Annotated in this window: 49 protein-coding genes (2 of these 49 running past the window's edge); 21 read left to right on the top strand and 28 right to left on the bottom strand. The window is 73.2% G+C overall.

What is annotated here, in order from left to right; genetic code table 11:
- Nucleotides 1-92, bottom strand: the beginning of a protein-coding gene (locus ACZ6SQ_RS20105) for a dihydrofolate reductase family protein (protein WP_469563740.1). 535 nt of this gene lie to the left of the window's left edge; 92 of the gene's 627 nt are visible here — the first part of the coding sequence; it begins with the start codon at nt 90-92; its stop codon lies off the left edge, out of view.
- Nucleotides 93-167: 75 nt separating this feature from the next.
- Entirely contained in the window at nt 168-989 is an 822-nt protein-coding gene (locus tag ACZ6SQ_RS20110) for an AIM24 family protein (RefSeq protein WP_469563744.1), read from the bottom strand.
- Between the two features lie 114 nt (nt 990-1103).
- Here ACZ6SQ_RS20110 and ACZ6SQ_RS20115 point away from each other — a divergent pair, with 114 nt between their 5' ends.
- Complete coding sequence (locus tag ACZ6SQ_RS20115; protein WP_469563746.1) at nt 1104-1880, top strand: SDR family oxidoreductase; 777 nt, start codon at nt 1104-1106, stop codon at nt 1878-1880.
- Nucleotides 1881-2014: 134 nt separating this feature from the next.
- On the opposite strand, the gene alc is transcribed toward ACZ6SQ_RS20115, so the two are convergent.
- Together alc and allB are read right to left on the bottom strand one after the other, a co-directional pair.
- Nucleotides 2015-3130, bottom strand: coding sequence for an allantoicase (gene alc / locus ACZ6SQ_RS20120; protein ID WP_469563748.1), 1116 nt, complete (start codon nt 3128-3130; stop codon nt 2015-2017).
- Nucleotides 3131-3169: 39 nt separating this feature from the next.
- Nucleotides 3170-4507, bottom strand: coding sequence for an allantoinase AllB (gene allB / locus ACZ6SQ_RS20125; RefSeq protein ID WP_469563751.1), 1338 nt, complete (start codon nt 4505-4507; stop codon nt 3170-3172).
- 256 nt (nt 4508-4763) lie between these two features.
- Between allB and ACZ6SQ_RS20130 the strand changes: the two genes are divergently transcribed.
- Entirely contained in the window at nt 4764-5555 is a 792-nt protein-coding gene (locus tag ACZ6SQ_RS20130; RefSeq protein ID WP_469563752.1) for an IclR family transcriptional regulator, read from the top strand.
- Between the two features lie 361 nt (nt 5556-5916).
- On the opposite strand, the gene ACZ6SQ_RS20135 is transcribed toward ACZ6SQ_RS20130, so the two are convergent.
- Nucleotides 5917-6234 carry a DUF5955 family protein gene (locus ACZ6SQ_RS20135; RefSeq protein ID WP_469563755.1) on the bottom strand — a complete coding sequence of 106 codons (318 nt, stop codon included), beginning with the start codon at nt 6232-6234 and terminating at the stop codon, nt 5917-5919.
- Nucleotides 6235-6397: 163 nt separating this feature from the next.
- Between ACZ6SQ_RS20135 and ACZ6SQ_RS20140 the strand changes: the two genes are divergently transcribed.
- Nucleotides 6398-7000 (top strand): nucleotidyltransferase family protein, encoded by a 603-nt coding sequence (locus ACZ6SQ_RS20140; protein ID WP_469563757.1) that lies wholly within the window; start codon nt 6398-6400, stop codon nt 6998-7000.
- Nucleotides 7001-7185: 185 nt separating this feature from the next.
- Complete coding sequence (aceB, locus tag ACZ6SQ_RS20145; RefSeq protein WP_469563762.1) at nt 7186-8808, top strand: malate synthase A; 1623 nt, start codon at nt 7186-7188, stop codon at nt 8806-8808.
- Here aceB and ACZ6SQ_RS20150 read toward each other — a convergent pair.
- The 21 genes from ACZ6SQ_RS20150 to ACZ6SQ_RS20250 form a co-directional block, all read right to left on the bottom strand.
- Nucleotides 8798-9091: an Rdx family protein gene (locus tag ACZ6SQ_RS20150; RefSeq protein WP_386381525.1), complete on the bottom strand. Its 294-nt coding sequence runs from the start codon at nt 9089-9091 to the stop codon at nt 8798-8800. The two genes, aceB and ACZ6SQ_RS20150, sit on opposite strands and share 11 nt — an antisense overlap.
- Nucleotides 9088-9999, bottom strand: a complete 912-nt coding sequence (locus tag ACZ6SQ_RS20155) for a HipA family kinase (protein WP_469563765.1) — start codon at nt 9997-9999, stop codon at nt 9088-9090. The genes ACZ6SQ_RS20150 and ACZ6SQ_RS20155 overlap by 4 nt, the downstream gene beginning before the upstream one ends.
- A gap of 77 nt (nt 10000-10076) precedes the next feature.
- The gene (locus ACZ6SQ_RS20160; protein ID WP_469563767.1) at nt 10077-10694 is read right to left on the bottom strand and encodes a flavin reductase family protein; all 618 of its coding nucleotides are present in this window, start codon (nt 10692-10694) and stop codon (nt 10077-10079) included.
- A gap of 5 nt (nt 10695-10699) precedes the next feature.
- Nucleotides 10700-12268 (bottom strand): MFS transporter, encoded by a 1569-nt coding sequence (locus tag ACZ6SQ_RS20165; RefSeq protein WP_469563769.1) that lies wholly within the window; start codon nt 12266-12268, stop codon nt 10700-10702.
- Nucleotides 12265-13821: an alpha/beta hydrolase gene (locus ACZ6SQ_RS20170; RefSeq protein WP_469563771.1), complete on the bottom strand. Its 1557-nt coding sequence runs from the start codon at nt 13819-13821 to the stop codon at nt 12265-12267. Before ACZ6SQ_RS20170 ends, ACZ6SQ_RS20165 begins: the two co-directional genes overlap by 4 nt.
- A 38-nt stretch (nt 13822-13859) precedes the next feature.
- Complete coding sequence (locus ACZ6SQ_RS20175) at nt 13860-14660, bottom strand: class I SAM-dependent methyltransferase (RefSeq protein WP_469563772.1); 801 nt, start codon at nt 14658-14660, stop codon at nt 13860-13862.
- A complete protein-coding gene (locus tag ACZ6SQ_RS20180; protein ID WP_469563774.1) occupies nt 14657-15568 on the bottom strand; it encodes an alpha/beta hydrolase family protein in 912 nt (303 codons plus the stop codon). Before ACZ6SQ_RS20180 ends, ACZ6SQ_RS20175 begins: the two co-directional genes overlap by 4 nt.
- Before the next feature lie 45 nt (nt 15569-15613).
- Nucleotides 15614-16801, bottom strand: coding sequence for a LuxE/PaaK family acyltransferase (locus ACZ6SQ_RS20185; protein WP_469563776.1), 1188 nt, complete (start codon nt 16799-16801; stop codon nt 15614-15616).
- On the bottom strand, nt 16798-17886 hold the full coding sequence (locus ACZ6SQ_RS20190) for an LLM class flavin-dependent oxidoreductase (protein WP_469563778.1): 1089 nt from the start codon (nt 17884-17886) through the stop codon (nt 16798-16800). The genes ACZ6SQ_RS20185 and ACZ6SQ_RS20190 overlap by 4 nt, the downstream gene beginning before the upstream one ends.
- Nucleotides 17887-17936: 50 nt before the next feature.
- Nucleotides 17937-19409, bottom strand: a complete 1473-nt coding sequence (locus tag ACZ6SQ_RS20195; protein ID WP_469563780.1) for an aldehyde dehydrogenase family protein — start codon at nt 19407-19409, stop codon at nt 17937-17939.
- 62 nt (nt 19410-19471) lie between these two features.
- On the bottom strand, nt 19472-20149 hold the full coding sequence (locus ACZ6SQ_RS20200; protein ID WP_469563782.1) for a PIG-L deacetylase family protein: 678 nt from the start codon (nt 20147-20149) through the stop codon (nt 19472-19474).
- A complete protein-coding gene (locus tag ACZ6SQ_RS20205; protein WP_469563784.1) occupies nt 20146-20832 on the bottom strand; it encodes a WbqC family protein in 687 nt (228 codons plus the stop codon). Before ACZ6SQ_RS20205 ends, ACZ6SQ_RS20200 begins: the two co-directional genes overlap by 4 nt.
- Nucleotides 20829-21788, bottom strand: coding sequence for a hypothetical protein (locus ACZ6SQ_RS20210; RefSeq protein ID WP_469563786.1), 960 nt, complete (start codon nt 21786-21788; stop codon nt 20829-20831). Before ACZ6SQ_RS20210 ends, ACZ6SQ_RS20205 begins: the two co-directional genes overlap by 4 nt.
- Complete coding sequence (locus tag ACZ6SQ_RS20215) at nt 21781-23016, bottom strand: DegT/DnrJ/EryC1/StrS family aminotransferase (RefSeq protein ID WP_469563788.1); 1236 nt, start codon at nt 23014-23016, stop codon at nt 21781-21783. Before ACZ6SQ_RS20215 ends, ACZ6SQ_RS20210 begins: the two co-directional genes overlap by 8 nt.
- The gene (locus ACZ6SQ_RS20220; RefSeq protein ID WP_469563790.1) at nt 23013-24053 is read right to left on the bottom strand and encodes an NAD-dependent epimerase/dehydratase family protein; all 1041 of its coding nucleotides are present in this window, start codon (nt 24051-24053) and stop codon (nt 23013-23015) included. Before ACZ6SQ_RS20220 ends, ACZ6SQ_RS20215 begins: the two co-directional genes overlap by 4 nt.
- A complete protein-coding gene (locus ACZ6SQ_RS20225) occupies nt 24050-25252 on the bottom strand; it encodes a DegT/DnrJ/EryC1/StrS family aminotransferase (protein WP_469563794.1) in 1203 nt (400 codons plus the stop codon). The genes ACZ6SQ_RS20220 and ACZ6SQ_RS20225 overlap by 4 nt, the downstream gene beginning before the upstream one ends.
- On the bottom strand, nt 25249-26193 hold the full coding sequence (locus tag ACZ6SQ_RS20230; RefSeq protein ID WP_469563797.1) for a sugar phosphate isomerase/epimerase family protein: 945 nt from the start codon (nt 26191-26193) through the stop codon (nt 25249-25251). Before ACZ6SQ_RS20230 ends, ACZ6SQ_RS20225 begins: the two co-directional genes overlap by 4 nt.
- Nucleotides 26190-27440 carry a nucleotide sugar dehydrogenase gene (locus ACZ6SQ_RS20235; RefSeq protein ID WP_469563800.1) on the bottom strand — a complete coding sequence of 417 codons (1251 nt, stop codon included), beginning with the start codon at nt 27438-27440 and terminating at the stop codon, nt 26190-26192. Before ACZ6SQ_RS20235 ends, ACZ6SQ_RS20230 begins: the two co-directional genes overlap by 4 nt.
- A gap of 92 nt (nt 27441-27532) precedes the next feature.
- Nucleotides 27533-28462 carry a glycosyltransferase gene (locus ACZ6SQ_RS20240; protein ID WP_469563804.1) on the bottom strand — a complete coding sequence of 310 codons (930 nt, stop codon included), beginning with the start codon at nt 28460-28462 and terminating at the stop codon, nt 27533-27535.
- A gap of 31 nt (nt 28463-28493) precedes the next feature.
- On the bottom strand, nt 28494-29429 hold the full coding sequence (locus ACZ6SQ_RS20245; RefSeq protein WP_469563807.1) for a class I SAM-dependent methyltransferase: 936 nt from the start codon (nt 29427-29429) through the stop codon (nt 28494-28496).
- Complete coding sequence (locus ACZ6SQ_RS20250; RefSeq protein WP_469563810.1) at nt 29422-30378, bottom strand: fatty acid desaturase family protein; 957 nt, start codon at nt 30376-30378, stop codon at nt 29422-29424. The genes ACZ6SQ_RS20245 and ACZ6SQ_RS20250 overlap by 8 nt, the downstream gene beginning before the upstream one ends.
- 612 nt (nt 30379-30990) lie before the next feature.
- On the opposite strand from ACZ6SQ_RS20250, the gene ACZ6SQ_RS20255 reads away from it, so the two are divergent.
- The 13 genes from ACZ6SQ_RS20255 (at nt 30991) to ACZ6SQ_RS20315 (ending at nt 50804) form a co-directional block, all read left to right on the top strand.
- On the top strand, nt 30991-31494 hold the full coding sequence (locus ACZ6SQ_RS20255; protein WP_469563813.1) for a GNAT family N-acetyltransferase: 504 nt from the start codon (nt 30991-30993) through the stop codon (nt 31492-31494).
- A gap of 403 nt (nt 31495-31897) precedes the next feature.
- A complete protein-coding gene (locus ACZ6SQ_RS20260; protein WP_031128743.1) occupies nt 31898-32068 on the top strand; it encodes a thiazolylpeptide-type bacteriocin in 171 nt (56 codons plus the stop codon).
- Nucleotides 32069-32463: 395 nt separating this feature from the next.
- Nucleotides 32464-34416, top strand: a complete 1953-nt coding sequence (locus tag ACZ6SQ_RS20265; protein WP_469563817.1) for an AfsR/SARP family transcriptional regulator — start codon at nt 32464-32466, stop codon at nt 34414-34416.
- Between the two features lie 129 nt (nt 34417-34545).
- Nucleotides 34546-36813 carry a TOMM precursor leader peptide-binding protein gene (locus tag ACZ6SQ_RS20270; RefSeq protein ID WP_469563820.1) on the top strand — a complete coding sequence of 756 codons (2268 nt, stop codon included), beginning with the start codon at nt 34546-34548 and terminating at the stop codon, nt 36811-36813.
- Nucleotides 36803-38986: a TOMM precursor leader peptide-binding protein gene (locus tag ACZ6SQ_RS20275; protein ID WP_469563822.1), complete on the top strand. Its 2184-nt coding sequence runs from the start codon at nt 36803-36805 to the stop codon at nt 38984-38986. Before ACZ6SQ_RS20270 ends, ACZ6SQ_RS20275 begins: the two co-directional genes overlap by 11 nt.
- A gap of 63 nt (nt 38987-39049) precedes the next feature.
- A complete protein-coding gene (locus ACZ6SQ_RS20280) occupies nt 39050-40675 on the top strand; it encodes a nitroreductase family protein (RefSeq protein WP_469563828.1) in 1626 nt (541 codons plus the stop codon).
- Nucleotides 40676-40694: 19 nt separating this feature from the next.
- Nucleotides 40695-43514, top strand: a complete 2820-nt coding sequence (locus tag ACZ6SQ_RS20285) for a lantibiotic dehydratase (protein WP_469563830.1) — start codon at nt 40695-40697, stop codon at nt 43512-43514.
- On the top strand, nt 43502-44635 hold the full coding sequence (locus tag ACZ6SQ_RS20290; RefSeq protein WP_469563834.1) for a lantibiotic dehydratase C-terminal domain-containing protein: 1134 nt from the start codon (nt 43502-43504) through the stop codon (nt 44633-44635). Before ACZ6SQ_RS20285 ends, ACZ6SQ_RS20290 begins: the two co-directional genes overlap by 13 nt.
- Nucleotides 44632-45759: a metalloprotease gene (locus tag ACZ6SQ_RS20295; RefSeq protein WP_469563837.1), complete on the top strand. Its 1128-nt coding sequence runs from the start codon at nt 44632-44634 to the stop codon at nt 45757-45759. Before ACZ6SQ_RS20290 ends, ACZ6SQ_RS20295 begins: the two co-directional genes overlap by 4 nt.
- A gap of 46 nt (nt 45760-45805) precedes the next feature.
- A complete protein-coding gene (locus ACZ6SQ_RS20300; protein WP_469563839.1) occupies nt 45806-46774 on the top strand; it encodes an ABC transporter ATP-binding protein in 969 nt (322 codons plus the stop codon).
- Nucleotides 46771-47526 carry an ABC transporter permease gene (locus ACZ6SQ_RS20305; protein WP_469563842.1) on the top strand — a complete coding sequence of 252 codons (756 nt, stop codon included), beginning with the start codon at nt 46771-46773 and terminating at the stop codon, nt 47524-47526. Before ACZ6SQ_RS20300 ends, ACZ6SQ_RS20305 begins: the two co-directional genes overlap by 4 nt.
- Nucleotides 47523-49475, top strand: coding sequence for a TOMM precursor leader peptide-binding protein (locus ACZ6SQ_RS20310; protein ID WP_469563845.1), 1953 nt, complete (start codon nt 47523-47525; stop codon nt 49473-49475). Before ACZ6SQ_RS20305 ends, ACZ6SQ_RS20310 begins: the two co-directional genes overlap by 4 nt.
- Before the next feature lie 15 nt (nt 49476-49490).
- The gene (locus tag ACZ6SQ_RS20315; protein ID WP_469563848.1) at nt 49491-50804 is read left to right on the top strand and encodes an amidohydrolase; all 1314 of its coding nucleotides are present in this window, start codon (nt 49491-49493) and stop codon (nt 50802-50804) included.
- Nucleotides 50805-50880: 76 nt separating this feature from the next.
- On the opposite strand, the gene ACZ6SQ_RS20320 is transcribed toward ACZ6SQ_RS20315, so the two are convergent.
- Nucleotides 50881-52437 carry an IucA/IucC family protein gene (locus tag ACZ6SQ_RS20320; RefSeq protein ID WP_469563851.1) on the bottom strand — a complete coding sequence of 519 codons (1557 nt, stop codon included), beginning with the start codon at nt 52435-52437 and terminating at the stop codon, nt 50881-50883.
- 103 nt (nt 52438-52540) lie between these two features.
- Here ACZ6SQ_RS20320 and ACZ6SQ_RS20325 point away from each other — a divergent pair, with 103 nt between their 5' ends.
- From ACZ6SQ_RS20325 to ACZ6SQ_RS20335, 3 genes are all read left to right on the top strand, one after another.
- Entirely contained in the window at nt 52541-54037 is a 1497-nt protein-coding gene (locus ACZ6SQ_RS20325) for an IucA/IucC family protein (RefSeq protein ID WP_469563853.1), read from the top strand.
- 80 nt (nt 54038-54117) lie between these two features.
- Complete coding sequence (locus ACZ6SQ_RS20330; protein WP_469563855.1) at nt 54118-55380, top strand: VWA domain-containing protein; 1263 nt, start codon at nt 54118-54120, stop codon at nt 55378-55380.
- Nucleotides 55380-56189, top strand: coding sequence for a hypothetical protein (locus ACZ6SQ_RS20335; protein ID WP_469563859.1), 810 nt, complete (start codon nt 55380-55382; stop codon nt 56187-56189). Before ACZ6SQ_RS20330 ends, ACZ6SQ_RS20335 begins: the two co-directional genes overlap by 1 nt.
- Before the next feature lie 73 nt (nt 56190-56262).
- On the opposite strand, the gene ACZ6SQ_RS20340 is transcribed toward ACZ6SQ_RS20335, so the two are convergent.
- Nucleotides 56263-56889, bottom strand: coding sequence for a winged helix-turn-helix transcriptional regulator (locus ACZ6SQ_RS20340; protein WP_469563860.1), 627 nt, complete (start codon nt 56887-56889; stop codon nt 56263-56265).
- Between the two features lie 94 nt (nt 56890-56983).
- Here ACZ6SQ_RS20340 and ACZ6SQ_RS20345 point away from each other — a divergent pair, with 94 nt between their 5' ends.
- Nucleotides 56984-57196: the start of a pyridoxal phosphate-dependent aminotransferase gene (locus ACZ6SQ_RS20345; protein ID WP_469563862.1), read on the top strand. Its footprint extends 996 nt past the window's final position; the window shows 213 of its 1209 coding nt (coding positions 1-213); it begins with the start codon at nt 56984-56986; the stop codon falls past the right edge of the window.

Genomic DNA, 57196 nt, shown 5'->3' on the forward strand with positions numbered 1-57196 from the left:
CCGAAGCCGCCGGTGGTGTCCTCCTGGGGGGCACCGGGACCCTGGTAGACGCCGTCGAGGGTGACGAAGACGGTGGAGACGAGCTTGCCCATGGCGGGTGCCTCTTTCCGGGGTGCGGGGTCGGTTCTCATCAGGTCAGACCCCGCCGGGCCCCGCAACTCATCGGTTCAGCCCTGGTGCGTGGAGAAGAGTCCCCCGGTCGGGCCCTGCTTGTCGCCGCCCTGGGCCTTGCGCAGGGCGTTGGCCAGGCCCTCGATGGTGAGGGACTGGAGGATGACCCGGCCGTTGCCCTCCAGGGTGGCCAGGGACAGGCCCTCGCCGCCGAACACGGCGTTCATCATGCCCTGGCGGTCGAGGCCGCCGACGCGCTGGACGCCGTACCGGATGCCGTCCTCGAAGGCGACCACGCAGCCGGTGTCGACCTCGACGCGGCCGCCGAAGTCGGCCGGGTCGAGGTCGATGAAGTTGCCCGCGCCAGCGATGATCACGGTGCCCCGGCCGGTGAACTTCTCCAGGACGAAACCCTCCCCGCCCTTGGTGCCCGTGCGGCCGCCCTGGAAGGCGATGCCGAAGTCGACGGTCGACTCGGCGGCCACGAAGGCGTCCTTCTCGGCGAACCACGCGCGCGTGCCGTCCAGTTCCAGGGCGCGCATCTCCCCGGGGAGCACTCCCGCGAAGGCGACCGTGCCCTCGCCGCCCCGCGCGGTGAAGTACTGGAAGGCCAGCGACTCGCCCGCCATCACGCGCTGGCCGACCTGCATGGCGGTGCCCATCGCCTGGCGGAGCAGGCCGCTGCCTCTGGACGGGGAGCCGCTCTGGCCGCTCTGCTGCCCGCCTCCGGCCGACGGGCCGCTGAGCCGGGTCTCCATCGTCACGTCGGACGTCTTGAACAGGAACTTGCCCGCCTCGCAGTACACGGTCTGGCCCGGCGCGAGGCTCACGACCGCCATCTGCATGGCGTTGCCGACGATCTCTTGCTGAAGAGTCACACCAGGGGAACGGCTCGCCGGAGCACCGAGTTCCGGCCGGGGGTGCCCGTCCCCCTTGTGGTCGATGTCCGTTCCCCGCCAGCGTCCGGGCGCGCGCGCCGCTGAGATGGTCGTATGACGACGACGCACGAGACGACGCCGAACACTACGGACGTACCCCTGCACGGCAAGGTGGCCCTGGTCACCGGTGGCAGTCGCGGGATCGGCGCGGCGACCGCGCTGCGGCTGGCGCGGGCGGGGGCCGATGTGGCGCTGAGCTATGTGAACGGCAAGGAGGCGGCCCACGAGGTCGCCCGGGCGGTGGAGGCGCTGGGGCGCCGCGCGGTGGCCCTGCGCGCGGACGCCGGGGACGCGGCGGAGGCGGCCGGGGCGGTGCACGCGGCGGCCGACGCGCTGGGCCGGCTCGACGTGCTGGTGAACAACGCGGGCATCGGGGTGCTGGGGCCGATCGAGGAGCTGGCGCTCGGGGACGTGGACCGGCTGCTCGCGGTGAACGTGCGCGGGGTGTTCCTGGCCTCGCAGGCGGCGGCGGGGCGCATGGCGGACGGCGGGCGGATCATCATGATCGGGACCTGTATGACCCAGCGGGTGCCCGGCCCCGGCGGGACGCTCTACGCGACCGGCAAGGCCGCGCTGAACGGTCTGTCGAAGGCGCTCGCCCGTGAGCTCGGTCCGCGCCGGATCACCGTCAACGTCGTCCACCCGGGGCCCACCGACACCGACATGAACCCGGCGGACGGGCCGTACGCGGCCGGACAGCGGGCCCTGACGGCCCTCGGGCGCTTCGGCACGGCCGACGAGGTGGCGGCGATGGTCGCCTATCTGGCGGGGCCGGACGCGGCGTACGTCACGGGCGCGGAGTTCTCCGTCGACGGGGGCCACGCGGCGTGACGTCCCGCGTGACGTGTGGCGTGACGTGTGGCGGGGGCGCACCGGTGTTGTTTCGGGGCCGGTGCGCCCTCGGATTCGCGGCGCCTGCTGCGGTGGGTGGGTCGGGGCCGCGCCGTACGCGGCCGACCGGCCGGTCAGCCGCCGAGTTCCTGGTGGCGGGCCGCCAGGGCGGCTGTGCCCTGTTCGGTCAGGGAGCCGTGGAGGCGCAGGCGGGAGATGCCGCCGTCGGGGTAGATGTCCACGCGCGCGTGGCTGCCCACGGCCGGTTCGGGCAGGACGAAGCGGTGGTTGGTGTCGGGCTGGAGGCGGGTGCGCGGGAGGACCTCCGTCCACGGCCCGTCCTCGCCGTCCTTCACCGACACCGAGGCCCAGCCCGCGCTGTTGCCCTTCAGGTACGCCGTGTCGATCTCGATGGCACGGATCCGCGACTGGGCGGCGAGGCGGTAGCGGATCCAGTCGTTGCCCTGGTCGCGGCGGCGGCGGGTCTCCCAGCCGTCGTCCATCTTGCGGGAGCGACCGGGCTGGATGGTGTTGGTGGCGGGCGAGTAGAAGAGGTTCGAGGCGTCCTCGACCTGGCCGCCGTTCTCCAGCGCGACCACGTCGAAGGTGCCGAGGACGGCCAGCCACCGCGGGTCGGGCACGACCTCGCCGTGGACCCGGAGGCGGGCTATGCCGCCGTCGGGGTGCTGGTTGACGCGCAGGTGGGTGAAGCGCTGTTCCGCCGAGACGGTGAAGCCGTTCGCCGCGTGGCCGCCCACGGGGGTGCGCGGGACGAGGGTCGTCCACTTCACGTCGCCACCGAGCAGTTCCTCCGGGGAGGGCGAGCCCGGTACGGAGGTTCCCTCGACCGACACGGCCTGCGGGTAGTTGCCGCGGAAGTGGGCCGTGTCGACGACGATGCCGCGGATCACGCCGGGTGCGCCGAGGCGGATCAGCGCCCAGTCGTGGTCGTCGGCCGTGGGCCAGGGGTGCTCGGCGGACGTGCCGCGCCGGCGCCGCGTCTCCCAGCCGTCCATGATCTTGCCCTTGTGGCCGAAGTGCTCCGGGTCGAACTCGGCGCGCTCGGGCACCAGCAGGTTCTCGCGCTGGGCGAAGAACTCGTCGTTGGCCGCGACGACCCCGGCCCCGAGCTGCCGGTCGGCGAGATTGGCGTACTGGGTGAAGGGGAAGTCGGCGGTGCGGTAGTCCGCGAACGGGTCGCCGCCTCCGTAGGGGTTCGCGTCGCCGGTGAAGCGGGGTGTCGCCGTCACAGTGATCAGGTCTGCCTTTCGAAGCTCGGTGGGTGGGATTCAGTCGGTCCGGGTGAGCAGTCGTCCCTTCGGCTCGGTGAACTCGCCGTCGGCGACGATGCGTTCGCCGCGCAGCCAGGTGGACTTCACGACTCCGTGGAGGGTCTTGCCGGCGTACGCGGTGACACGGTTGCGGTGCTGGAGAGCGGCGGGGTCGACGGTGAACGTCTCGTCGGGGGCGAGCACGGCGAAGTCGGCGTCGCGGCCGGCCTCGATGGCGCCCTTGCTGGCCAGGCCGGCGAGTTCGGCCGTGCGCGTGGACATCCAGCGGACGACGTCCTCCAGGGCGTGGCCCCGCCTGCGCGCCTCGGTCCACACGGCGGCCAGGCTGAGCTGGAGGCCGGAGATGCCACCCCAGGCGGTGGCGAAGTCGCCGGTCTTCAGGTCGGCGGTGGACGGGGAGTGGTCGGTGACCACGCAGTCGATGACGCCGTCGGCGAGCGCCTGCCAGAGCAGGTCCTGGTTGGCGGCCTCGCGGATGGGCGGGCAGCACTTGAACTCGCTCGCGCCGTCCGGGACTTCCTCGGCGGTCAGGGTGAGGTAGTGCGGGCAGGTCTCCACCGTGAGGCGGACGCCCTCGGCCCTGGCCGCGGCGATCAGCGGCAGCGCGTCGGCGGAGGACAGGTGCAGGACGTGCACGCGGGCGCGCAGCCGCTTCGCCTGGGCGATGAGCTGGGCGACGGCGGTGTCCTCGGCGTCGCGCGGGCGGCTGGCGAGGAAGTCGGCGTACTTCGGGCCGCCCTGCTGCGGGGCGGCGGCCAGGTGGTGCGGGTCCTCGGCGTGCACGATCAGCAGGCCGTCGAAGGAGGCGATCTCGGCGAGGGACAGGGCCAGCCGGTCCTGGTCCAGGTGGGGGAACTCGTCCACGCCGGACGGCGACAGGAAGGCCTTGAAGCCGAAGACACCCGAGTCGTGCAGCGGGCGCAGATCCTTGACGTTGTCGGGCAGGGCGCCGCCCCAGAATCCGACGTCGATGTGCGCCTTGTCGGCGGCCACCTGCTGTTTGACCCGGAGGTTGTCGACCGTGGTGGTCGGCGGGAGGGAGTTGAGCGGCATGTCCACGAGGGTGGTGATGCCGCCGGCCGCCGCCGCGCGGGTGGCGGTCCAGAAGCCCTCCCACTCCGTGCGGCCCGGGTCGTTGACGTGCACATGGGTGTCGACCAGGCCGGGCAGCAGCACGTGGTCGCCGAGGTCCTCCAGCCGGGCACCGGCCGGTACGGGGGCGTCGTACGGCAGTACGGCGGTGATGGTGCCGTCGGCGACCGCCACCGACGCGGCGCGCGTCCCCTCGGGCGTGATGACGCGCGTCGAGCGCAGCACCAGTTCAGCGTCGGACACCCGGACCCCTCTCTGCCGCGTTTACTTCCGCGTAACAAAATTCAACAGTCTGTTGAAGCTTCTCAGGAGTCTTCACCTCCGCCGGAGCCCCGTCAAGAGCGGACCCCTCCACAGTGCACCCGGCGCGCACTTCCTGGACGTTTTCACAAGACGGAAGTAGAATTCCGTTGAGTGGAACGTAGTTACGCACAACAGGGGAGTCGACCGGCCGCCGGGTAGGCTTCAGCCCTCTCGCCAGTCCCGAAAGGAACGCGCCGTGCCGACGTCCAGCGCCAGCACCAACGGCTCCGCCAAGTCCGCCACGGGCGGGGTCCAGTCCCTCGAGCGCGCCTTCGACCTCCTGGAGCGGATGGCGGACGCCGGGGGCGAGGTCGGGCTGAGCGAGCTGTCGGCCAGCAGCGGGCTGCCGCTGCCCACCATCCACCGCCTGATGCGGACCCTGGTGGCCTGCGGTTACGTCCGCCAGCAGCCCAACCGCCGGTACGCCCTCGGCCCCCGGCTGATCCGCCTCGGCGAGTCGGCCTCCCGGCTGCTCGGCACCTGGGCCCGGCCCTATCTCGCCCGGCTGGTCGAGGAGACCGGGGAGACGGCGAACATGGCCCTGCTGGACGGCGACGAGATCGTGTATGTCGCGCAGGTGCCCTCGAAGCACTCCATGCGCATGTTCACCGAGGTGGGCCGTCGGGTGCTGCCGCACTCCACGGGGGTCGGCAAGGCCCTGCTCGCGAGTTTCCCGGACGACGAGGTGCGGGCGCTGCTGGCCCGTACGGGTATGCCGGCCGCGACCGAGAAGACGATCACCACGCCGGACGGGTTCCTCGCCGCGCTCGCGGAGGTACGCCGGCTCGGGTACGCCGTCGACGACAACGAGCAGGAGATCGGGGTGCGCTGTCTCGCGGTGCCGGTGCCCGACTCCCCCACGGCAGCGGCCATTTCCATCTCCGGGCCCGCGGGGCGGGTCACCGAGGGGGCGACGGATGTGATCGTGCCGGTGCTTCAGGAAGTGGCCGGGGAGTTGTCTCAGGCGCTGGTCAGTTCTGGGGCGTAGCTTTTTGACGCGTGGTGGGGCGCGGCAGCTTGTCTTGTCTGTGGGGGGCTTGTCGGCGGGGGTCTTGTCGGCGGGCGTGGGTGCGAGTGTCCCTGCGGGTGGGAGTGGGAGTGCCCGTGCGGGTGCGTGGGGGGTTTGCGCAGTTCCCCGCGCCCCTGAACCGTCGGCCGGGTGCGGGTGCGTCGTGGCTTTTCGCGCAGTTCCCCGCGCCCCCATTCCCGTGGGCGGGTGCGGGTGCGTCGTGGGTGGTTGCGCCGTTCCCCGCACCCCTTGGCCGTGGGTGGGTGCGCGTGCATCGTGGCCGGTCGCGCAGTTCCTCGCGCCCCTTCTGGGGCGGTTGGGTTCCGGGGTGTCGCGGGGGTCAGGGTCTGGGTTGTGGGCTGCCGAAGATTTCTACCGCTGCGCGTACCTCTGAGAGGGGTCCTGTCAGGGCGCTCACGCTGCCCAGGGCGCTTGCTATCAGGAGGAGGGAGCCGCGCAGGCGGGGGATCTCGGGGGTGCCGTGCGTGGCCATGGCGGCGAGCGCGGCGAGTTCGTCCTCCGCGACGGCGCGGTCGGGGAACTCGGCCGGATACGCGGCCAGTTCGCGGCGCAGCCGGGACACCGCGGTCCGCAGGCCCGCCACTCTGGGATCCTCGTCGCTGCCCGTCACCGGCCTCTGCCCCAAGCTCCGCAACATGATCCTCCCCCGGCCCGCCCAGGGCCTGTCGTCGCGCCCACCCCTCGCCGCCCGGCGGCTCGCGGGCCAGTAAACGCCACCCGCTGCACATGCGCCACCACTCAGCGCGAAATTCCGCCTGGCGGGGACGCGCGGTTGACGCGCTGTCAGGTATGCAGGAGCCATGACCGAACAGATCGAGGACCCGGTCGCGGGACTGGTGCTCGCGGCGGGCGGCGGGCGGCGGCTCGGCGGGCGGCCCAAGGCCCTGCTGGTCCACCGCGGCCGCCCCCTGGTGGAACACGCCGTCGCGGCGCTGCGCGCGGCCGGCTGCACACGGGTGCACGTGGTGCTGGGCGCCAGTGCCGGCACGGTGCGTGAACGTGCCGAGCTGGCCGGATGCGTACTGGTGGACAACCCGGAGTGGGAGGAGGGCATGGGCTCCTCGCTGCGCGCCGGGCTCGCCTCCCTGGAGCCGACCGCGGCGCGGGCCGCGCTCGTGTCACTAGTCGACCAGCCGGGCGTCGGCGCCGCCGCGATGAGCCGGGTGAGGGCCGCCTGGGACGGCGAGGACTCCCTGGTCGCGGCCTCCTACGACGGGGTGCGCGGCCATCCCGTGCTGTTCGGGTCGGCCCACTGGGCGGGCGTCGCGGCGAGCGCGCGGGGCGACCGCGGGGCGCGCGACTACCTGCGCGCACACGCGGGCGGGGTCACGCTGGTGGAGTGCGGTGACGTGGCCGAGGCCCATGACATCGACACCGAGGCGGACCTGGGCCACCTTGAGTGAACGGGGTGGCACCGTGCGCCACCTTCCCTCGACCCGGAGAATCTCGATATCAACAAACCATTGAAGTTCCACGATGAGGAAACTACTATCCACTGATCAGAAGCACCCGGCCGCACAGCGGGTGTGAAATCTCCCTATACGTACCTCCAGGCACCCGGTGCCACCGCTGAAGGAAGTGACAGCTCATGTCCGCACCAGCGCCGTCTCCGTCGGCCGTCGTCGACGCCGAGCCCCTGCCCCGGCAGGAAGAGGTCCTCACCGACGCGGCGCTAGCCTTCGTGGCGGAGCTGCACCGGCGGTTCACGCCGCGCCGCGACGAACTCCTCGCCCGACGGGCGGAACGCCGCGCCGAGATCGCCCGCACCTCCACGCTCGACTTCCTCCCGGAGACGGCGGCCGTCCGCGCGGACGACTCCTGGAAGGTGGCCCCCTCCCCCGCCGCGCTGGACGACCGCCGTGTCGAGATCACCGGCCCGACCGACCGCAAGATGACCATCAACGCCCTCAACTCGGGCGCCCGGGTGTGGCTCGCGGACTTCGAGGACGCCTCCGCGCCCACCTGGGAGAACGTCGTCACCGGTCAGCTCAACCTGATCGACGCCTACACCCGCTCGATCGACTTCACGGACGAGCGCAGCGGCAAGTCGTACGCCCTGAAGGCTCCCGAGGAGCTCGCCACCGTCGTCATGCGCCCGCGCGGCTGGCACCTGGACGAGCGGCACCTCCTGGTCGACAGACAGCCCGTGCCCGGCGCGTTCGTCGACTTCGGCCTGTACTTCTTCCACAACGCCCAGCGCCTGCTGGACCTCGGCAAGGGCCCGTACTTCTACCTGCCGAAGACCGAGTCGCATCTGGAGGCCCGTCTCTGGAACGACGTGTTCGTGTTCGCCCAGGACCACGTCGGTATCCCGCAGGGCACCGTGCGCGCGACCGTCCTGATCGAGACGATCACGGCGGCGTACGAGATGGAGGAGATCCTCTACGAACTGCGCGACCACGCCTCGGGGCTGAACGCGGGCCGCTGGGACTATCTGTTCTCCATCGTGAAGAACTTCCGGGACGGCGGGCCGAAGTTCGTGCTGCCGGACCGCAACGCGGTCACGATGACGGCCCCGTTCATGCGCGCGTACACCGAACTCCTCGTGCGCACCTGCCACAAGCGCGGCGCGCACGCGATCGGCGGCATGGCGGCGTTCATCCCGTCCCGCCGTGACGCCGAGGTCAACAAGGTCGCGTTCGAGAAGGTCCGCGCCGACAAGGACCGTGAGGCGGGCGACGGTTTCGACGGCTCCTGGGTCGCCCACCCCGACCTGGTCCCGATCGCCATGGAGTCCTTCGACAAGGTGCTCGGCGACCGGCCCCACCAGAAGGACCGGCTGCGCGAGGACGTCCGGGTCGAGGCCGCCGACCTGATCGCCGTCGACTCCCTGGAGGCGAAGCCGACGTACCAGGGGCTCGTCAACGCCGTCCAGGTCGGCATCCGTTACATCGAGGCCTGGCTGCGCGGGCTCGGCGCGGTCGCCATCTTCAACCTGATGGAGGACGCGGCCACCGCCGAGATCTCCCGCTCGCAGATCTGGCAGTGGATCAACGCCGGCGTCGAGTTCGAGAACGGCGAGCGGGCCACGCCGGAGCTGGCCCGCAAGGTCGCCGCCGAGGAGCTGGGCGCCCTGCGCGAGGAGCTCGGCGAGGAGGCCTTCGCGGCCGGCCACTGGCAGCAGGCGCACGACCTGCTCCTGGAGGTCGCCCTCGACGAGGACTACGTCGACTTCCTCACCCTGCCCGCGTACGAGCAGCTCAGGGGCTGACGTCCTCCTGCGCGGAACGGTCCGAGTGGCCCAGGGACTTCCCCGGGGCCACTCGGTCGCGTACGACGCGCTTGACCGCCGTGGGCTCGGGGAAGCCCTGCTCGCGGCGGTCCCAGACCACCTCGTCGTCGACCCGGACGACGAACACCCCGCCCGTGCCGGGCTTGAGGGACAGCTCGTCCAGGTCGGCCTCGAACGTCGTGAGCAGCTCCTGCGCCAGCCAGGCCGCGCGCGGCAGCCACCGGCACTGGGTGCAGTACTCGATCTGAACCCGTCCACTCATCCCAGGTGCACCGACCAATCCTGTTCCGCGGCCGGCTTGCCGTGCAGGTCGGGGACCCGCTTCAGCCAGTCCGGCCGGCTCTGCCGTGTCCGCGCGGCACGCCGGGCGTCCTCGGCGGCGAGCTCCTGCGGGCTGGGGAAATCCGTGGGCAGCCAGCTCTCCGACGCCCGCACGCGCGCGTGGAGGTGGGCCACGTACGCCTCGCGCGCCGCGTCGGGCGTGGCGAAGCCGGTGTCGTCGAGCCAGGCCTCCGGCACCTCGTCGAGGATCGCGCGCAGCAGTTCCTCGGTCACCTTCGGCGCGAGCGCGGCGTCGGCGGCCCGCACGTCGGGGCCGTAGTGGCCGAGGGCGTGGTGGCGGAAGTCGTAGGCCTTGCCCGGGTCCGCGCCGTCCCAGCGGTGGTGGAAGACGAGGGCGGCGCCGTGGTCGATGAGCCACAGCCGGGGCGGCACGGTGCCCAGCGTGGGCCAGACCATCAGGTTGGAGCTGTGGACCGTACGGTCGACGTTGACCGTCAGCGCGTCCAGCCACACGATCCGGCCGGCCTCCAGCGGGTCCACCCGGAAGATCTCCGCGACCTCCGGGCTGAAGTCCTTCGCGCCCGGCAGGAAGTCCATGCCGAGGTTGACGCCCGCGCTCGCCCCGTGCAGCTCGCGCACCTCCTGGTGCGGCTCGTGCGCGGCGACGGACGGGTCGAAGTGGACGAGCACCAGCTCGGGGAAGCGCAGACCCAGCGCCCGTGCCAGTTCCCCGACGATCACCTCGGCGACCAGCGCCTTGTGGCCCTGCGCGGAGCCGGTGAACTTCACGACATAGGTGCCGAGGTCGTCGGCCTCCACGAGCGCGGGGACGGAGCCACCGGAGCGCAGGGGTTCGATGTAGCGGGTTGCGACGACCTCTCTCAGCATGAGGCGAGCATAGTTTCCGCCGGAGAGGTCCGAGGGTTGCGGACCGAAGCGGTCCGCAAGGCCACCGGTCGGGGAGGTCAGTCCGCTCCGGCCTCCGTGAGCGCCGGGGCCGCGACCGGCCGGAGCGAGCCGTGGACGTGTACCAGGCTGTCGCCCGGGGCGCCGGACACGGTGTGGCGGACCGCGCCGACGACCAGATGGTGGTCGCCCAGGCGGTAGCGGTCGTGCAGCGAGCAGACCAGCCAGGAGAGGCAGCCGTCCAGCAGGGGGACGCCGTGCGGGCCGGTGTGCCACCGGGTGGGCGGGGCGAAGCGGTCGATGCCGGTGGTGGCGAAGCGCTGCGCCAGGTCGTGCTGGTCCGCGGACAGGATCTGGATGCCGAACCAGTCGCAGGACCTGACCCGGTGCCAGGTCGAGGAGGACTCGGCCAGGGCGAAGGAGACCAGTGCCGGTTCCGCGCTGATCGACGTCATCGAGGTGATCGTCACTCCCGCGGGGCCCTCGGGGCCCGCCGCCGTGAGGACGGCGACGCCCGAGGGGTGGCACCGCAGGGCGCCGCGCAGCGCCGTGCCGTCGACCGTGGAGGCGGAGGAGGAGGCGGAGGAGGCGGAGGAGGCGGTGGAGGGCGTCGGCGCGGCGGCCGGTCCGGGCGCCGGGTGGCTCCGGATGTCGCGGCGGACCGAGGGGGAGGCCATGCCCGTCACTCCTTTCCGCCCTGGGGCGCGATGCGCACGGGTCTCAGGGCGATCGCCGCGACCACCGCGACGGCCAGCAGGATCGCGGAGCCGGTGAGCGCCGCGACGCGCAGTCCGTCGGTGAAGGCGTCGATGCCGCCCTGTTCGAGTGCCTTCCCGGCGGGGCCCGGCAGGGTGCGGGCCACCTCCAGGGCGGCCTGGAGGGTGCCTCGGGCCGCGTCCCCGGCGGCGTCGGGCAGTCCGGGAGGGATCGACGCGTCCACCTTTTGCCGGTAGACGGTGAGCGCGATGCTTCCCAGCATCGCGATGCCGACCGCGCCGCCGAACTCGTTGCTCGTCTCCGACAGCGCCGACGCCGATCCGGCCCGCTCCGGCGGGGCCGTCGCCACCACCACGTCCGTGGCGAGCAGGACGACCATGCCCACGCCGAAGGTCATCACGGCGGCACCGGTCACCACGACGGCGAGACCGTCGTCGGAGTCCACCAGGCTCATCACCGCGAAGCCGGCGGACGCGACGACGAGACCGGCGCACACCACGAACACGGGCCGGACCCGCCGCGCGATCACCCCGGCCGTCGCCAGCCCGGCGAACAGGGTGAGGATCGCGGGCAGTTGCCACAGCGAGGCGACGAACGGCCGCAGCCCCAGCACCGACAGGGCGTACTGCGAGCTGAGCATCATCATGCCGAGCATGGCGAACTGCACGACCGTGGTGGTGACGATGGCGGTGCTGAACCCCCGGTCGCGGAACAGCCGGGTGTCGATGAGCGGGTCCGCCGAACGCCGCTGCCGCTGGACGAACAGCACGCCGACGGCGATTCCCGCGAGGACGGCACCCACGGCCCGTGCGTCGGTGTGTCCCTCCGCGAACCGCTTGGCCCCGTAGACGACCGGCAGCACGGCGGCGAGGGACAGCGCCGCGCCGAACAGGTCGAAGCGCTCGGGGCTGGGGCTGCGGTACTCCGGCAGCAGCAAGGGGCCGAGCGCCAGCACCAGCAGCATGACGGGGACGTTGACGAGGAACACCGAGCCCCACCAGAAGTGCTCCAGCAGCACACCGGCCGTGATGGGGCCGAGCATGGCGCCCGCGGCGAAGCCCGCGGTCCACACGCCGATCGCCGCGCGGCGCTGTCCCTCGTCGTGGAACATGTTGCGGATCAGGGACAGTGTCGACGGGGCGAGGGTCGCCCCGGCGACCCCGAGCAGCGCCCGGCTCGCGATCAGCATGCCGGGGCTGTCGGAGTAGGCCGCGAGGACCGAGGCGGCGCCGAAGCCCGCGGCGCCGAGCATCAGCAGCCGCCGCCGGCCGATCCGGTCCCCCAGCGCACCCATGGTGATCAGCAGGCCCGCCAGGAGGAACCCGTAGATGTCCATCACCCACAGCAGCTCGGAGGTGCTGGGGGTGAGGTCGGCCGCGACGAAGGGCACCGCGTAGAAGAGCACGCTGATGTCCATCGCCACGAGGACGCAGCACAGCACGATCACCACGAGGCCGAGCCACTCCTCGTAGGTCGCCCTGCCGTGCGGGGCCTCGGTGTCCTGGGCGGTGGGTGCGCCGGGGGTCCCGGTCACCGCGGTCCACCTCCCGCGAGTGCCTCGGTGACGGCGGCCGAGCGCGAGGGCGCGCAGGTGGTGCCCGCCGCGGGCACGCTGCCGCTCAGCAGGTAGCGGGCCTCGTGGCCGCGTGCGCAGCCGGAGTTGAGGATGCCGGTGTGGCCGTCGCCCTCGACGGTGAGCAGGCTGCTGCCCTCGATCCGCGCCGCGAGCCGCTCGGCCCACACATGCGGAGTCGCCGCGTCGTAGCGGGTGTTGACGAGCAGGACCGGCGGGGCGCCGTGCACGGCGAGGGGAGCGGGCGGGTTGGCGGGGGCCACCGGCCAGCCCGTGCAGCCGCTGGTCCAGTCCCAGAACTCCGAGTAGCGCCAGGTGTGCGGGGCGATCCGCTTCAGCCGGGCGGCCTGCGCGCTCATGTCTGGGAACCCGGGGGTGCGGGAGACGAAGTCGTGGCAGCCCACGGTCCGGTAGGCGTCGTACTCGGGCTGGAGGAAGGAGGCGGGCGCCACCAGCGCGGAGGCGTCGGCGTCCGAGCCGCCCAGGCCCGCGGCGGCGGCGAGCGCGCCGGCCAGGTACGGCCAGGTGGCGGGCTGGGTGAGGTACGTGTAGGCGCCGTTGGTGAGTTCCTCGGCGTTCACCTTGCGGCCCGGCTCCGAGGCGTGGATGCCGGTCGCCTCGGCGGCCGCGAGGACACCGTCGTACACGGCGAGCGCGTCCGCGCCCTTCAGCACGCAACTGTCGTCGGCGGCGCACCAGTCGGCGAACCGGTGCAGTGCCTTCTCGGTGGCGCGGGCCTCGTCGGCGGCGGCTCGGCGGGTGGGCAGACTGTGGTCGACGACGCCGTCGAGGACCATGGCCCGCACCCGGTGGGGATGACGCTGGGCGTAGAGCGAGCCGATCTCGGTGCCGTAGGACAGTCCCAGGTAGGAGATCTTCTCCGCGCCGACGGCCTTGCGCAGGGCCTCGACGTCGCGGACGACGCTGCCGGTGTCGACGTGGTCGATCAGCGCGCCGGTGGCGGCCCGGCAGGCGCTGCCGGCCGCCTTGTTGAACCGCTTGAGCCCGGCGTGTTCGGCGGGGGTTCGCGGGAAGGCGCCGACGGCGGGGTCGTGCAGCGGCTTCGGGCAGGTGACCGGGGTGCTCCCGCCGACTCCGCGCGGGTCGAAGCCGATCAGGTCGAACCGGTCGCGCAGTTCGGCGAACTCGGGGGCTGCGGACAGCAGATCGCTGTAGGCGACCGCTGCCGTACCGGAGCCGCCGGGACCGCCGGGGTTGAACAGCAGCGGCCCGATCCGGTTCGCCGGGTCCCGGGCGGGCAGCCGGGACAGGGCCAGCGTGATCTTCTCGCCGCGGGGCCTGGACCAGTCGAGGGGCACCTGGACCGTCGCGCACTGGGCGCCGGGGACGGAACCCTCGCCGCAGTCGGCCCAGGCGATCGGCTCCGTGCCGGCGGGGCCCGGCTCCTGGGCCCCGGCGATGCCCGGCAGCACCACGGCCGCGACCGCCGTGGCGCAGACCGCGGCCGTCAGCCTCCGGACGCGGCGGGAGACCCGCGCACGATGTTGCACCATGTCACTCTTCCTTAACTGTCAGGAACTGTCGGGAGCCTTCAGGGCTTTGCGGCGACCACGGCGATCAGCGAGCTGCCCGCGGGCGCGGGCAGTCGGCGGGTGAGCCAGTGGTCGAGGCGGCTGAGCCCGTACATCAGCTGGTTCAGCGGCCGTGCCGGGGCTTTCACGAAGTGGCTGTGCTCGGAGGCCTCGGCCTTGAACAGCAGCCGGCGCAGGAACAGCGGCAGCACGGTCCAGGCGTAGTAGTAGCGGACCTCCAGCACCCGCAGCCCGGCGCTCTCCAGCGCGGCGCGCAGGGAGGCGCGGGTGTAGCGCCTGAAGTGGCCGCTGAGTTCGTCGAACTCGCTCCACAGGGCCGTCAGCGCGGGGACGGTGACGACCGCCCGGCCGTCGGGGCCGAGCAGGGCGGCCACCCGGCGCAGCGCCGCGCCCTGGTCCTCGATGTGTTCGAGCACGTCGAGGAGGAGCACCAGGTCGTGGTCGGCGTCGCGCGGACGGCCCTGGACGAAGTCGGCGACCTCGATGCGGTCGCGCCGCGGCGAGTGCGGTGACACGAGGACCCGGTCCGGCTCGATCCCCTCGACGTCGGCGAAGGGTTCCAGGTGCCGCCAGATGAACCCGTCGCCGCAGCCCACGTCGAGTGCCTTGGCCCGGCGCGTGCCCCATCGGGCGTGCTTGGCGACGTAGTGCAGGACCTGGTGCTCGCGGGCGCGCCACCACCAGTGCGTGCGGTAGATCTCGCCGTAGACACCGCTGTACGCGGCGTCCATGAGGGTCGTGTCCGCCGTCGGATCGCCGTGCGGGTCGGGCCGCTCGCCGGTCGCCGGGTCCGGGGTCATCGCGCCTGCTCCGCGGCCTTCTCCGGGGCGCCGCTGCGGCGGGCCAGGTGCTCGCGCTCCAGCTCCCGCTCCGAGCCGCGCAGCGCGACGATCTCCTCGAAGCTCGGCATCAGCGGCTCGCCCTCGCCGGGGATCACACACCGGGTGACGTCCGTCAGGAGCTTCTTGAGGGCGACCGGGTTGCGCAGCAGGGCGTGTCCGGACACCGCGACCTCGACGACGTCGTCCTGGTCGCGGCCGGACTTCTCGAAGGCGAGGCGTACGTCGGCGATGTCGACCCAGTCGTCGTCGGCGGCGACGAAGTTGCGCACCGGGACGTCCAGCGCGGACAGTGCGTCGACGGTGGCGGACAGCTCCCACCAGTTGACGGACCGGGTCTCGGCGACGATCGGCCGCGGGTCGACGGAGTGCTTGTCGATCTGCACCCGCTCGGGCAGGTCGTCCAGCTCCCAGTCCAGGTAGTCGGTGTCGAGCACCTTCACCAGGGTCTGCCGGCCGTTGACCACGCCCAGCATCAGGGCGATGTTGTCGGCGCAGCCGCGCTCGGCCGCGAACTGGAGCACGGGCAGCGCCGACAGGCTGGTGGCGACCATCGACACGGCGTCGACGCCCTCGCGTTCGCGGACGGTGTCGACGACCGCCGTCAGCGCCTCCATCAGCTGGGTGACGGAGTAGTCGACGATCTCGCCGTCGCTGAGACCGACGTGGTCGAGCGCGTCGAAGCGGTACACGGTGGCGCCGTTGTAGGTCAGCATCAGCGTGAGCACGCCGGAGCTGCGCATGCGCTGGCCGAATCCCGGCGCCATGACGACGACGGGTCCGCCGGTGTCCCCGTCGGGCGGGCTGTCCCGCCAGACCGCGACGGTCCTGCCGTTCTTCGTCCTCACGTCGAAGCACTCTGTCGACATGGCTCCCCCTTCGGTTCGTCTGTTGCGGTACCTGCGGTGGTGTGTTCAGTCGGTGCGGACGGTCTCGGCCAGGCGCAGCGCGCAGCCGTGGTGGCTGGAGGCCCTCATCCGGCGGTGGATCTCGACGGTGGTGCCGCCGCGGCCGCACGGGCAGCCGCCGGTGACGGCGGAGCCGAAGTCCTCCGCCAGCAGGAAGCAGGGGTAGCTGCGCGCGGTCGGGTCGAGATACGACATCAGGCCGGTCTCCCCGGCGGGCAGCGGGGCGAGGTCGCGGGGGTCGCGGACGATCACCTCGACCCACGGCGGCACATGCTTGCGGTGGTGCTCGCACTCGATGAACGCCGTGTTCAGCTCGACCTGGTTGAACACGTCGCGCACCTGCGAGGCGTCGGCCAGGCCGAAGGTGTCCATGGCGAGCACGCGCAGCTCGTCCGGGTCGAGCCTGGTGGACTCGCTCTTCTTCCAGCCGCCGCCGGTGATCACCGCCATACGGTCGCCGGCGGCCGTCTTGATGCTGTTCTCCGCCATGTACCGCAGCAGTTCCGCCACGAACACCGGCGGACCCGCCACGCACACGAACCGGCCCTCGGCCAGCGCGCTCTCCAAGTCCCTTACGACGTCCTTGAGATGGAGGACGCCGTCGCGGACGTAGGAGGTGGTGGAGGCGAACATCTCCACCAGCGTCATGATGTAGCTGATCCAGACCCCGTCGGCCTCACGGCGATCGGGACCCAGGTGGATCATCATGCCGTCGTCGTCGAGGTCTATGTCGCCGTAGAGCGTGCGCCAGATGTCGCCCTCGGGGTGCAGCGAGCCGGCCAGGCGCTCCAGCGAGGGCTCGTCGCGCCAGACCATGCTCCGGGTGCCGCTGGTGCCGCTGGACTTGAACACGTCGCAGTCCTGGGCGGGCACGCTGCGGATCTCGGCCCGCTTGAACAGCCGGGTCGGGAACTGCGGCACCCGCGCGAGGCCCGCGGGCTCGTCGAGGTCGGCGAGGGTGAACCCGCGCGCCTCGGCGAACCTGCGGTAGTCGGCGTTGTGCTCCAGGTGGTGCTCGACGGCCGCGGCGACGAACCGGTGCCGCAGCGCGGCCTGTTCGGCTGCGGGCAGCGCCCACCAGTTCTCCTCCTCGAAGACGAGCCGGTCGAGTTCGGCGAACTCGGTGCCGGTGCGCACGAGGGACGGAGCCGGCACGAGGGACGGAGCCGGCCGGGCTTCGCTCAGGTCCGTCACTGGGCGTCCTCGGCGAGGTTCGGCTTCCAGCCGACGCGCGGCAGGACTTCCTCGGCGAACATGTTCATGTTCTCGAGGATCCGGTCGCGGTTGAGGGTGGCCTCGACGCCGAGCTGGAAGTTCTTCACGCCGGTGGCCTCCATGGTGCGGCCGATGCGGTCGACGCACTCCTCGACGCTGCCGACGATGCTGTTGTCCAGCATGTAGTTGGTGAAGTCGGCGTTGGTGCGGTCGCCGCGCAGCGCGGCGGCCTGCCACTCGCCGTACTGGAAGCGGTAGTTGGGGAGCTTCTGGAGCTGCTCCATGGTGAAGGCGGCGTCGTCGTGCTCCTGCTCCCACCAGCACATGTGCTTCCAGATCTCGTCCTGCGCCTTCTGGGTGGTCTCGGCGACGTGCGCGACGGTGCACATGGCGTGCTCGACGGTGGTCGGGTCGATGCCGTGGCTCTCGGCGGTCTCGTTGTACAGCTCGATGATGGAGCGCATCGCCTCGTAGGTGCCGATGACCGGCATGATCAGCGGCAGTCCGCGGGAGGCGGCCCACTCGATCGTGGTCGGCGACTGGCCCACGCCGTACATCGGCGGGTTCGGCCTGGTGTACTGGGTGGGGAACGGGGTGACGTCGGGGAGGGTGATCTCCTCGCCCTCCCACTTGGCGCTGCCGGTCTCCCAGATCTTGCGGATGATGTCGACGTACTCGGTCTGGAGGGTGTGCGACTTGGCGGGGTCGACGCCGAAGGCCTCGAAGTCCTTCGGGAAGTAGCCGCGGCCGACGCCGAGGATGAAGCGGCCGTGGCTGAGCTGGTCGAGCATGTTGGTCTGCTCGGCGATCCGGATCGGGTGGTCCAGCGGGAGGATGACGACCGCGGTACCGACCTTGATCTGACGGGTCTTGCCGAGCACGTAGCCGGCCATGGTCAGCGTGTTGGGGCACAGGCCGTAGCGGGTGAAGTGGTGCTCCAGCAGCCACGCGGACTGGTACCCCAGCTTGTCCGCCTCGACGGCGAAGTCGATGGAATTGTCGAAGACCTCGGTCTCGGTCCAGTGGTCGGGGTGGGCGGTGGTGATCATGATGCCCATGTCCATGGGATTCTCCTCAGTGGGTGTGGGTGGAAGGACCGGCAGGGCGCGGCGGGTCACATCAGCAGGTCGCGCAGGCGACGGTGCTCGAGGAACTCCGACTGGTCGATCGGGACGACCATGCCCTTGCCGTGGTCGAGCCGTGGGGCCTCGACCGAGACCATGCGGGTCATCAGCTGGAGCGGCTGAAGTCCGTCGTGCGAGCCGCCGAGGCGGAACAGCGGCGAGAGACCGGCCTCGACGAACCGGCAGGCGCCGCGCCGCGCCAGCTCGTGGCGCAGCTCCTCGTGCAGGGACCAGGGCGCGAGTCCGATGGTCTGCACGGTCGGGTCGACCCACCGCGCCACCTCGGACAGGTCCTCGACCGGATGCACGAACAGCGTGCGGGCGGGCGGCAGTTCGGTGACGTTCGACGGGTCGGTGACGATGACCGACCCCCAGGAGCCGGACCGTACGCGTGAGCCGAGGAACTGCTGGGCGGCGACCTCCATCGACGCCTGCGCGGCCTCGTCGGCGGTGACCGAGGTACGCGGGAGCATGCCCTCGTAGCGGACCAGCTCTTCCTGGAGGCGGTCGGCGAACTCCTCGGGGTCGGCGTCGGTGAACACCTGGTGAGTGGAGAAGCAGGCCCGCTGCTCGTACATCGAGGCGTCGTGGGCGACGCCCCGGGTGGCCCGCGCCATGTCGGCGTCCTTGCCGACGATCGTGAAGCTGCGCCGGGGGCCGTAGGGCACGACGACCGCCTCGGGCGAGCAGGTGCGGTAGGCCGCCTCGACGGCCTCCGCGCCGCCCCAGGCGCAGATCACGTCGGCCTCGCCGAGGATCCGCCTGCCGAGGTCGCTGTCGCGTTCCCAGAACACGGCGCTGACCGAGCGGGTCACCGGGTGGCCGGGGTCGATGTCGGTGAAGGACTGCGCGAGCACCACCGCGGTGGCGGGCTCGCCGGCGGCGTACTTGAGCACCGAGGTGTTCTTGGTCAGCAGGGCGCGGACCAGCGAGACCGTGGTGGAGTACGGCACGTTGCCCGGCAGGATGTGCACGCTGCGGCCGCGCGGGTAGGCCCGGACCTCGGCGTCCTCGCGGGGAATCCAGCGGTCCATGATCTGCCGGTGGCCGAGCTCCACGGCCACCATGTCGTGCAGATGCCCGTGGGCGCGCAGGGTCGCGGAGATCAGGTCGGCCTCGGCGTCGGCCATCTGCTGGGAGTAGCCGTGCATCCGCTTGAGTTCACGGATGTAGAGCCTGCGGCGGGCGTACTCCTCGTTGTTCCACAGGTGTCCGATGCGGTTGAGGTAGGCGATGATCTCCTGGAGCGGGGTGTCGGCGAGGTCGGTCGGCGGGTCCAGCAGCCGGTCGACGAGCGCCGGCGTCAGCCGCGGTACCGCCGCCTTGGCCCCGTTGGGAAACTCCAGGACGCGGGGCTCCGCGCCGGGTTCGACCCGCTCGCCCCACACCATGAACGGGTGGGGCTTCACCTTCGTCCGGGCCTGCCCCTGCGTCGGCGCGGGCTGCGCCACGTGACCGGTCACTGCGGTCGTCCCTCCTTCGTATCGCTGATGGGTGATTCCGACTGCTCCCACGGCTCCGCCCGCTACGGCTGCCAGGTCCCGCGCAGCACACTGAACGCCTCGGCGGCGGCGGTGCCCGCGTGCGCGCCGAACAGCTCGGCCTGGGCGGTGATGGCCTTCAGGGAGCGTGGGTGGGGGAAGTCCCGCAGCTCGGACGCGTAGGCACGCATCGCGTCGAGCTTGCGGTCCAGGCTGTCGGTGATGTCGCTGTAGACGGCCGGCACGAAGGGGTCGCGGCCCGCGTACCCGGCGTCGGTGGCCGACAGGGTGGAGAATCCGAGCAGCCAGCGCACCGGGCTGACATGCGGCCGGCAGGCGATCATGCAGGCCCGGGCGGTCAGTTCGTGGTCGACGTTGAGGTCGCCGCTGTGGTGCGTGTACACGGTGTGCGGGGCGACGCGCTCGACGACCGCGCTCACCTGCTGCGCGAGGGTCAGCAGCGGGTAGGTGTCGAGCTGGTTGTCGGCGAGGTCCAGCCGGTGCACGGCGGCGGTTCCGAGGACCACGGCGGAGTCGGCCGCCTCCTGGGCGGAGGCCGCGGCACTGGCCTCGGGAGCGGGGTCGTCGGCGCGTGACGTCTTGCCGTCGGCGAGGATCAGGACGTGCACCTCGTCGCCGGCCTTTGCGTGCTTCGCCAACGTGCCTCCGGGGCCGATGACTTCGTCGTCGGGATGTGCGACGACGGCGAGCACGGTGCTCATGACGTGGTCCCCCTGACGATGTCGGCGCTCTCCGGTCCGCAGTGCATGAGCAGGTCCAGCACCGACAGATGGGACCGGAACTCCTTCGTGGTCTGCGGGTATTCGGGGTGCGCGTAGTGGAAGTACTCGATCTCGATGCCGTCGAGCAGCGAGGGGTCCAGGTAGTCGACGGCGTTCGGGCCGGCGATGAAGGTGTCCGCGCCGAACCGCTCGCACAGCACCGGGATGATCGTCCGCCGGTCGAACCCGGGCAGGTCCAGCTCCGAGATCCGGTGCACCGGGCAGTCGATCTTCAGCTGGTCGAGGCAGTAGTCGATGAACGGCAGGCAGACCTCGCCCAGCGTGGCGAACTCGGTCGCGTAGTACGCCTCCAGGAACTCCGCGTGCGCACGGAAGTGGGGTGCGCGCCGGTAGGCCATCTGGACGGCCTTCCAGTGCCTGCGCCGCCAGCCGTCGTCGACCAGCCGCACCTCGTCGAGGGGGGCCTCGGCCCGCAGGTCCTCGTGGTCCAGGGGGATGGTCAGCAGCAGCTCGCCGCCCGGGCCGCCGATCTTGTTGCGGTTCAGCATGTTGCGCCGGCCGATACGGCTGCGGTCGTGCAGCACGAACAGGTCCGAGCGGGCGATCTTGGCGAAGTAGCCGAGCCAGGGCAGGTAGGCGGGCTGATGCGCGCTGATGATCACCGGGCCTCCTCCTGTCCTTCGCCGGTCCGGTGGGTCCCGTGCGGCCACCGGACGGTCCGGGCCGCCGCGGCCGAGGCGCCCCAGCCCGTCTTGAACGCGGCCTGGCCCTCCCCCGCCGCCGCGCCGAGGTCGGCGGTACCGGTCCCGCGCCGGGCCAGCTCCGCCACGGCCGTCCAGAACGCCAGGTGACCGGCGTTGGCCGTGCGCCCCCGCTCGGAGGTCAGCTGCATCAGATGGAATGCGGCCCGCCCGCCCACCGCGAACACGGACGCCGCCTGGACCCCGTCCCGGTCGCTCACCACGGTGGTGAGCGTGTCGCCGCCCCGCGTGAGGAACTCGACGTCCGCCGCGGCGAGGGCGGAACCGATGCCGTGCCGGCCGAGCGTCTGCCCGTACAGGCGGGCCAGTTCCGTGCCCTGCCCGGGCTCGGCAGCCGCCGCCACGAGCCCGAGGGCCTCCGCCCGTCGTACGGCGGTACGGCAGCTGCCGCGCGCCGCCCGCCAGAGCGCGTCCACGCCCGGGGTGAGGTCGAGGAGATAGGTGTCGCGGCCCGGCCGGGTCGTCCAGTGCGCCGTCGGCTCCGGGCCCGGGAAGACGCCGGCGGGCGGCAGCAGGGTCGTGAGCTCCGTCGACTCCAGCTCCCGGCAGACCGCTTCGGCGAGGTCGGCGAAGTCGGGCAGCGCGCCGCGCCAGTCCGCCGACACGGCCACCGAGCCGTAGCCGTAGCAGCCGATCTGCGCGCGGGTGCCGGACACGCACAGCGGGAGCAGCAGTTCGCCGGACCGGCCCCACTCCACCACCGTCGGCGTGAACCGCAGGCCGGGTGAGCCCTTCAGGCCGAGGGCGAGCCAGTGCGTGCGGGCGAACGGCAGGGTCTCCCGCGCCCCGGCGAGCCGCGCGTCCCAGCCGGACTCCGGCAGGACCGACACGGCGTACCCCTCGCGGAGGTCAGTCATGGCCGGCCTCCTGCCGCCGGACCGCGCGGTCGGCCGCCAGCAGCGCGGCCACCAGCACAGGGGCCGTGAGCCGCGGCTGCGGCTGCTTGGGCACGGTCAGCACGCGCGGCCACAGCGAGTCGGCGCCCCTCAACGGGCCGGCGGCGTAAGGCGCGTACGGCTTGAGCCGGTGCAGCGGGTAGTAGTTCCAGGTGCTCGGCACCCCGTGTTCGGCCAGTGCCCTGGCGAACAGGAAGCGCCGGCCCGGCCGGTGGAAGAGGAGCTCGATGCCGGGGCCGAGGTCCGGGTCGGAGTCCAGCGGCCGGCACGTCGTCAGTTCCGCGGTGACCGCCGCGCGTACCCGCTGGTGCAGGGAGGCCGCCCGGTCCGCGACGCGGTCCGCGGTCCGCAGCAGCGCGGCGGCCGCCGCGGCCTCCCAGCGTGAGGGCGCTCCGAAGTCCACCGGGCCCGCCTCGGCGGGCAGATGGTCGGCCTTGGTGTGCGACCAGCCGGGTGTACGGGACTCGGCGCGCGCCACCGCCGTGCGCACCGCGCCGGGGGCGTGGGAGACGAGCCGGGAGGTCACCGCTCTGCGCAGGGAGGCGAGTCCACCTCCGGAACGCAGCCCGTTCTCGCCGGTGACCGGTGCCGAGGTGAGCAGCGCGCCCCCTCCTAGCCCGCCCAGCTGCTTGCCCTCGCCGAAGCTGAGCACGACCGGGCAGGTGGTGCCGCGGAAGCGGCGCAGCACCCTCGGCGAGAGGCCCGCCTGCGCCAGGTCGAGCAGGACGACGCCGCCGCGTTCGGCGATACGTGCCGCGTGGGCACGCCATTCGTCGAGGCCGAGCCCGTTGGTGAGGATCACGGCGCGGCCGTCGAGGTCGGCCGAGGTGTACGCCGGGCCCGTGACCGGGTCGGTGTCCACCAGGACCGGCCGCGCGCCCGCCGCGAGGACGGCGTCGGCCACGGCGGGGCAGTTGAACGTGGAGAGCACGACCTCGCGGGCGCCGGTGTGCTGCACGGCGTGGGCGAGCGCGGCGCGCCCGGTCGCGGCGAGGAGACACCGGTCGCGTCCGGCGTGTTCACGCAGCAGGCCGGCCAGGCCCTTCAGGGTGTGTCGCGGCCGGGCCGCCGCGCGCAGCGTCGCGACGAGGCGGCCGGCGGTCATACGGGACGGGTGGAGGTAGCCGGCCGGGCGGTGCGGCACGGGCGCGTACCACAGGTCGGACGTCTCCGACTGGTCGAGTATCACGATGCCGCCGCACCCGCCGGCGCGGTGTTCCCCCGCGGCCAGTCGGTGCGCTCCAGGCGCAGGGGCATGACGCCGCTGCCGCCGCGCACCCATTCGACGGTCTCCCGCAGTCCCGCCTTGAAGTCACGGCGCGGCTCGTAGCCGAGCAGGGTGCGGGCCTTGGTGAGGTCGGGCCTGCGCGACCGGATGTCCGGGCCGGTGTGCGGGACGTACCGGACCTCGGCTCCGGTACCGCTCAACTCGGCGGTGAGACGGCCCAGTTCGCTCATGGTCAGGTCGTTGCTGTCGTCGCCGATGTTGAAGGCCTCGCCGGCGGCGGCCGGCGTGTGCAGGGTGCTGACGAGTCCGAAGGCGAAGTCCTCGGCGTGGCACCAGGCCCGCGACTGGGAGCCGTCGCCGTGCACGGTGACCGGCTCTCCGGCGACCGCCCGCGCGGCGAGCGCGCCGACGGCGTAGGAGCCGGTCCGCAGCGGGCCGTACACGTTGAACGGCCGGACGATCGCGAAGGGGAGGCCGTCCTCGGTGCCGCAGGCGGCCGTCATGGACTCGGCGGTGACCTTGCTGACGGCGTAGGACCAGCGCGGGTCGCCGACGGCGACCGACAGCCACTCGCTCTCCTTGGCGCCCTTGGCGTCGCCGCCGTACACCTCGCTGGTGCTCAGCAGCACGAAGCGGCTGAGGTCCGGCTGGCGCACGGCGTAGTCCAGGGCGACGGCGGTGCCGTCGACGTTGACGCGCAGGGTCTCGCGGGGTGATTGGCGGACCTTGTTCACGCCGAGGAGCGCGGCGGCGTGGACGACATGGTCGACCTCGCCGAACCGGTCGAGCGAGCCGCGTTCGGTGATGTCGGCCGTGCCGGTCTCGACGGCGGGGTCGTCGAGCAGGCCGGACAGGGAGGCCGGTGTGCCGTCGGGCTCGCGGTTGTCGACCAGGACCACGCGGTGGCCCGAGCGGATCAGGCCCGCGGCGACCCAGGTCGACAGGAAGCCGAAGCCGCCCGTGATCAGCGTGCGCGGCGCCGTGTGCTGATTGCTCATGACCTTCCCCTTGCTCGTCGAGTCGATCGGTGCACGGTCTCGGTCACCGCGTCGACGACCCGGTCGCAGTCGGCGTCGGTCATGCCACGCCACAGCGGGAGCGAGACCAGCCCCGCGAAGGCGGTGTCGACGGTGGTGAGCGGTGTCCTGAGCCGGGGCGGGACGTCCGCGAAGGCGGGCAGCCGGTGCAGGGGCGTGTAGTGGACCTGGCAGCGGATGCGGCGGGCGAGGAAGCCGGCCAGCAGGTCCTTCTTGGCCAGGCCGAGGGCGGCCACGTCGAAGACCACGGGGAACAGGTGGTGGGCGGACCCGGGGCGTCTGCGGGGCGGTACGACGCGGACGTGCGGCAGGCCGTCCAGGGCCTCGTGGTACCGGTCGGCCAGCCTGGCCCGTTCACGCCGGGACTCCTCGGCCCGGTGGGCCTGGGCCACGCCGACGGCCGCGTTGAACTCCGACAGGCGCAGGTTCATGCCGGGCTGCTCGATGGTGTAGGGCCAGGGTCCGAGGTCGTCGTCGTGGGCGTCGACGGGCCGCATGTCGTGGTTGCGCAGCCGCCGCAGCTCGTCCAGCAGCACGGGGTCGGCGGTGCTGACGGCGCCCCCCTCGCCGGCCGCGACGGGCTTGGTCGGGTGAAAGCTGAAGCAGGCGGCGCGGGAGCCCGGCCAGGACCCGATGGGCAGGGTGCCGTCGTAGGTGCCGCCGACGGCGTGGCAGGCGTCCTCGACGAGGTCGGCGCCGTAGCGGTCGCACAGCGAGGACAGCGCGGGCATGTCGGCGCTGTGCCCGGCGTAGTGCACGGGAAGGACGACGATCCGGGCGTAGTCGCGGTGCACGCGGTCGAGGAGTTCACCGAGCCGGACCGGGCAGAGGGTGAGGTCGTCCTCGGTCACGTCGGCCACGGCGACGTCCCAGCCGAGCAGCCGGGCCGAGGCCGCGGCGGCGGCGAAGTTCAGGGCCGGGGTGATCAGCAGCCTGGGCCCGGTCGCCTGGCGTCCGAGGACGTGCAGCACGGCGTGCAGGGCGGCGGTGCCGCTCGACAGGGTCACGGTGGGGGCGCCGGTGATCCGGGCCAGGGCCTCCTCGAACCGGGCGACCTGGCCGCCGTTGGTCCAGAAGCCGGACTCCAGGGCCGTCATGAGGGCGGAGGCCTCGTCGGCGTCCCAGTAGGGGCGCGCGTAGGGGAGGTCGGCGTCGGTCACCGGTCGCTCCCCGAACAGTCGACGAGCGCGGCGAGTCGGGGGTCGGCCGCCAGCCAGTCACGGGTCTTCCAGCAGTTCTTGCGGCCCTCGTAGTCGTCCTCCTGCACCTCGAGGACGACCCCGGGTGTCCGGCCCTCGGCACCCGCCGCGCGGACGGCGGCCTCGACCGCCGCGGCGAGCATCCCGGCGAGCAGGTCCTGGCCGATCGAGCCGTCCTGCGGCGGTACACCCTCGGCGCACTGCTCCGGCCAGCCGGGCATGGCGTGACCGGCGAACGAGGCGAAGTGGACGTGCTTGACGGGCAGTCGGGGCAGGTCGTACGGCCCCACGGGCACGGGCCGTCGCTCCAGGCGGGCGATCGCGCCCAGCGTGGAGTACGTCACGGCCCAGTGGCACACGTCCCAGGTGACGCCGATCCGCTCCGAGCCCAGCTCGGCGAGCGGGCCGAAGTCCTCCGGTGTGACGAAGACGGAGTCGAAGTCGATGCCCTGCGCGCCGATGACCGGCAGGTTCTCGACGCCGATCCAGACCGGGACGCCGGCCAGGTCCTCGTCGAGCCGGGCGAGCCTCTCGACGACCTTCGCACGGGCGCCCGCGAGGTCGAACCCCGGCCAGTCGGCCAGTCCCACGAACTGGTTGGCGTGCAGGACGACACCCTGCGCGCCGGTGCCGGCGGCCAGCTCGCAGAACCGGCGCAACCGGTCGTAGACCACCCGGTCGGCGACCCAGTCGGCGTTCTCCGTCGGGAAGTGCAGGGTCAGTTCGCGGGCGACCTGGCGGGCGTGGCGGAGGTTGCCGTCGAGCACACGCCACTGGTCCTCGTGCTCGAGGTCGCCGCCGTCGAAGACGTACGCCTCCAGGCCGCCGAGTTCGCGGGCCCAGCGCCGGTCGATCTGGCTGCGGCGCGTGCCGTCGAAGGTCAGGCGCAGGCCGGCGTTCACAGCTGCTCCACCTCCGGTGCGCCGATCACGCCGCGGCAGTCGAAGACGAGGCGGGAGGAGGCGAGGACGGTCTCGTAGTCGATCTCGTCGTGGTCGGTGACCAGCAGGACGGCGTCGGCGTCCCGGCACTCCTCCGCGGTCAGCTCGACCGCGGTGAAGGTGTCGGCAGCCATGTCGATGCCGAGCCAGGGGTCGGTGACCTTCACCGTGGTACCCATGCTGACGAGTTCGGCGCCGATCGCGAAGGCGGGCGAGTTGCGCGAGTCGGCGACCCCGGCCTTGAACGCGACGCCGAGGATGAGCACGGTCGCGCCCTGGAGGGTCTTGCCCTGCTGTTCGAGCGACAGGGCGAGCCGGCGCATCACATGGCGCGGCATCGACTCGTTGATCTCGGCGGCGGCGGCGAGCAGTTCGCTCTTGTGTCCTGCGGAGTTCAGCGCGTGGCTGAGGTAGTGCACGTTGTTGGGCAGGCAGTGTCCGCCGACGCCGGGCCCGTGGTGGAACGGCATGAAGCCGTACGGCTTGGTGGACGCCGCGGAGACGACCTCGCGCAGGCTGATGTCCATCTCCGAGGTGGCCTTGCTGAGTTCGTTGACGAAGGCGATGTTGAGGTAGCGGAAGGTGTTCTCCAGGAGCTTGGTGAACTCCGCGACCTCGCAGCTGGTGACCGGCACGACCTCCTTGAAGACCGAGCCGTAGAAGTCCCGGACCAGTTCGAGCGCCTTGTCGTCCAGGCCGGAGACCAGCTTCGGTATGTCGCACAGCTCGATGTCGCGGCCCGGGTCGACCCGGTCGGGGCTGTAGGCGAAGAACACCTCCGTGCCCGACTTCAGGCCCGACAGCTTCTCGAACAGCGGCGCGATGTGGTCGCGGGTCGCCCTCGGGTAGACCGTGGACTCGATCACGATCAGGACGCCGGGCCGGGCGACCTCGGCGATCTGCGCCAACGCCCGGTCCACATGGACGAGATCGGGCAGCTTGTCCTCGGTCAGCGGCGTGGGCACGGAGATCACGTAGACGTCGACCTCCGGCACCTCGGCCAGGTCCGGCACCGGCAGGTAGCGCCCGTTCCCGGTCTCCGTGCGCAGTTCGTCGTCGGTGACGTCGCCGATGTACGACCGGCAGGCCCGCAGGGACTTGAACCGGTCCGGGTTCGTCTCGACCCCGTACAGGGTGTGGCCCGAGGACGCCATGGCGATGGAGAGCGGCAGACCCACAAAGCCCTGACCGATGGCCGCAACTCGCATGTTCCCCCCTTTCATCGTGGTTTCCGTCCGCCTCGGGGCATGCCGAGGGCACCGTCCGGCATGGACTGGGCGTTGTCGGTGTTCGGCCGTGCTCAGTCGTGCGCCGCTTCCCCTTCGAAGATCGGCAGTTCGGTGGTGGCGACCCGCAGGGAACGCCGGTTGAACCATTCGGCCGCGGCCACGGAGCCCAGCGCCGCCACCGCGGTCACGCCGGCCGCCGTCCTGGCGAGGCGGGAGCGTGAGCGCCGTGCCGTGAGCGCGGCGACGGCACCGCCGGTGATGCCGAACCGGGTCAGTACACCCGTCAGCGCGAGGGAGCCGACCGCCTCCTCGACATGGCCGCGCAGGCCGAGCCGGGAGTCGTCGCGGTAGCTCTTGGGCTTGACGTAGTTCACCGTGCGCATGCCGAGCCCGAGGGCGGCCATGATCGCGCCTACGTTGCCCTTGGTGAAGGTGAGCCGGCCGAGCCTGCGGGCGACGTCCTGGCGCATGACGAAGAAGGAGCTGGCGCCGTGCGGGATGGGGTGCTTGCCGAAGGTCGTCTCCAGGAAGTAGAAGACGGCCTGTCCGACCAGCAGCCGTGCCGGGTCGTCGCGCTTGCGGGTCGAGGTCACCCCGAACACCGCGGCGACCTCGGGCCCGGCCTGGTCCAGCGCGGCCACGAGCTGCGGCACGATCTCCGGCGGGGTCTGCATGTCGGCGTCCAGGACGCACACCACGTCACCGCGCGCCGCGATCATCCCGGCCTTGCTGGAGGCGGGCTGTCCGCAGTTGGGGCGCAGCTGCACCCAGCGGAACTCCGGTGTGGTGGACCGCAGTTCGGCGAGGACGCGCGCGGTGGAGTCCGAGCTGCCGTCGTCGACCGCGAGCACCTCGAAGGAGCGGCCCCAGTTCTTGCCGACGGTCACGGCCCGCTCCACGGCCTCCCGGGCGATGTCCTCCTCGTTGTACATGGGGATGACGAAGCTCAGGTCCACTCGGTCGGCCGGCTCGCCTCGGTACGCGTTGAGTTCGTGGCTCATGGTGTCCCTACAGTCGTGAGTCGGACGGTCGTCAGCGGGCCCGCTTGAAACTGATCATCATCTGGGCGGTGGGGGCGAACCGGGCCCGCAGGAAGTCGACGACGGCGAAGAACGCGGTCAGCGGCTCGTACACGACGTTCATGTAGGCGGGCTTCTGCGGGGTGACCTTGATCCAGCCGCGGTCGCTCAGCCACGCCATCACGCTGATCGCCCACTGGGGTGCGCCCTGGGTGTAGTAGCTGTCCGACTTCCGCAGGCCCACCTCGGCGCCCAGGCGGTCGAGTCCGGGCTCGGTGAAGAGCACGAAGTGCCGGGGGCAGTGCAGTCCGCCCCAGTTGCGGTGGCGGAACAGCCGTGCGTCGACGGTGTCGGTGTTCGGTGTCTTCATCAGCAGGACACCGTGCTCCGACAGCAGGCCGTTCATCGCCTCCATGACCCTGCGCGGGTCGGGCACGTGCTCGATGATGCTCATCATCAGGATCAGGTCGAACGGCTCGTCCGACTTGAACTCCTCGATGGGCATGCAGTGATAGACGTGCCCGGCGGCCTCGGCGATCGGCGCGGCGGCCTCCTGGAGGTCGACCTCGTGGGTCTCGGTGACCCGCTGGTCCACGCCGCGCACGGTGGTCAGCAGCCAGCCTGAGCCGCCCCCCACGTCGAGAACCCGGAGCTTTCTTCCCGGAATTCCTTTGAGCACCTTCCTGAGCATGCGGCCGTCGAGCCGCTCCTTGATGCGCTCGGTGAAGGTGGTGGATTCCGCGATACCGCCATAGGAGTAATAGTTCGGCGGATAGATCTCGTCGAGACGGTCGGCCGGCGGGGAATCCAGATATACGGCTGTGCAGGACGGGCAGCGGGCGTAACTGTATTTCTTGTCGCTGGTGAAGTATTCCTTGTCGTACGCCTTGCCGAACAATTCGACCGAGGTCTCCCCGCAAATGGGGCAGGCCATCAACTTCTCAGCCACGACGAGCCTCCAGTATCAGCGCTCTGACAGCCGTTCCGTATCCGATACGACTGGCCTCCATCTCCGCCGCGAGGGGTGTGCGGGCGAAGAACTCCTCCATCTCCGCGAATCGGGTGTACGAGATCGCGGGGTCCCAGTGGTGCAGCAGATGCTGGTTGAATCCCGCGGCTCCGAAAGTGCGCGCCAGCGGCCCGGTGCCGAAAAGGCGGTTCACCGGCCCGTGCAGTTCCACCGAGAAGTCGGTGTCGCAGGGGGCGTCGAGATGGCGGTGCTCGACGATCGTCCGCACGGTCGCCAGCAGCGGGAACACCGTCGCCACCGCGATGATCCAGGTGAGGGCGGCGAGCTCCGCCCCGCCGAGGAACAGACCGGCCACGAGGCCCGCGTGGACGGCGAACGAGCGCAGGGACGCCAGTACGCCGCTGGAGGTCCGGGTGGACCTCGCTCGGCCCTCGTCGCGCTTCTCGCTCTGCTCGCGCTTGCGCAGCAGGACCTCGAGCACATGGACGCCGGTCACGGCCTTCAGCATGTTGAGCACGGAAAGACACAGGTGATAGGTGGTCTCCGTGTCCTCGTGGTCGCCGAGGTGGGCGTGGTGCGCCATGTGCGTGAAGCGGTAGTTGACGGTCGTGGAGCCGTAGAGGAGCCAGACGAACCAGTCGCCGAGGCGGTCGTTCGTCCTGCGCTTCGGCGCGAGGTTGGTGTGGGCCGCCTCGTGGCCGAAGAGGAACAAGGAGTGCAGCCAGTAGCCGGTCCAGCAGGCCGCGGCCGCGACCAGCGCCGCCGTCGTCCAGGCCGGCCCGCGCGGGGTGGCGGCGACGGCCAGGACGCCGAGGGCGAGGAACGCGTAGCAGAGCCCGATGTCCCGCCACACGACGCCGTAGCGCGGCTTCAGCTCCTTACGGAAGTCCACCCAGCGCACCCCGTCGTAGGTGACGATCGACGGCAAGTGCGGCGAGCCCGGATTACCCTTCCCCCGCGCTCCGCCCTTGACTGATTCCATAACCACCCGCCCCCGCGTTGTGTCGTAGGACCGTCCACCGGTTCACCGGAGGATCCGCTCACACCGATTCGTCGATATTTGACACAGGTGTGCCTTTCAAGGCGTACGAATTCGCTTTCTCACACACGGGGGCAACCGGTCACCTCGGGCGATCGCTACGGATCGCGGCTCGATCCGTGGCGCACCGGGCGATGGCGGTGAGTATTTCCATCCCGTCGGCGGCGAATCCGGCCGGTCAGGTCCGGTTTCGCGGCGATGACGCAATGCTGAACGATTTCCCGGAGCTTCCCCGTCGATGCTCCGCGCCTCGGGACGGCCCCAGTAGAGCACACTCCAAGAGCGAGAGAAAAGATTTGCCGGGCGCTTTCCTGTTCACTGTCCAACTTGATCTTGGGCCAGACCGGGCCACCTATTGGGCCGAACCCGGCGACTTACCGGCAGAAAGGCATTCCCAGCTTTCCGGGACTCGCGGCTCCGTTTTCCGTCCTGACTGGGAGAACGGCTACGGTGACTACCCGTAGCCGTCCGACGAGCAAGTGCACCCGGCGAAGGAGAGCCATGATCCGACCAGCCACAGCCAGGGAGCTGCCGCTCCTGCAGGACATCGAGCGGGCCGCCGGCAAGTGCTTCGCCGACATCGGCATGGTCGCGGTCGCCGAGGACGAACCGCCGTCGCTCAAGGTACTGGGTGAGTACCAGCAGGGGGGCCGTGCGTGGGTCTGGGCGGACGGTGACGACCTGCCGGTGGCCTACCTGATCGCGGACCTGGTCGACGGCAACGGCCATGTCGAGCAGGTGTCGGTCCACCCCGACCACGCCGGCCGGCGCATCGGGCGTGACCTCATCGGCCACGCGGCCGACTGGGCCAGGGCCCAGGGCGCCCCGGCACTGACCCTGACCACGTTCACCGAGGTCGTGTGGAACGGGCCGTACTACGAGAAGCTCGGCTTCCGGCTTCTCCCCGAGGCGGAACTGACGCCCGGACTGCGGGAGATCAGGGCCGCGGAGGCCGCGCACGGGCTGGACCGGTGGCCGAGGGCCTGTATGCGCAAGGAGCTGTGAACAACTGCCCCGGCCCGTCGGCGGCCGGGGCGTCAGGGGCGCGTCAGCACCCGTCAGAAACGGTCGGCGTCCACCCGGCCGGAAGGACGTGACGGGCGCCCCGTGCTCCGGGGCGGTGCGGCACCGCCCCGGGTCGCGGGGCGCGTCGGCGGGGGTGGCGGCGAGGTGGCGGCGGGACGAGACGTCAGCGGCGTGGCGGCGAGGTGCCGTCGGGGTGGCATGTCAGCGGCGTGTCAGGGAGGCGCCCACGCGATGGCATGTCAGCGGCGTGTCAGCGAGGTGGCAGCGGGACGGCAGCGGAAGACATGCCGATCGGTGAGCGCGCGGCGCTGCAATGGATCCGTACCCCTCGCGGCGAGGACCGTCGGCCACGGCGTTCCGCCCCGACCCACCAGGAGGCAGCATGAACAAGGACCTGAGCACCCTCGCGGACGAGATCCTGGAGCTGGAGGCCGAGACCTTCGAGATCTCCGACTACTCCGACGCCAGTGAGGTCGTGCTGGCCGGCTGCACGAGCACCAGCTCCACCTCCACGTCCAGCAGCACCTGCAGCACCACGTCCTGCTCCGCCTGATCCCAGGCGCGGTGCGACAACGCCCGGCCTGCGACCTCTTCCGTCAGGAGGCGGACGCGGACCGGGCGTTCGCACGTCCGAAAACCATCGCTACCAGTAACAACACCGTTGGCACGGCGAGTTGACGATCCGTCGGAAACCGATCCTTCGGTCGGGAAGCGCTCGACCACCCCTTGACCTGGCATATACGCAAGTGGACACCCGTCGTTGCCGCATCAAGAATCCCGGGTGAAGACGGCTACACAGGTTCTCCGCCCCGACCGATCCACGGCGGAGTCCGGGGCCGTGCGCCGGCCGCCGCTCCGGCCGAGCCGGGCGCTGGTGGCGGAAAACCGCCTGACGGTCGGGCCGCTGGCCCCATCCGGCAGGTGTTCGACGGTCAACGGGGGCACTCTGTGCGATTTCAGTTGCTCGGCCCGCTCAGCATCACCGACGGACACGACGTCGTCGTCCTTCCTCCGGCCAAGCCCACCTCACTGCTCGCGGCCCTGCTGGTCCGGCCCGGTGAGGTGGTCCCGACGGACCGGCTCCGGCTGGCCGTCTGGGGAGAGAGCCAGCCGGCGACGGCCAAGGCCGCCCTGCAGAGCTGCGTCCTGCGGTTACGCCGGCTGTTCGCGAAGTACGACATCGTGGAGCACTCGGTGGTGGCGGTCGCCGGGGGCTACCGGCTGCCCGCCGACGGCGACACCCTGGACCTGCTGCACTTCCGCCGGCTCCTGCGGGACGCGGTCGGCGCCGGCGAGTCCGAACTGCCCCTGCTGCGCTCGGCACTCGACCTGTGGCGGGGACCGCTGCTCGCCAACGTCCCCTCCGAGCTGCTGCATCGCGACGAGGTGCCGCGGCTGGTCGAGGAGCGGCTGCGGGTGGTCGAGCGCGTCTGCGAGATCCAGCTGGCGCGGGGGCGATGTCGTGAGGTCCTGGTGGACCTCTGGGAGGCCACCCGGACCCATCCCCAGCACGAGGGGCTCGCCGCCCAGTTGATGCGCGCGCTGTACCAGGTGGGACGGCAGAACGAGGCGCTGGCCGAGTACCGGCGGATCAGGGCGCATCTGCGTGACGAGCTCGGCGTCGACCCGGGCGCGGAACTCCAGGGCCTCGAACTGGCCATACTCCGTGGCGACGAACCGCGCGGCGCGGTCCCGGACACCGTGTCGCTCGCCCCCGCACCGCACCCGGTGCTCCCCGTGCTTCCGGCGCTTCCCGCGGGTGACACCCCTGCCGGGTCCCCGGCCCCCACGCACGGGCATCCCGCCCCGGCCGGCTCCGTCCCTGCCGGCTCCGTCCCTGCCGGTTCCCTCCCCGCCGCCCCCTCCCCCGGCCCGGTCCGCCCGGCGGTCCCCCGGCTGCCCCGGGTGCCCGGCTTCACCGGGCGCGCCCGCGAGACCGCGGAGCTGGTGAGCCGCCTCGAGGACCGCGCCTTCGGCGACGGGCGCGCGGACACCGCACCGGTGGTCGCGGTGGTCTCCGGCGGGCCCGGCATGGGCAAGACCGCGCTGGCCCTGCATGCCGCGCAGCTGGTGGCGGACCGCTATCCGGCGGGCGGGGTGCTGTTGTCGCCGACGGGGCCCGGAGGTGTGCCGCGCCCCGCCGAGGAGACCGCCGAGGCGCTGCGCTCCGCGCTCCCCTCCGGCGCCGCCTCCGGCGCGTGCCTCGTGATCCTCGACGACGTCGTGCACCCGGACCAGGTGCGCGACCTGCTCGACCTGACCGGCTGCGAGGCCGTCGTCGTCACCAGCCGGATGGGTCTGGCCGCCCTGGTCGCCACCCATGGACCGGCGGTACTCCAACTGGGCGCCCTGTCCCCGCCGGAGTCCCACGCGTTGCTCACCGCCGTCCTCGGCGAGGAACGGGTGGCGGCCGAGGCCCAGGACGCGCGGCTGCTGGCCGACCTCTGCGGGCATGTCCCGCTCGCCCTGCGGATCGTCGCGGCGCGGCTGCTGACCCGGCCGAAGCAGCGCCTGGCGGACCACGTCGCCTGGCTGCGGCGGGACCTGCCCGCCCGGCTGGCGCTGCCCGACGACCCCCGCATGTCGGTGCCGCTGGCCCTGGACGAGGCACTGGCCAGGCTGCCCGCCCCGCGCGCCGACACCTATCTGCGGCTGGCCCGGCCGGCCGGGCCGTTCACCGCCACCGAGGCGGGGGCCGTGCTCGCGGTCCCCGAGAGCCACGCCGAGGAGGTGCTGGAGCGGCTCCTCGACGCCGGGCTCCTGGAGGAGGAGCAGCCGGGGACGTTCCGGATGAACTCCCTGTTCCGGGCGCACGCGCTGCGCCGGGCCGCCCGGACCGACGGCCTGCCGCAGACCGTCGTCCCCGCGGCCAGGCGTGCCCTGCCGTCCGGGGCCGCCTGACAGCCCGCCCGGCCCACCGCGCCGGCACCGCCTGACAGCCCCACCGGGCCGGCCCACCGCCGCCGGCACCGCCCTTCCCCAGCACAGACCACAGCGGCCGACAGGCCCGACCCGGAGGTGCGACCCCGCATGCCCACGACGCCGTACGAGGAGACCGCGGACACCCGGCCCAGGGTGCGCCGTGACGTGCTGTTCACCGAGACACCGGGCGGTGTGGTCTTCCACAACGCCGACGGGGGGTTCCAGCTCAGCTCCCCCTCCGCCTACCGGTTCGCCACGCTCGTCGTCCCGCACCTGGACGGGAGCCGGACCGTGGCGGAGCTCTGCGCGGGCTTCAAGGACCCGCAGAAGGCGATGGTGGGCGGCCTGGTGAAGGCGCTCTACGCCCGGGGCTTCGCCCGGCCCGTGCCGGACCCCGCGGAGCGGGAGCCCGGTACCTCGGTGACGCCCGCGGTCGCCGAGCGGTTCGGCCCTCAGATCGCCTACCTGGACCACTACGCCGACGACGCCGAGCGCCGGTTCACCGCGTTCCGCGGCACCCGGGTCGCGGTGCTCGGCGACGGCCCCGTGGCCCGCTGGTGCGCGCTGTCGCTGATCCGCAACGGCAGCGCGATGGTGGCCGTGGAGGCCGCACTCGCCGGGAACCCGGCCACCGCCGGGGAGTTCGGCGCTCTGCGGGAGGAGGCGGCACGCCTCACCGCCGGGGGCAGCCCGGCCGAGGTGGTGGTGCGCACAGCCCCCGGGCCTGGCGGCTGGAGCGGGTTCGAGGGGTACGACGTGGTGGTCGCCGCGTGTGGCCGCGACGCGTTCCGCACGGCGCTCGCCCTGCTCGCCGAGGGCGTCCCCGAGGGCCGGCTGCTGCTGCCCGCCTGGACCTTCGGCGACCGGGCCGTGGTCGGGCCGGTGAGCACCCCGGACTCCGACGGCTGCCTGGCCTGTGCCGCGCTGCGGCTCGGCGCGGCCGGGGACCCGGCGGTCGCGGCGGGGCTGTGGAGCGCTCTGGCGCTCGGCTCCGACACCGGGCGGGGGCCGCGCGGCCCGCTCGCCGCGATGCTCGGCAACCTGCTCGGCTACGAGGTGTTCCGGCTGGTCACCGAGGCTCTGCCCGCCGAGACGCGCGGACAGGTGCTGATCCAGGACATGGCCTCCTTCGACGTCCTCGCGGAACGTCTGCTGCCCCATCCGCGCTGTCCGCACTGCCGGTCCGCGCCCGCCGCCGAACCCGTCGACCTGACCGCGGCGCCCGGGCGTCCCGCCTTCCGGCCGGTCGTGGCCGCCGCCCCGGACGACGGCGCCGCCGAGGGCCCGCTGGCCGATCTCGACCGCCGCTCCCTCGCGGTGCGGCCGTCCGTCGGCGTCTTCACCCGGTTCGCGGACGAGCCCGTGACGCAGACCCCGCTGAAGGTGGGCGCGGTGGAGGTCGGGCTGGGCGCGGCAGGTACCCGTACGGTGGTCGCGTTCGACGTCCAGCACACCGCGGGCGCCAGACTGCGCGCCCTCGACGCCGCCGCCGTGGTCTACGCCGAGCATGTCGTGCCCGCCGCCGTCGCTCCCGACGCCACCACCGGGCCGGACGGCCAGACGGACCCGGCGACGACGGCCCGGGTCGACCCGGACGCGCTGACCACCGCCGCCGGGGCCGGGGCCGATCCCGTCGCCTCCTGGACCGCGGCCACCTCGCTGCTGACCAAGGAGCCGGCGCTGGTGCCGGCCGGTGCCGTACGGCCGTTCGGACCGGACAACCAGGACCGCCGGTTCGAGCCGTCGAGGGCGGGCACAGGGGCGGGCGGCGGTCTGCCGGAGGCCGCCGCGGCCGGACTGCTGTCCGCGCTGTCCCACGACGCGCTGCGGCGGTCCGTGCGCGCGCGGGGACGGACCTCGCCGGTCTCCCCGGAGGCGCTCGCCGACGACCCCGAGGCGACGTTCCTGCTGCGCTCCGCCGGCCATCTGGGGCAGGCTGTCGAGCTTCTCGACCTCGGGGAGACGGACCGCACCGGGGTGTCCGTGGTGCTGGCCAGGACCCGGTCGGCCGGCCCCGGGGAGCCGGTGCGCTGGGCCACCGGCGCCGCGCTGGACCGGGCGGCCGCGGCCGTCGACGCGCTGCGCGACCTGCTCGGCGCGGTCCAGCTCGCCGCCGAGGGCGTGCTCGGCGCCACCGACACCGGGGACCCGCTGCTGGCCGGTCTCGACGCCGCCCTGATCCCGGTCACGACCGACGGCGACGGCACCGAGGCGGAGTCGGGGCGCGCCCCGGTGGCCTGGGCGGACGTCCTGGGGCGGCTGGCGGCCGCGGGGCGCGACGCGTTCGTCGTGCCGACGCACGCGGGCGACCTGCCCGCCGCCGGCATCCACACCGTCCGGGTCCTGCTCACCAAGGCGGCCGACGATGACCGCTGACCTCGCCGCCACCGCGGGCGGCGCCGCGGGGACCAGGGGCGACGCGTGCCGCGAGTTCGCCGGTGAACTGCGGTCCGCGCTGGCCGGGTTGATCCCCACGCCGGGCCGCCCGCCCGAGGTCGAGGTCTTCGCCCTCGGTGTGACGGACGCGTACGCCGCCCCCGCCGGCCCGGCCGGGCGCTCCGCCCTCCCGGTGCATCTGTACGGCCGCCAGGTGATGGTCGGCCCGTGGCCGACCGGGGGAGGGACCGGCTGCGCGGACTGTCTGCGGCGCCGCTGGCAGGGTGTGCGCTCGGTCGGTCTGCGCGAGGGGCTCGAACTGCGCGGCGGCACCCGGGAGACGGGGCCCTGGCCCTACGGCGTGCCGTTCGCCGCGCAGGCCGTCGCCGCGCTGATCGCCCGCCTCGCGACCGGTCAGGGAGAAGCCCTGGGTGGCCTGGCCGGCGTTGCCGAGAACCGGCTGAAAGCCCGCCTCGCGGCCGGCCCGGGAGACGCCCGGGGCGGCCTGCGCGGCGCTCATGGGAACCTCCCCGCCGCCCCGGAGCGAGCCGAGGGCCGTCCTTCTGCGGCTCCCGGCGGCTCCGGACGCCGTACGGCCGCTCCCGGCGAACCCGAGCGTGCGTCCGGCGGCCCCGGAGGCCGTCCCACGGCCGCCTCCGGCGAACCCGAGCGACCGTTCCCGGACGTGTGGCTGGTCGACCTCGAAAGCATGACGATCCGTCATCATCCTTTGGTGCCCGAGCCGGACTGCCCCGGCTGCGGCACCCGGCGACCGGTCACCGCCGGGTCGGCCGCCCTGACGCTGCGGCCCGCGCCCAAGTACCGGCCGGGCGTCAGCAGGGTCCGGCCGGTGGACGCGTACGGCCTGGAGGTGGACGCGTTCGCCAACCCGCACTGGGGCGCCGTCGGGCCGTCGGTGGTGTGCGACGTCACCTCGCCGACCACCTCGGCCACCGTGGGCTGCTTCTCCAGCCGCTCCGGCGACTATCTGCGGGAGACGTTCTGGGGCGGCCACGCCGACACCTACCACGCCAGCACCCGGATCGGCGTACTGGAAGGGCTGGAGCGCTTCGCGGGGATGCGGGCGCGCGGCCGGGACGTCACGCTCACCGCGTCCCTGGACGACCTCGGGCCGGACGCCGTCGACCCGCGCGAGACCGGCCTCTACACGGACGAGTTCCACCGGGCCAACCCCTGGGTGCCGCCGTTCGCCCCGGACCGGCCCCTCCCGTGGGTGTGGGGCTGGTCGCTGCGCGACGCCCGTCCCCGGCCCGTCCCGGAGATCCTGGCGTTCTACCACAAGCCCGGCATCGAGCACCGGTTCGTCCAGGAGAGCTCCAACGGCTGTGCCTCCGGGGGCAGTCTGGAGGAGGCCGTGCTCGGCGGGCTGATGGAGGTCCTGGAACGGGACGCCTTCCTGCTCGCCTGGCACGGGATGCAGCCGCTGCCCGAGATCGACCCGGCGACCAGCGCCGATCCGCGCACCAGGATCATGGTGGACCGGATGGCCATGTACGGGTACCGGGCACGGTTCTTCGACACCCGGATCACCTTCCCGGTCCCCGTGGTGACCGGCGTGGCCGAACGGTTCGACGGCGGCGTCGCCCGGATGTGCTTCGGGGCGGGAGCCTCCCTCGACCCGGAGGCCGCGCTCGCCGCCGCGCTGTGCGAGATCGCCACCGACTCGGTGCAGCTCCTCCAGCGGTTCCGGCGGGACGAGGACAACTACCGTGCCATGGCAGGTGACTTCACGAGGATCACCAGCCTGCACGACCATCCGCTGGTCTACGCGGTGCCGGAGATGGGCCGCCACGCCGACTTCCTGCTCCGCGGGACCGGCACCGCCGAGCCGCTGAGCGTGGCGGACCTGCGCTGGGCCCGCGCCGACGGCTCCGGGCCGGACGTCCGGGACGATCTGCTCGCCGCCGTGGACGCCGTCACGGCCGCCGGGTTCGACGTGGTCGTCGTCGACCAGACCACGCCCGAGCAGCAGGCGCTCGGCCTGCACACCGTGAAGGTGCTGGTGCCGGGCCTGCTCCCGCTGGACTTCGGCTGGACCCGGCAGCGCGCACGGCACATGCCCCGGACGCGCACCGCGCTGCGTGAGGCGGGGCTGCGCCCGGACGACCTGACCGAGGCCGGTCTCAACCCCGGCCCGCACCCGTTCCCATGACCGGCCGCCGGTCCGGAGCCCTAGTGCCCGAGAAACGTGTGACACCCAGGAAAGGGGGATCCCATGGGGTACGCCCATGAGTACGCGCACGCCATCCTGCATCGCGGCCGTGTCCCGATGGAGCCCACCGACCATTCGGTGAACTGGGCCGACGGCCCGCGCAAGGGCAAGTACTACCCGGACGCCGAGGCGTTCGCGCTGCCCGGCACGGAGGATCTCGCCGACGTCCCGGTCGGCCCGGGACTGCTGTCCGGCGGCGACGTCCCCGCCGGTGCCGGTAGCCCGCCCGGCTTCACCCTGCCCCTGCTGTCGGCGATGCTGAGGGACTCCTACGGGCTGACCGGCCGCCGCCTGGGGGTCCAGGCCAACACCGACCTGCCCGGACTGCCGTACTACACGCACGCGAACTGGTCGCGCGGCACCGCGGGCGGCGGCGGGCTCTACCCGGTGAGCGTCCACTGGGCGTCCGGCGCCTCGGGCCCGCTCACCCCGGGACTGCACTACTACGACGTCCACCGCCACGCCGTGCAACGGCTGCTGGCCGGTGATGTCACCGACCGGGTGCGCGAGGCACTGGGCCCGGACGCGCCCGCCGAGGCCCTCGCCGCCGACCAGTACCTGATCCTGGGCGTCAAGTACTGGCAGAACTCCTTCAAGTACAACAGCTTCTCGTTCCACGTCGTCTCCACCGACCTCGGCACCCTCGTGCAGACGTGGCAGATCTGGGCGGCCGCCCGGGGGCTGGCGATCTCCCCGGTGCTGTGGTTCGACGAGCCCCGGCTGAACGGACTGCTCGGCGTGCCCGGCGAGGAGGAGGCCGTGTTCGCCGTCGTGCCGCTGCACTGGGACGGGCCCGCGGCCCGCCCGGGGCTCGTCCGGCGTACGGACCCCGGCCACCGGCCCGCCGTACGGCACCGGGACGTCGAACGCTCCCGCACCCTGCTGGACTTCACCGCGCTGAGCGCCATGCACGCCGCGACCCTGGAGGGAGCGACGTCCCGGCCCGCCCCCGGCGCGCTGGCCGGCGCGGCGGCCCTCCCCGAGGCCGGCCCCGGGCGTCCCGCGAAGGCGCTGCCCGCACCGGCCTTCCCGGACACGGGCGTTCGCCGCGCGCTGCGGGAACGTCGGTCCAGCTTCGGCCGGTTCGACGCCCGCCGCCGGGTCGAACCCGGTGAGCTGTCGGCCGTCCTGGCGGCCTGCGCCGCGACCCGGCTGGCCGGGGACACCGATCCGGCCGGCGAGGTCCGGCTCGCCAAGCTGTACGCCTTCGTCAACCACGTGAAGGGCGTCGAACAGGGGGCGTACGCCTACGACCCCGGCCGCGGGGAGCTGCGGCTCGTCGCACCCGGCCCGCAGGGCGCGTTCCTCCAGGCGAACTACTTCCTCGCCAACTACAACCTGGAGCAGTCCGGAGCGGTCCTGGTGCCCACCGTGCGGACCACGGCGGTGCTGGACGCCCTCGGCGACCGCGGCTACCGGCTCGCGGTCGGCACGGCCGGGGCGGTCGCGCAGACCTTCTACACGGCCGCCTCCGCCCTGGGCCTGGGCGCCGGAGTGGCCCTGGGCTTCGACAACGTCTCGTTCGTGGAGCGCCTCGGGCTCACGGACGGCGACGAGGCCCCGCTGCTCGTCATGGCGCTCGGTCACGAGCGCCCCGAGCCCGCCGACTTCCGCCACGAGATCGCCTGACGGCCGCAGAGGATTCCCCATGAGACCCCAAGAGTCCGGCACGACCCGCTGGGAGCCCGGCAGGCGCTTCATGCTCCGCGCGGCGGGCCTGCCGATCGAGACCGTGCACGCCCTGCGCTGCCCCGGCACCCGCCGCTGGGCCGACGCGGTACTGGCCGAGGAGGAGCGGCTGGGCGCGGAGGCGGCGGCGCTCAGCGATCTGCTGCACACCCTGGTCAAGGCCACCACCGGCCCCGAGGAGGAGCCGGGCGACGCGGCCGTCCGCCGCGCCCTGATCAATCTGCGGCGGCAGATCTTCAACGGCAGGGCGCCCGCCGACTCGCCGGCCGCGGTCCGGCTGGTGACCGGGCTGGACCCGGAGACGGGCCGGCGCACCGCCGACTGGCTGCGCGACCACGCGGCACTGGAGGAGCTGCGCGCCTCGGGTGCGGCCCTGCTCGACGACGAACTCCGCGACAGCCGGGCCGCGTTGCGTGCCGCTCTGGGCGAGGACCGGCTGCGGCTCGGGCTGCTGCTCGCCTCGCCCGCCCTGGACGGCCGGCTGGACGCCTACCTGCGCGACAGCGGTGAGCGTCCCGGGAACCGGCTGCGCAAGATCGAGCGCTCGGCGCTGACGTACCTGTACCGCACGGCCTGCAAGACCAGCCCGTTCAGCACCTTCACCGGCATCGGCCTCGGCGCCTTCGAGGGCGATCCGGCCGACGCGGGCGCGGCGCTGCACACCGGTGAGGACTGGGTGAGCCATGTGCGGCTGAACGTGGTGGTGCTGGCCCGGCTCACCGAGCTGATCACGGCCGACCCGCACCGCCGTCAGGATCTGCCGGTACTGCTCTCCCCCGGATGGGGCCGCGACGCCGACCGCATCCGCTATGTCCGCCAGGTGATGACCACGGGCGACGACAGCGCCGCCGTCACCTTCGACGCCGTCCGCGACCGGCTGTTCTATCTGCGCAGCAGCGGCACCCTGGAACGGCTCCTCGAGTGGCTCGGCGGCCAGACGGCACCGGTCCGGCACCGGGAGCTGGTGGACTGGCTGGAGGCAGAGCACGGCGCCGAGCGCCAGGAGTGCGAGCGCTACGCGTCGGCCCTGCTGGACCTCGGCATGGTGCAGGTGCCGGTGCTCCGCGCCGATGTGCACAGCGAGGACCCGCTGCGCTCCTACCAGGAGGCCCTGCGCTCCCTGGGGGTGGACTGGGCCGACCGGCTGGCCGCGCTGCTGGACGGCCCGGCCGCCTGCCTCGCCCGCTACCCGGGCGCGGGCGTCGACGAGCGCCGCTCGCTGCTGGGCGTGCTGCGCACCCAACTGCTCGACGCGCAGCGGGAGCTGGGCGCGGACGCCCCGGCGCTTCCGCAGACCCTCGTCTACGAGGACGTCGACACCGGCGGCGAGGCGGCCCTCGGCCCCGCCGTGCTGAACGGGGAGACCGGCCGAGCGCTGCGGGCGGTCGAGAGCATCCTCCCCCTTTTCGACCTGACGCTGCCTCAGCGCATCACCTTGCTGGGCTTCTTCGTCGCGCGCTACGGCCGCGGCGGTCGCTGCGACGACCTGCTGGGGCTGGTCCACGACTTCCACGAGGACTTCTTCGACCAGTACGTGTCCTTCACCGCCAAGCGCGCCCCCTTCGACGAGGACGGCGCCTACCGGCCCGAGGAGAACTGGCTCCGGCAGGACGAGATGAAGGCCCTCGACCGTGCCAGGCGGCACTTCCACGAGGGCATGCGCGCCCTGTGGCGGGACGGCGGCGCGCACGGGGCCGGTGCCGGTGAGATCGAACTGCCCGGCACGCTGCTCGACGGGACGGCGGACGAACTCGGCCCGGTCACCCGGCACTTCACACCGCAGAGCCATCACCTCCAGCTGTCCCGCCCGCCCGGCGGCCGCCGGCTGGTCGTCCTCAACAAGTCGTACGGCGGACTCGCCTTCCCCTTCAGCCGGTTCACGCACCTCTACGACGGCACGGCGGGGAACCCGGACGGAACTGCGGCCGGGGACCGGGACGGCACCGCGGCCGGCCTCTCCGGCGCCCTGCGCGAGGAGATCGCGGCCCGCCGCCCCGAGGGAGCCGTGTTCGCCGAGGTCACCGGCGGTCCGGTCACCAGCAACCTGAACCTGCACGGCCGGCTCACCGGGCACCGCATCGTCTGCCCCGGCGAGACCGCGGAGGTGCCCGAGGAGGCCCGGCTCCACCTCGACGACCTCTACGTGGTGCACGACGAGCGGGCGGGCCGCCTGGTGCTGCGCTCGCGCCGCCTGGACCGCGAGGTCGTGCCGGTCTACCTCGGTTATCTGGTGCCGATCGCGCTGCCCGCGATCCCGCGCACCCTGCTGCTGCTCTCCCCGAGCACCATGGCCCCCTTCGACGTATGGGCGGGGGTGCCCGAGGGCGAGCCCGACCGCGGTGTCACCCGCAGGCCCCGGGTCCGGCACGGGGACGTCGTCGTCGCCCGGCGCAGCTGGACCGCGGACGCGGACGTCCTGCCGGTGCGCGAGCCGGGCACCGGGGCCGCGGAGCACTACCTGCGGTGGCAGCGCTGGCGGCGCGCCCACGGTCTGCCCGACCGCTGCTTCGCCACCGTCGCCCACGCCGGCCAGGGCCCGGTCGGGGCCAAGCCCGCCCCGGTGGACTTCGACAGCGCGCTCTCGCTGTCCGTGCTCGACGCCCTGGTGGAACGCAGGCCGGGCACCCGGGTGACGTTCCGGGAGATGCTCCCCGCCGAGGACGGCCTCCATCTCACCTCACGGCGCGGCCGGCACGTGGCCGAGCTCGCCGTGGAGACCTTCACCACCCGCCCCCTGCCCACGTCCGAACCGGAGGCCGTCCCGTCATGCCCGAACTGACCGAGCCCGCGGCCTTCCGGCCCGCCGGCGGGGCCGGCGGCCCCTCCTCGTGGCTGGCGCTGCACGTCTACTACGCCGCCAACCCGCAGCCCCTGCTGGTCGACTGCGTCCGCCCGCTGGTGGACGAGCTCACCGCGGACGGCCTGCTGTCCGGCCACTTCTTCATCACCTACTGGCTGGAGGGGCCGCACATCCGGCTGCGGCTGCGCCCGAGCGGCCCGGACGCCGAGGCCGAGGTCCGCCGCCGCGCGGAGGAGGCCGTCAGCGGGTTCCTCAGGACCCGGCCCGCGCTGTACGAGGTCGACTCCGGGTTCCTCAAGGACTTCTACAACGCCCTGTTCGACATCGAGTTCCCGGGTGAGGACCGGGCCCGCTACATGGGCCCCGACGGCCGGATGAACCTGCGCCCGAACAACTCCTTCTCCTACGAGACCTATGCGCCCGAGTACGCCAAGTACGGCGGTCCGGCCGGGGTCGAGCTCGCCGAATGGCACTTCCGGCACTCCAGCGACCTGGTGCTGGAGGCGTACCGGAGCATGAACCTGCATCTGCGGACGGTGCTGCTGGGCACCTCGGCCCAGCTGATGATGGTGATGGCGAGCTGCTTCCTGCCCGAGGAGGAGCGGCTCGCGGACTACCTCGACTCCTACTACGCCTTCTGGCACCGGCTGTTCCCCGGCACCGACTTCATCGGGTCGGGCGAGTACGAGCGCACCTACGAGCGGATGTCCTCTTCGCTGGGGGCCCGGTTCGCCCAGCTGCGCCAGGCCGTGGGAAGCGGCGACCTGAGCAGGCTGCCGGCCTTCCTGCGCGGCTGGGCGGAGCACTGTCTGGAGCTGCGCGATCGGGTGACGGATCTGACCGCCCGCGGCGAACTGGCCTTCCCCGCCTGGGACGGCCCGGCCCGTGAGGACGTCGGCCAGGAACGCGCCGCGGACCCGGCCGCCGCTCCCCTGGTGACCGTCACGCACGCCCCGGCGGTGCTGCCCCGGCTGCTCTCGCCGTATATGCACATGACCAACAACCGGCTGCATGTGACGATCCGGGACGAGGCCTATCTGGCCTTCGTGCTCGGGCGGGTGCTGCGGGAGCCGGACGGTGCCCGGCGGGACGCCTCATGAGCGCCGACGGACCCGCCGCCGCGGGGCGTTCCGCCGCGGTCCGCGCCTACCGGCCCGCCCTGCGGCCGGGCGTGCTGATCGGTCCCGCGCTGCTGCGCGGCCCGCGCACGGTGCGTCTGATCAAGCACCCGGTCAGCGGGGCCGCGTTCGAGGTCGGCGCCAAGGAGCACTTCGTCATCAGCCGGCTGGACGGCAGCCGGGACTTCGAGGACGTGGCGGCCTCGTACGCGGAGCGGTTCCGGCTGCGGCTGCCGGAGGAGCAGTGGACCCGGCTGCTCGGGCTGCTCGGCACCCGCGGGCTGCTCGCCGGGTCCCCGGACCCCGCCCCGCCGCAGCCGCCCCCGGCCCGCACCGGGAACCTCTGGAAGGGCACCCGGCGCACCGTCGCCGACGCCCACGCGACCACCGGACGGCTGCACGGGAGACTGCGCCCGCTGCTGCGCCCCTGGGTGCAACTGCCCCTGGTGGCCGCCGTGGTGGTGATGACCGGGGCCGTACTGGCGGACCCCGGGGCGCTCCTGGACGGCACGCTGGACCTGCTCACCCGCCCGGCGGCGCTGATCCCGTTCGCGGTGTTCCTCTGGTTCAGCATCTGTCTGCACGAACTCGCCCACGGCGTGGCCGCCCGGCACTACGGCGGTGTGGTCACCGAGATCGGGCTGCGCTGGCGGTTCCCGGCGATGATGATGTACTGCACGGTCGACAACTACCTGTTCCTGCCAGGCCTTCGGGCGAAACTGGTGGTCGCCGCCGCGGGCGCGTACGTCAACCTGGTGCTCCTGCTGCCGTTCGCGCTGTGGTGGGCACTGCTCGACCCCTCCGCGCCCGGCCGCGAGACGCTGACCGGGATGCTGTTCGTGGGCATCGTGCAGGCCCTGAGCAATCTGGTCCCGCTGCCGCCGCTGGACGGCTACCGCATGCTCGGGCACGCCCTGGGCACCGCCAACCTGGCCCCGGAGACCGGCGTCTATCTCTCGCTGCGCCGCCGCGGCCGGGACGCCGTGTCGGCCTACCCGCGCCGCGCCCGCCGTATCCACACGGCCTACGCCCTCACGTCGGCCGCCCTGGTGCTGCTCGCGGCGGGCGGCACCTGCACCGCCGCCGTCGTCCTGGTGCTGCGATGACGCCACCGACCCCGAAGGATCACGCAACCATGAGTGAGGTACCGGTATGAGTTCCACCTCCTTCACCGCGGACGACGGGGCCCGGCCGGCTGTCGTGGTACGCGATGTGACCAAGAGCTACCGCGGCCGGCGCGCCGTCGACGGGGTCGGCCTGGACGTCCGGCGCGGCGAGTTCTTCGGCCTGCTGGGCCCCAACGGGGCGGGAAAGTCCACCCTGGTGGAGATCATGGAGGGGCTGCGCAGGCCCGACTCGGGCACGGTCGAGGTGTTCGGCGAGTCGCCGTGGCCGCGCAACACCCGTCTGCTGCCCCGGATGGGCGTGCAGACCCAGTCCTCGGCGTTCTTCGTCCGGCAGACCGTGCACGAGCATCTGCGCACGGTCGCCGCGCTGTTCGGGGCGGACCGGCGGGCCGTGGACGCCGGGCTGGACGCCGTGGGCCTGGGCGGGCAGCACCGGGTGCGTGTCGACGACCTCTCCGGCGGGCAGCGTCAGCGGCTGGCCATCGCCTCCGCGCTGGTCCACGGCCCCGAGCTGATCTTCCTCGACGAGCCGACCGCTGCGCTCGACCCGGCGGGCCGCCGCGATCTGTGGGAGGTCCTGCGGGGGCTGAAGGCCGAGGGCCGGACCATCGTGTACACCACCCACCACCTGGACGAGGCGGAGGCGCTCTGCGACCGCGTGGGCATCCTGGTCGCGGGCCGGCTCGTGGTCACCGACGAACCCCGGCACCTGATCGGCACGTTCGGCGCCGGCAGCCGGCTGCTGGTGCCGCTCGGCCGTATCGACGAGCGCGAGGCCGCCGCCCTGCCGGGCGTGGACGGCGTCGTGGTGCGGGGCGGACACCTCGAGCTGGAGACCCGCGCCACCGGCCGGGTGCTCGCCGCGCTCGACGCCCGCACCGGGCTGGACGGGGTGCAGACCCGCACCCCCAGCCTGGAGGACGTCTACCTCGACATCACCACCCGCACGGCCCGGACCCCCCTGGCCACGGACACCCAGGAGCAGCAGGCATGAGCGCCTATTCCGCGCTGACCGCGGCGGGCTACCGCGCCCAGGTCCGGGACCGCACGACGGTGTTCTTCACCTTCGCCTTCCCGCTGATCTTCCTCGTCGTCTTCGGACTCGTCTTCCGCGGCCAGGACGTCGAGCGGAGCGGCTTCTCGTATCTGTCGTACACCGCCTCCGGGGTGCTCTCCTGGGGTGTCGCCAACGCCGCCGTGTTCTCCATCGGGTTCACGCTGATGCAGTGGCGCTCGGACGACATCCTGCGGATGATCCGGATGTCGCCCGCCCCGCTGACCTCCGTCATCGGCTCCCGCTACGTCCTCGCGCTGGGTGTGGCGCTGGTGCAGTCGGTGCTGTTCGTCGGGGTGGCGATGCTGCCCGGGTTCGGCCTCGTCCCCGCGTCGCGGTGGCCCCTGCTGATTCCCGTGCTGGTCCTCGGTGTCACCACCTTCCTGCTGATCGGGGTGGTCATCGGCAGCGTCGCGGACACCCCGGAGTCGGTGGCCGGCATCGCCAACTTCCTGATGCTGCCCATGGCGTTCCTGTCCGGGTCGTTCTTCCCGCTGGACTCGATGCCCGGCTGGCTCCAGAAGCTGTCGCTGATCCTGCCGCTGCGCCATCTCAACGACGCCGTGTCGGCCGCCCTGACCGGGCGCGGCGACCTGTCCGACATCGGCGTGGGCTGCCTCGGACTGCTCGCGTTCGCCGTGGTGTCCGCCGTCGTCGCGGCGCGCACCTTCCGCTGGACGAAGACCTCATGAGCACCGCGACCCGGCCGCTCGCCGGTGCGATGGCGGGCGCACGCGACACCCTCCAGGCGTTCCTGGACGGCCGTTTCGGCGCCGGCGCCCCGCGGGTCGTCCCGGTCGGCGCGGTCGGTGCCCCGGGCGGGGACACGGGAGCCGGGGACCCCTGGGCCGCCGACCGCCCCACGGCACGGGTCCATGTCACCGCCTCCGCGATCCTGCTCGGCCCCTGGGGCGGCGACGGCACCGCGCCCGCCTGCGGCCGCTGTCTGGCCGCCCGGTGGCAGCGGCTGCGCAGCCGCAGTGAGCGCAACGCCCTGGAGACCGGCGGGCCCGACGGGCCGCGTCCGGCCGGTGCCTGGCCGCTGCTGACCGGCCATGTCCTGGACGGTGTGGCCGCGCTGTGGGAGGCCCTGCTGCACGGGCCGCGCCCGACGCCGCCCGCCGTCCTCCCGGCCGACCGTGCCCTGCCCCAGGTGACCCGGCTCGACCTGGAGAACCTGCTGGTCAGGACGTTCCCGCTGCTGGCCGACCCGCTCTGCCCCGACTGCGGGCCCCCGGCCAGGACCCCCGGGCACGTCCCCTCGCTCTCCCCCGTCTCCCGTCCGAAGCCGGACCCCGGCGCCTACCGGCTGCGTTCGGCCTTCGCCTACCCGCTGCCCACGGACGCCCTGGCCAACCCGGTCTGCGGTGCCCTCGGCGCGGGCACCTGGACCGATGTGACCTCCTCCACCACGGCTCCGGTGGCGGGCAGCGCGTTCATCCGGGGCTACGCGGGACTGCACGACGTCACCTGGAGCGGCCAGGAGAACTCCTTCGCCACCAGCCGCCGGCTCGCGTTCCTGGAGGGCCTGGAGCGGTACGCCGGCACCCACCGGCGCGCCGGGGTCGCGCCCGTCGTCGGCTCCTACGACGAACTGCGGCCGGACGCCGTCGACCCCGCCGAGTGCGGTGTGTACAGCGAGGAGACCTACCGGGACGACCCGTCGACCGAGCCCTTCGACCCGGCGCGGCCGATCCCCTGGGAGTGGGGCTGGTCGCTGCGGGACGAACGTCCGGTGCTGGTGCCCTCGAGGCTCGTCTACTACAGCCTCCCCCTGGCCGGCGACAACTTCGTCTTCGAGTGCTCCAACGGCTGCGCGATCGGCGGCTGTCCGGAGGAGGCGGTGCTCGGCGGTCTGCTCGAACTCGTCGAGCGCGACTCCTTCCTGAACGGCTGGTACGGCACGGCCCGGCTGCCGCGGATCGACCTGGCGACGGTCGGCAGCGCGGCGGTCTCCGCGATGGCCGAGCGGGCCGCGCTCCAGGGCTACGACGTGCGTGTCTTCGACAACCGGATCGACCTGGCGATCCCCGCGGTCACCGTCGTCGGCGTCCGCCGGGACGGCGGCCCCGGCACCCTGTCCTTCGCGGCCGCGGCCTCGCTGGACCCGAGGGCGGCGGTGGAGGGCGCGATGTCCGAGGTGCTGAGCTACATCCCGCACCTGACCCGGCAGACCGCCGAACGCCGTGGCGAACTGGAGGCGATGGCCGACGACTTCGCCCTCGTGCGCCATCTCAAGGACCATCCGCAGCTGTACGGCCTGCCTCGCATGGCGGCGTACGCGGACACCTATCTCCGGCCGTCCGAGGCGCTGCCCTTCGACGAGGTGTACCGGGACTGGGAGCGCCACGGCCGTCCCCGGACCGGCGATCTGCGCGACGACGTGGCCGTGGTGCGGGACGAACTGGTCCGGGCCGGCCATGACGTGATCGTCGTCGACCAGACCTCGCCCGAGCAGGAGCGGATGGGGCTGCGCACGGTGAGCGCGGTGGTGCCGGGGCTGCTGCCGATCGACTTCGGCTGGAACCGGCAGCGGGCCCTGCTGATGCCCCGGCTGCGTACCGCGCAGCGCCGCGGCGGGCTGCGGGACCACGACCTCACGGACGCGGAGCTGCGCCGCGCCCCGCACCCGTTCCCCTGACCCCGGAGTCCGCCGATGAACCAGCCCCACGGCCACACCCGGGCACCGGCCGCCCGGGACACCCTGCTCTCCCGCGCCGGGGACGTGCTGCGCCCCGCCCTGGACCTCTACCTGGACCTGCACGCCCATCCGGAGCCGTCGGGCGAGGAGGCCCGTACGGCGGACCGGTTCGGACGGCGGCTCGCGGCGGCCGGCTGCGAGGTCACCCACGGCGTGGGCGGCCACGGTGTCGTCGGTGTGCTGCGCAACGGCGACGGTCCCCGGGTGTGGCTGCGGGCCGAGCTGGACGCCCTGCCGCTCCGGGAGCGGACCGGGCTGCCGTACGCGAGCCGCACCGGGGCGATGCACGCCTGCGGCCACGACCTGCATCTCGCCGCGGCGGCCGGGACCGCGGACCTGCTCGCCCGGCTGTCCGGCCGGTGGCGGGGCACGCTGGTCGTGGTCGGGCAGCCCGCCGAGGAGACGCTCGACGGGGCCGCCGCGATGCTGCGCGACGGGCTCTACGAGCGCTTCGGCCGGCCGGATGTCGTCCTCGCCCAGCACGCCGCGCCGCTGCCCTCCGGCACCGTGGCGCACGCGCCGGACGGGGTGCCGATGGCGGCGGCGGGCGCGGTGGCGGACGTGGTGCTGCACGGGGAGGGCGGGCACGTCGCCACACCGCATCTCGCGGTCGACCCGGTGGTCATGGCCGCCGCCGTCGTCACCCGGCTCCAGGGCGTCGTGGCCCGCGAGACCGCGCCCGCCGACCAGGTCACGCTCACCGTGGGCACCCTGCGGGCCGGGACGGCCGCCAACGTCATCCCGGACCGGGCCGAACTGGGCATCGGGGTCCGCGCGTCGAGCGAGGCGTCGCTGGAGCGGGCCCTGGCCGCCGTGCGCCGGGTCGTCGCCGCGGAGAGCGCCGCGGCGGGCGCCTCCCGGGACCCGGAGGTGACCGTCGTCTCCCGCTCGGCCGCCCTGCGCTGCGACCCGCACGCCACCGCGGCGGTACGGCGGGCCCACAGCGCCCTCCTCGGGGCGGGCCGGGTCCTCACCTGGCCGGGTTCGCTGGCCGCGGAGGACTTCCCGCTGTTCGGGGACGCCGGGGCCGAGGCGCACGGGGAGCCCGGTGTGCCGCTCGTCTACTGGATGCTGGGCGTGGCGGGCCCGGACGGCCGGCGCGGGGCGGCGGGGGGCGGTCCCGGCGCCGGACCGCCCGCGCCGAACCACTCCCCGCGCTTCGCCCCGCACATCGCGAGCGCCCTGCGCCCCGCGGTCGCCGCACTCGCGGCCGCGGCACTGGACCGCTTCGCGACGGCCCGACCCGCGAACGGCCCGACCTGGGGATGACGGCCCGACCTGCGAGCGGCCCTCCCGGGGGGTGACACCCTGACCCGGGGGCGGCCACCCCGGGGGCGGGCCGCCCTCACCCCCCGGCGAGCGGGTTCGCCAGCGGCCGGTAGCGCGCGTCGGCCCCGTCGGCGCCGGTCCAGCGCAGCAGCAGGTTCGTCTTGCCGGGCAGGGTCGGCGAGGCGAGCAGCGCGGCCGCCTCCGGCAGGTCGTGCCGGGCGAGTTCACGGCGTACGGCGGGCCACGGGTCGAGGCCGGGGGCGCGCTCGGCGAGGGCGGCGGCCATCTCCATCAGGTGGTTGACGACCAGGCAGTACACGAGGCGCTCCCAGCCCGCCGCGCGGTCCACGTCGGACAGCAGCTTCACGCCCTCGGCGTCCCGGAACAGGGCCCGCACCGGCGTGCCCTGGGTGTCCACGGCGACGAGCGTGTTCTGCAGGTGCGCCTCGACGACGACCCCGTGGTCGGCGAAGGCCGCCAGGGCCGGGGGCACGACGGCCCGCAGATAGGCCTCCCACCAGGTGGCCGGGTCCGCGGCGCGGTCCAGTGGGCTGCCGTCGAAGCCCTCCACCAGGCCGGCGCAGAGCACCGGTTCCGTGCCGGGCGGCAGGCGGCCGGTGAAGCCCTCGCGGACCAGGACGGCGAGTTCCTCGAAGGCGAACCGGGCGGTGCGGTAGCCGAGGTCGCCGAGCCAGGCGGCGTTCCCCGGTGCGGCCGTGAAGGCGTGGGCGGTGGCCTTGTCGGTGCGGCGCAGCTTCAGCAGGTCGTGGCGCCACAGCCGGCGGATGTCGTTGGTGATGCGCACGTCCAGGCTGAACTTGAGGAACAGGTCCCGCTCGGGTGTGTACAGCGTGCGGATCGCCGCCGTCGGCCACAGCGGGAAGCCGGTCGTGCCGAGCCGGACGAGGCGCCCGTCGGCGAAGGCCGGGGCCAGTTCCCGTCCCGCCAGGTCGAGTTGCCAGGGGTGCGCGGGCAGCACCCGGTAGCCGGGCGGGGCTTCGCCGAGCGCGTCCAGCGCAGAGGTGTCGCCCTCCTCGGCGACCTCGTCCTCGCGCAGGCCGAGCAGCACCACGGGGAAGCGGGCGTAGGCCTCCGGCGCGTAGGGCAGCCAGGCGCTCGCGGGGCCGCCGCCGCGCGCCTTGGGGGCCGGGTGGTGGGGGTGGCCGGTGACCAGGGACTGCTCGGAGCGCAGATAGAGGCCGCGCGGCGGGATGGCACGGGCGCGGGCGGCGAGGATCGCGGCGACCGCGTCGCGGCTGGCGGCGATCTCGGCGGGCAGTTCGTGGCTGGAGCGGCCGGTGTGCGCGGTCAGCTCCTCGACCACGAGCTTCACCAGCTCGGCGTGGTCCAGGGAACGCCAGCCGCCGTCCGCGCGGACCTGCGCGCCGGCGGGCCGCCGGGTGCCGCGCACCCGCAGCAGCCGGCCGCCCGGCAGCCGGTGCACGGACCACCCCCCGTCCTGCTCCAGCGGCCGCGCCACCTCCCGCAGCAGGCAGTTGAGGAGCGGCGCGGCCGCGACGGCGTCGGCGCGCGCGGCGACGCCGTCGCGGTGCGCGGCGTCGTCCGGCGCGGTGCCGTCGGCGGGTGCGGCGTCGTCACCGGCGGGCGGGGGCAGGTCAGGCACGCGATCCACTCGTTCTCTGCGGTCGGTTCGGGCGGGAACGATCAGTATCGCCGTCGTCACGCCCCGGCGTGACCGTCGTACGCTCTCCACTCCCGTACCCGAGGAGCCCGACGTGCACCGATCCCTGACCGCCGAGCCCACGGCGGCCGCCGAACTGGCCGTCGTACGGCCCGACCTGCTGGTCCGGTTCACGGCCGGGCTGCCGGGTGCGCGTGCCGCGGTGCTGACCCGGCTGTGGCGCGGGCTCGCGTACGACCCGCTGCCGTGGGTGGAGCGCCGCGAGCCGGACCCGGACGGGCTGACCCTGCGGCTGTGCGACGGCCGGCGGCTGCGCGGCCCGGTGCCCGACCCGTACGCCACCGACGCGTATGTCACCGTCGTACGGCTGGACGAGCGGGAGTACGACGATCCGGCGCGGCTGATGGACGCGCTGGAGGTCCCGAACGGGGCGGGTCTGGCGGCGGAACTCGACCACAGCGCGGTGTCGTCGGCGCTGTCCCGTGCCAACCGGGTCCAGGACGGGCCGGGTTGGCCGGTGCACGGCTGGGAGTGGGAGCGGCGGGTGGTGGACGGGCACCCGTATCACCCCAACTGCCGTTCCCGGCCCGGGTTCTCGGTGGCCGATCAGCTGGCGTACGCGCCGGAGCACGGCCCGGTGGTGCGGCTCGGGCTGGTGCCGGCCGCCGCGGAGCGGTGTCTGGTGTCGGGCGAGTGGCCCGCCGAACTGCGGGACGGCGGGCGGCTGCTGATCCCGGTGCATCCCTGGCAGGCCGAGCATGTGCTGAAGCAGACGCCGGGGCAGGGTCCCGAGGCGCGGCCGCTGATGTCGTTGCGCACCCTGGAGATCCCCGGCGGGCCGCATGTGAAGACCGCGCTCAGCGCGCGGCTGACGTCCTCGGTGCGGGACATCTCGGTGGGCTCGGTGGTCGCGTCGGCGGCGCTGTCGGAGTTCGGCGAGTCGCTCGCGGCCCGCTCGGACGGGCTGCTGCACGTCACCCGCACGCTGGGCGCGGCCACGGCCGACTCGCCCGAACTGGCCGCGATGCTGCGGGAGTCGCCGTCGGTGTACGCGGCCGGGGACGAGCGGGTGGTGCCGGTGGCCGCGCTGCCCCTCACCGGTCTGCCGGACGACCCGGAGTGGTCGGCACGGTTCGCGCGGCTGGCGCTCACGGTGGGGCTGCGGCTGCTCGCGCTGGGCGTGGCCCTGGAGGCGCACGGGCAGAACCTGCTGGTCGTCCTGTCCGCGGCGGGGGCTCCGCTGCGGCTGGTGTACCGCGATCTGGCCGACATCCGGGTGAGCCCGGAACGCCTGGCCCGTCACGGGGTTCCGCTGCCCGAGGGGATGCCCGGGCGGATCCTCACCGACGAGGTGACGGCCCTGCGCCGCAAGCTGTTCGGCTCGCTGGTCGCGGGAGCGCTGGCGGGGACGACGGGTTCGGGGCGGGCGCTGGGCGCGGCTCTGGGCGAGGCGGTGCGGGATCTGCCGCGCACGCCGGATCTCGACGCGCTGACGGGTGGGCCGCTGCCCGCCAAGGCGCTGACGCTGATGCGGCTGTCACCGGGTACGCCGGGCGATCAGTGGACGAACCTGCCGAATCCGCTGGGCTGACGGCAGCCCGGGAGAGCCGTCCGGTCCCAGGGCCGCACCCCGCTTTGAAGATCGTCACCCGGGCTCAATAGGATCCGCCGATGATCACAAGAAAACGGCTGGCGGCAGGAGTCTGCGTCCTGTTCGCCGCCCTGGCCGCCGGGATCGCGGTCCCGTCCGGGGCCGTCGCCGACGAGACCACGGCCCTCGCGCCCAAGGTGAATCTGGTCCTCGACGTCAGCGGCTCGATGAGGGCCCGGGACATCGACGGCCAGTCGCGGATGGCAGCGGCGAAGCAGGCCTTCAACGAGGTCCTCGACGCCACGCCCGAGGAGGTGCTGCTGGGCATCCGCACCCTCGGCGCCAACTACCCGGGCGACGACCAGAAGACGGGCTGCAAGGACACCGCGCAGCTCTACCCGGTCGGCCCGCTGGACCGGACCGAGGCCAAGACGGCGGTGGCGACCCTCACGCCCACCGGCTGGACCCCGATCGGCCCGGCGCTGCTGAAGGCGGCCGACGACCTCGAGGGCGGCTCCGGCTCCAAGCGCATCGTGCTGATCAGCGACGGCGAGGACACCTGCGCCCCGCTGGACCCGTGCGAGGTCGCCCGGGAGATAGCCGCGCGTGGCATCGGCCTGACCATCGACACGCTGGGCCTGGTGCCCAACGCCAAGATGCGCCAGCAGCTCAGCTGTATCGCCGAGGCGACGGGCGGCACCTACTCCTCCGTCGAGCACACCGAGGAACTCACCGACAAGGTGAACCAGTTGGTGGACCGGGCGGCCGATCCGGTGGTCACGCCGGTGGCCACCGAGGGCGCCGAGGCGTGCGCGAAGGCGCCCGTGCTGAAGTCCGGCCTCTACACCGACCGGGCGGAGTTCGGGCAGCAGCGCTGGTACCGGGTGGACGTGGAGCCGGGCAAGGAGCTGCGTGTCTCGGCGAGCGTGGCCGCCGACCGGGCCGTTGCCCCGTCGTACGGCGTGCTGCTGCGGGCGGTGACCGCGCACGGCCGGGAGATCGTGCGCGGCGAGGCGTCGGGCAACGGCCGTACGGACGTGATCTCGACGGGTCTGCGCTATCCGAAGGCGGAGAGCGACGAGGAGGACGCGCCGGCCGAGGGCGTCTGTGTCCAGGTGACGCACTCCTTCGCCGCCGCGGCCGGCGTGGAGACCACGCCCGGTCTGCCGCTGGAGCTGACCGTGGACGTCGTCGACGGCCCCGGTGACTCCGACGACGTGGCCTCCTTCGGTCTCGGGCGCGGCTGGTGGCTGCTGGGCGCGCTGATCCTGACCGGGTTCGTGGCCGGTCTGCTGTGGGGCTGGCTGTCGCGCTGGCGGGTCGCGGTCTGGAGGACCAACTGATGCGTTTCACGAGGATGTTCGGCACGGCCCTGCTGGTGCTGGGTCTGGCCGCCGCGCCCGCCGCGGCGGACTCCACCCCGTCGGCGAGCCCGTCCGGGGACAGCGGCGCGCCCACCGAGGCGGGCACGTCGTTCCGTACGGCGACCGAGATCGACCAGGGCCAGACGGCCACGGCGAACGGCTCCACGGGTGACTTCCTGTACTGGTCCTTCCCGGCGGACGCCGGGCAGCGGCCGGAGGTCCGGGCGACGGTGAAGCTCCCCGAGGCGCACACCGGCGAGACCTGGCAGGTGGAGGTCTACGACGGACTGCGCCGCCGTCAGGCGTGCCAGTACGGCAAGCAGACGCGGACGGCCGCGCCGGGCACGGCCTCGGTCGAACTGGCCTGTGTGATGCGGACCGTGCGCTCCTGGTCCGAGCCGTGGGCGAACGACCCGCTGCCGGGCACGTACTACGTCCGGCTGAGCGCCGTGGGCCTGGGCGCCGCCGACCGGGGTCTGCCGGTCGGTGCCGAGGTGCGGGTGGACGCCAAGGAGATCGGCGGCGCGGCCGCGGTGGACGGCTCGCTCGGCGAGCCGCTGGTGCCGGGCGTCGCCATGGAGGCCGCGAACTCCGCCGAGGAGGACGAGGACTCGGCCGCCGCGGTGCTGTCCGCCATCGAGCCGGAGGACGGCTGGGCCTCGGGCTGGTGGTCCGACCGCTGGGTGTGGACGGGCATCGGCGGTGTGCTGGCCGCGCTCGCCGGCATCGGCGGCTACCGGCTGACCCGGGGTGCGGGCCGGCCGACGCACGTCCCTCCGGGAGCCTGATCCGGGAGCCCGGACCGACCGGAGCACACCGAGGGCCCGCCGTGCGTGACGCACGGCGGGCCCCGCGCTTTTCTCAGCCCTCCCGCAGGGACTCGGCGATCGCCCCGTCGCCGCTCACCCCGGCCTTCCCCGCCCGCACGGCCTCGGCGAGGGCCAGTTCGCCCCGTACGACGGCCAGGCAGGTCCCGGCGTCCATCTCCAGCCGCGCGTCCGGGTCGCGGGGCGCGGGCCCGTGGCCGTACGCCGGTCCGTCCGCCGCGCCGACGTGCAGATGGAAGTCCCCCTCCTCCAGTCGCACCTCGACCAGGCCCTCGCCGTCCAGCAGGCGCAGCAGCGGCAGCGCGAACCAGTGCGCGCGGACCGCGTCCGTCGGTCTGCGCTCGGCCAGTTCGCCCTGCCCCCAGGTGCCGAGCGCGAGCAGCACCGGGAGCAGGGCGCGGCCGTGCGGGGTGAGTTCGTAGACGTAGGCCGCGCCGGGCGGCGGCAGCCGGCGCCGCGTCGTCAGACCGTCGCGCTCCATGTCCTTCAGCCGGGAGGCGAGCACGTCCGTGCTGACGCCCGGCAGGTCCGCGTGCAGGTCCGTGTAGCGGCGGGGGCCGGCGAGCAGCTCACGGACGATCAGCAGGGTCCAGCGGTCGCCCACGGCGTCGAGCGCCCGGCCGGCGGAGCAGTACTGGTCGTAGCTTCGGCGAGGTGGCATACGACGCAGTCTAGACATGTCGTTGGACTTTCCAAGCTGCCACTTGGTAAAACCAAGTAGCCACTTGGCAGAACCGTACCGGAGGGCGCAGCGCATGGAGTTCCGGCAGTCGAACAAGCTCAGCGAGGTCTGCTACGAGATCCGCGGCCCGGTCATCGAGCACGCCGACGCGCTGGAGGCGGCGGGGCACAGCGTGCTGCGCCTGAACACCGGCAACCCGGCCCTGTTCGGCTTCGAGGCGCCGGAGGAGATCCTCCAGGACATGATCCGGATGCTCCCCCGGGCCCACGGCTACACCGACTCCCGC

It is taken from the genome of Streptomyces sp. NPDC048600 (assembly GCF_055587025.1).

What these genes read in the sequence shown, in the direction of transcription:
- ACZ6SQ_RS20115 (WP_469563746.1), top strand. Translation starts at nt 1,104, where the DNA reads ATGACGACGACGCACGAGACGACGCCGAACACTACGGACGTACCCCTG.
- ACZ6SQ_RS20135 (WP_469563755.1), bottom strand. Translation starts at nt 6,234, where the DNA reads ATGTTGCGGAGCTTGGGGCAGAGGCCGGTGACGGGCAGCGACGAGGAT.
- ACZ6SQ_RS20140 (WP_469563757.1), top strand. Translation starts at nt 6,398, where the DNA reads ATGACCGAACAGATCGAGGACCCGGTCGCGGGACTGGTGCTCGCGGCG.
- aceB (WP_469563762.1), top strand. Translation starts at nt 7,186, where the DNA reads ATGTCCGCACCAGCGCCGTCTCCGTCGGCCGTCGTCGACGCCGAGCCC.
- ACZ6SQ_RS20150 (WP_386381525.1), bottom strand. Translation starts at nt 9,091, where the DNA reads ATGAGTGGACGGGTTCAGATCGAGTACTGCACCCAGTGCCGGTGGCTG.
- ACZ6SQ_RS20155 (WP_469563765.1), bottom strand. Translation starts at nt 9,999, where the DNA reads ATGCTGAGAGAGGTCGTCGCAACCCGCTACATCGAACCCCTGCGCTCC.
- ACZ6SQ_RS20160 (WP_469563767.1), bottom strand. Translation starts at nt 10,694, where the DNA reads ATGGCCTCCCCCTCGGTCCGCCGCGACATCCGGAGCCACCCGGCGCCC.
- ACZ6SQ_RS20170 (WP_469563771.1), bottom strand. Translation starts at nt 13,821, where the DNA reads ATGGTGCAACATCGTGCGCGGGTCTCCCGCCGCGTCCGGAGGCTGACG.
- ACZ6SQ_RS20175 (WP_469563772.1), bottom strand. Translation starts at nt 14,660, where the DNA reads ATGACCCCGGACCCGGCGACCGGCGAGCGGCCCGACCCGCACGGCGAT.
- ACZ6SQ_RS20180 (WP_469563774.1), bottom strand. Translation starts at nt 15,568, where the DNA reads ATGTCGACAGAGTGCTTCGACGTGAGGACGAAGAACGGCAGGACCGTC.
- ACZ6SQ_RS20190 (WP_469563778.1), bottom strand. Translation starts at nt 17,886, where the DNA reads ATGGACATGGGCATCATGATCACCACCGCCCACCCCGACCACTGGACC.
- ACZ6SQ_RS20200 (WP_469563782.1), bottom strand. Translation starts at nt 20,149, where the DNA reads ATGAGCACCGTGCTCGCCGTCGTCGCACATCCCGACGACGAAGTCATC.
- ACZ6SQ_RS20210 (WP_469563786.1), bottom strand. Translation starts at nt 21,788, where the DNA reads ATGACTGACCTCCGCGAGGGGTACGCCGTGTCGGTCCTGCCGGAGTCC.
- ACZ6SQ_RS20220 (WP_469563790.1), bottom strand. Translation starts at nt 24,053, where the DNA reads ATGAGCAATCAGCACACGGCGCCGCGCACGCTGATCACGGGCGGCTTC.
- ACZ6SQ_RS20235 (WP_469563800.1), bottom strand. Translation starts at nt 27,440, where the DNA reads ATGCGAGTTGCGGCCATCGGTCAGGGCTTTGTGGGTCTGCCGCTCTCC.
- ACZ6SQ_RS20240 (WP_469563804.1), bottom strand. Translation starts at nt 28,462, where the DNA reads ATGAGCCACGAACTCAACGCGTACCGAGGCGAGCCGGCCGACCGAGTG.
- ACZ6SQ_RS20255 (WP_469563813.1), top strand. Translation starts at nt 30,991, where the DNA reads ATGATCCGACCAGCCACAGCCAGGGAGCTGCCGCTCCTGCAGGACATC.
- ACZ6SQ_RS20260 (WP_031128743.1), top strand. Translation starts at nt 31,898, where the DNA reads ATGAACAAGGACCTGAGCACCCTCGCGGACGAGATCCTGGAGCTGGAG.
- ACZ6SQ_RS20270 (WP_469563820.1), top strand. Translation starts at nt 34,546, where the DNA reads ATGCCCACGACGCCGTACGAGGAGACCGCGGACACCCGGCCCAGGGTG.
- ACZ6SQ_RS20275 (WP_469563822.1), top strand. Translation starts at nt 36,803, where the DNA reads ATGACCGCTGACCTCGCCGCCACCGCGGGCGGCGCCGCGGGGACCAGG.
- ACZ6SQ_RS20280 (WP_469563828.1), top strand. Translation starts at nt 39,050, where the DNA reads ATGGGGTACGCCCATGAGTACGCGCACGCCATCCTGCATCGCGGCCGT.
- ACZ6SQ_RS20285 (WP_469563830.1), top strand. Translation starts at nt 40,695, where the DNA reads ATGAGACCCCAAGAGTCCGGCACGACCCGCTGGGAGCCCGGCAGGCGC.
- ACZ6SQ_RS20290 (WP_469563834.1), top strand. Translation starts at nt 43,502, where the DNA reads ATGCCCGAACTGACCGAGCCCGCGGCCTTCCGGCCCGCCGGCGGGGCC.
- ACZ6SQ_RS20295 (WP_469563837.1), top strand. Translation starts at nt 44,632, where the DNA reads ATGAGCGCCGACGGACCCGCCGCCGCGGGGCGTTCCGCCGCGGTCCGC.
- ACZ6SQ_RS20300 (WP_469563839.1), top strand. Translation starts at nt 45,806, where the DNA reads ATGAGTTCCACCTCCTTCACCGCGGACGACGGGGCCCGGCCGGCTGTC.
- ACZ6SQ_RS20305 (WP_469563842.1), top strand. Translation starts at nt 46,771, where the DNA reads ATGAGCGCCTATTCCGCGCTGACCGCGGCGGGCTACCGCGCCCAGGTC.
- ACZ6SQ_RS20310 (WP_469563845.1), top strand. Translation starts at nt 47,523, where the DNA reads ATGAGCACCGCGACCCGGCCGCTCGCCGGTGCGATGGCGGGCGCACGC.
- ACZ6SQ_RS20315 (WP_469563848.1), top strand. Translation starts at nt 49,491, where the DNA reads ATGAACCAGCCCCACGGCCACACCCGGGCACCGGCCGCCCGGGACACC.
- ACZ6SQ_RS20330 (WP_469563855.1), top strand. Translation starts at nt 54,118, where the DNA reads ATGATCACAAGAAAACGGCTGGCGGCAGGAGTCTGCGTCCTGTTCGCC.
- ACZ6SQ_RS20335 (WP_469563859.1), top strand. Translation starts at nt 55,380, where the DNA reads ATGCGTTTCACGAGGATGTTCGGCACGGCCCTGCTGGTGCTGGGTCTG.
- ACZ6SQ_RS20340 (WP_469563860.1), bottom strand. Translation starts at nt 56,889, where the DNA reads ATGCCACCTCGCCGAAGCTACGACCAGTACTGCTCCGCCGGCCGGGCG.